We start from the raw sequence: 55142 nt of genomic DNA, 5'->3' as shown, positions 1-55142 counted from the left end.
TCCGCGACCTGCATCCCTCGATGCAGGGTATGGGGCATCCACCAAGCGGTGGGTGCCCCATACGGCTCCCGCCCATCAGACCAAGAGGCGCCAATGACCCAAACCCTGGAAGACGTCCGCTCCGGTGGAGCGGGCCGTCGAGCTGACCGGAGATTTATCGCCATGATGGTCATCGCAGCCATTGGTCTTGGCTTGGTCCTCTACCCACAGGCAGCAGACTGGTTTAGCTCGATATCGCACAACAGCAAGCTTTCCGGCTATGCCCAGGAAGTCGAACAACTCGAACCATCGGCCCGGACGAAGGTGTTGGACCGGGCGCGCGAATACAACTTCCGCATCCCCCAGGGACAGCTTCGGGACCCTTATTCCCCGCAGGGCCCCGCGTCGTTGGGTGGTCAATTGTCGGACTACCAGCGCCAGTTGAACGTAGCCAATGACGAGGTGATCGGCAGACTCCGCTACCCCGCCGTGAAAATTGACCTGCCAATCTTTCACGGGACCAGCGATGACGTCCTGGCCAAGGGAGTCGGCCACCTTTACGGCTCCTCCCTTCCCGTCGGTGGACCTGGAACACACAGTGTCCTGACTTCGCATTCAGGGATCCCGAACGCCGAGCTCTTCAATCCCCTTCACAGCGCCAAAACGGGCGATATCTTCTCAACTGAGGTGATGGACCACACTTTCCTGTACCGGGTGAATCGGATCGAGGTCGTGCAACCGGACGACATTTCCTCGCTGAAAATCATCGCGGGCGAGGATTCCATCACTCTGGTGACATGTACCCCTATCGGAGTCAATTCGCACAGGCTCCTGGTCCACGCTTCACGGATCGCAGACATCCCGAAAGACGCACCGGAACAGAAAACGCTCGCAGGACGACAAACCGTCGTTGAATTCCCGTTCTGGGCCGTGTACTTCATTGGCGGACTTTTGGCGTTCTATCTGGCATTCCGCCGATGGAACGGCCGACCCAGCCGACAAACTAAACGCCTCGGGCGGCCAAGGGCCTGAGGAACCTTTACTCCAGACAAGGAAGACCAAAATGGCCTCACATTTCAATCTCTACGTTGACGCGGACGCCTTGTTGCGGTTCCAACTCGTTACCGGAAATGGCGACGTACTGCTCACCTCGAATGCTTTTGAGGACGAAGATGCGGCAATCGCGGGGATCTGGTCGGTGCGCGAAGCGGCGGTAAGCGGGCGCATCGTCGATCTCACCGGTGCGGCGCCGGAAAACGACCCGGCCGACTAAGTCCTGGCGTCGGTACTGAGCCCGTCGATCCCTGATTCCCAAACATCTTGCGAAGTTCGCGACACGATTGCCTGCCAAGCGCCACATAGTTATTGCCGGGCATGCGAGGGAATCAGACTCCCGGCGGACCTGTTGGGGGCCGCGAACGAGTCTTCGGTTCTCGATGGGCCGCATGCCGGGCAGTGCCCCGGGCTGCGAGCCCCCATGCGAACCACGGTCCGGGGCACGCGCCGGGGTCAACGGATCCCGGCACGGCGTGCGGCTGGATCTGAGACCCCCAGCCGCACGCCACTTCAGTCGGTTAGTCTGGGCGCATGACAACTCGTGCCAACGAACTCACAGCCTTGGTCACCGGTGCTACCGCCGGGCTCGGTGCGCAATTCGCCCGCCAGCTGGCCGAATCCGGGCACCACCTCGTCCTCGTGGCCCGCGACGAAAGCCGGCTGAGAGCAAGTGCTGAGGTGCTTGAGCGGGACTTCAGCATCTCGGCGGAGGTCCTGCCCGCAGACTTGACCTCCGACGTCGGGGTGGCGGCTGTCGCTGCCAGGCTGCGGGACGCGTCGCGGCCAGTGGACGTGCTGGTCAACAATGCCGGAATCGGATTGCTTAACTCTTTCGAGAAGAACGATCTGGAGGACGAAAAGCGGCATTTGCGGCTGCATGTCCAGACGCCCATGGAGCTGTGCCACGCGGCTCTGGAGGTCATGTTGGCACGCAAGTCGGGCCGGATCATCAACGTTGCGAGCGTTGCGGCGTTCGCGAACCGGGGCAGTTACTCGGCGGCCAAGGCCTGGCAGGTCAGCTTCAGCCGCTGGGCGAATACCGCATACGCCGGCAGGGGAGTGAAAGTCACCGCGTTGTGCCCGGGCTTCACCCACACCGAGTTCCACGATCGCATGGGAATGGACAAGTCGGTGGCTCCGGGCTTCTTGTGGCTCAAGGCCGAGCGCGTCGTCCGGGAAGGACTGGAGGACAACGCGAAGGGCAAAGGGGTTTCCATACCGTCGAAGCGTTACAAAGCGATCACCGCCGTCATGCGCTTCCTCCCGGCGAAGCTTACGTCTGGTCCGCCCCGCGTCGCGGCGAAGCAATCCGGGCCCGCAAAGTAGGCGGGCGCTTCTGGACCAGCACCGCCACCGCAATCCCGACCACGGCTCCCACGAACGTCTCCACACCGCGTTCCACGACCAGCACGCCGGGATCGGCGGGCGCAGCCAGCTGGGTCATCAGCAAGATGACCGGAGTAAAGAACACCATCGCCCAGCCGTAATGCCGGGCCATGAACAACTCGGTGGGGAACTGGAACCCTATGACCAGCAGGACGAGGATCAGGTCGGTTTGTCCCGGGAAATACTGCAGGGGAGACAATGGCCCCGGATAGAGTACGACGGCGACAATCACCAATCCGAGGAACGTTCCCGCAATGCGGTGGATTCCACGGAGTAGCCGGCTCGGCATATCAGCTCCGGCCAGTGGAACGGCGGCCGCTGCCATGGCCCAATGCGGATGCCCGCTGCCGGTGAGCACTCCGCAAGCACCCCCCGCGCCAACGGCGAGCACATACCGGACCGCGTGGAGCACGGCTCCTCGACGCAGCTCCGCCGAGGATGCAGGAATGTCCCGGACAGCGCCGCGCTCCCACACGCGGTACCGGAGCCACCCGGCGAAACCCACCACCATGGAAAACGCTGCTGACGCTGCACAGATCAGAACCGCGGCAAGCAAGGGGATCTGAGCTGGAACGGAAGCGCAGGCTCCCAAGGCAAAAATTCCGAAGAACGGGCCATTGGGCTTGAGCCGGACCTTGTCCGCGAACAGTGAACCCACCCCCGCAAGGAGCGCCTCGATCGCAACCAAGCCCCAGGAGTGGATTTGGGCGACGGACAAGAAGGTGCCCACGGAGACGCCGGTCACGAGTACCGCTGCGGCCTGGGCCTGGTGCTTGAGCCGCAGTTGGTGCGATTCGGCACGACCGTACATCCCGGTCAGGGCGCCAAAGACGGCATAGATGATGAGGTCCGGCCGGCCAACCGCGAGGAGAACAAGCGCCGGCACGGCGACGCTCAGTGCGACGCGGACGGCAGCAAGGTGATCGTTGCTTGCCGGCGGCACGGTATGAAGCGCGCGGGCAAGGGCCACAATTGATCGCAACGGGACACCACCAATCAATTCAGCCGATCATTCGGAAGGTATCAGCAGTCCCAGATCCGCGCCATTAGTTGAGTCACAACGCTTCCTTTGTGTCGACCGCTGTTCCGGAACGGTGGGAGGATCGAAGCATGACTGTGTCGTTCACATGCCGTACGCATATCGGAATGGAACCCGGGAAGCTCTTCGACCTCGCTCGCACTGTCGAGGCGCACGTCGGCTCCATGGCCAAGTCGCGCGAACGTGCGGTTGCCGGCGTCGTGTCCGGACTGCTCTCGGAAGGCGACGAAGTCACGTGGCGGGCTTGGCACTTCGCCGTCCCCCTGCGGATGACTAGCCGCATAACCCGGTTTCGATTCCCTGATTCGTTCACGGACGAGCAGGTGCGCGGTCCCTTCCGATTCTTCCGGCACCTGCACGAGTTCCTGCCCGACGACGGCGGCACGCTCATGATCGATCACGTCGAGTTCGCGGCGCCCTTCGGCGTCGTGGGCCGGCTTGCGGAGAAAGCTTTCCTGGGGCAATACCTGCAGAACCTCATCGAACAGCGCAACAAATACCTGGCCCGCATCGGTGCTGCCGCATGATCAGGGCAGCCCGCCGGGACGAAATGGAACGGCTTCGCGGGATCGAGCTCGCCGCAGGCGAGATCTTCCGCTCCTGTGGAATGGATGCCATCGCAGACGACGAGCCGTTGACCGTCACGGAGCTCGCTCTCTATCAGGCGCGCGGTGGTGCCCTGGTCTTTGCCGACGCGTCAGACATTCCCGTGGCGTATCTCCTCATTGAATACCTTGACGGCAGCGCGCATGTTGAACAGTTGAGCGTCCACCCGTCGCATGCGCGGCGGGGTCTCGGGAGCGAGTTGCTCGACGTTGCCGAAAAGCGGGCGCAGGCCGAGGGATTTGAGTGGCTGACCCTGACCACGTTCCGGGATGTTCCGTGGAATGGTCCCTACTATCGGAGGCTGGGATTCGAGGAACTGGACCCGGAGATGTTGGACGACGGACTCCGCGGCATCCTGGACTGCGAGGGTTTGGCGGGCCTAAGCCGTTGGCCAAGGATCGCCATGCGGCGGCGCGTGAGGTCAATTCCCGGCTAGGACCATTCTGTCAGTCTGTATTGACATGCATCGACTGTCAGTCCAAACTGACAGCATGAATGGTGATGAACTGACTGCCCACATCCCGCCGGGGGACCCGGCAATCGGCCTCCGTGCTGTCGGCGCCCTGCACCGCTTGGCTGAAAAGGTGGAGGCCACCAATGTCGCCCTCGCGCGGGAGCAGGGTTGGTCATGGGAGCAAATCGGTGATGCCTTGGGCGTCTCCAAGCAGTCGGTCCACGCCAAGCACGGAAAGTGAGCCTGCCATGTTTGAACGATTTGCCGGCGAAGCAAGGACCGCTGTCCACGCCGGCGCCGAAGAAGCCAGACGCCGTGGAGACCGGAGGATCGGCACGGACCATTTGCTGCTGGGACTACTCCACGACCCGGAGAGCTGCCGGACTTTGGCGACCGACCTCGAATCCGCCCGGGCCGAGCTCGATGCCCTCGATCGAAAGGCGCTGGAAGCCGTTGGGGTCACGTTGGAGGACTTCGGCCCGCTGAATGCGCCGAAGGGAAGCAGCCGGACCACCTTCACCTCGGCCGCCCGTTCGGTCATCCAGGACTCCCTCATGCAAACCACCCGGGAGAAGGCACGAAGGATCACCACCCGGCACCTCTTGCTCGCCCTGCTCGAGCGGCGGCAACCGGATCCGGCCGCCGATTTGCTCAAGAAGTTGGGCGTGGATGCGGCGGCGCTCAAGGCGCGGCTCCAAAATCCGGGGTCCTAGGCAGCAGCCTGCTTCCGCGCCCCTACGGTTCGCTCGCCTAGCCCGCCACCAGCTCCACCTCGTAGCCGTCCGTATTCACCAGATAGGCCGCGTAGTGGTCGGGGCTGCCGGCGTGGGGATATTTGCTTTCGAACATCTCATACCAGCCTGAGTCGGCGCCGAGTTCGCGGAGCCGGTCCACGTTCTCGCTCGTGCCGGCATGGAAGGCAAGGTGGTTGAGGCCGGGTTCGGTCCTGCGGTGCGTGCTTCCCGTGAGGGCCGTGGACTGTTCGACCACGATGTACGTCCCTCCGAGTTTCCAGCTGCAGCCCTCGGCCCACTCCTGGAATGGTTCGTAGCCCAGTTGGGCCAGCAACCAGCCCCACTCTTCCTTCGCGCGGCTGATGTGGGGCACCCAAATTTCTACGTGGTGCAGCGAGCCCACCGGAACATCAGCCATGCGCAGAGTCTACGTTTGCGGGGCGCCCGCGGGAATGCCGGGCAACTCCACGACAAATGCCGCGCCACCCTCCGGCGCCGCGCGCACGCTGATGCGGCCACCCATCCGCTCCACGATCCTTGCCGCAATGGACAAACCCAGTCCGCTTCCCACTGGCCGTTCCCCGCTGTATCTGGCAAAGAGCGCACCGCGTTCAAAAGCGACGGCGGCGTCCGCCTCCGTGAGGCCAGGGCCGCCGTCGCGCACTTCAACGGTGAGTACGTTGCCGGAACGGTCGGCAGCGAGCACAACGGGAGCGTATTCAGGTGTCACGCGCAGCGCGTTTTCCAGCAGTCCGTCCACCACTTGGCGAAGCCGCTGGCCGTCGCAGCTGACCGGCAACGGCCCGGAAGGAAGTTCGAGCCGGCCCGCAATCCCGTTCTGGACGCAGACTGCCTGCCAGGCCTGCCAACTCTCGCGCAGGATCAATGACGCGTCCACGGACTGCACTTCCAGGCGGAAATCGTCGGACTCCAGCCGCGCCAATTCCAGGAGATCGCGGACAAAACGGTCCAAGCGGTTGGTTTCAGCAACGAGCGTCCGCCCGACTCCGCTGACGTCGTCGCCGCTCACCACGCCGTCGGCAAGCGCTTCGGCGTAGCCGCGCAGCGCCGTCAGGGGCGTCCGGATTTCGTGCGAAATGGAGAGAAGGAACTCGCGTTGGCGGCCCTCACTGGTCCGGAGCGCCGCGTCGAGCGCCGCCAGCGCCTCCGAAACCGCGACCACTTCGGCCGGACCGCCCGGCTCCACAGCAACGGACCGCTCCCCGGCCGCGAGCCGATGGGCCGAAAGTGCCGTGCGCACCAAGGGCCGGCTCAACCACTGCGCCAACAGGCCGCCCGCCACGATGGCGAACACGAGGCACACCGCGAGGGCAATCAGCATGCGGCTCAGCAGCGGAGCGGCGGCCGCGCGGATTTCCGACACGGGCTGTGCCAGGACCACTCCACCGCCGGACGCCAAGGGCCGGCCCTCGAGGACAACGGTGTTCTGCGGACCGTTCACCGACGTCGATACAGACCGTCCCGCCAATACCTCCGAGACGGTCTTCGCATCCACAAGCCTTGCCCCGCCGCCTATCACGCGGCCATCGGCGCTGATCTGCGCGAGCCTCGCACCGTGCGTGAGCAGGTCCGCGCGCAGGTCCTGCAGGTTCCCCAGGCTCGACTGCTTGACCAAGGAATCGGCTTCGACAGCAAGGTACTTCTTGGCTTCGTCCACCGCTGTGGCGTTGACCAATTGCGCCGCCAGAAGGCCGGCAAGCACGACGGCGACGGTCGCGACGGCGGCGATCACCGCCGTCGTGCGGCCAGCCAGTGTGCCGAACCAGCGCCTCACGTGGCGTCCCGGGCTCTGGAGCGGTTCCCGGCGACGGCCGAGTAGCCGACGCCGCGGCTCGTGACGATGGGGGAGTGCTCGCCGAGCTTTGCACGGAGCTGCGCGATGTGCACATCCACTGTCCGTCCGGCAGCATAGCTGGCCTGCCCCCACACGGCGGAAAGGAGTTGTTCCCGGGAAAAGACGCGGCCGGGCTGGGCCATGAGATAGGCGAGGAGATCGAATTCGGTGGCTGTCAGGGTAATTTCTTCGGCGCCCGCGCGAGCGGTTCGGTTCAGCGGATCCAGTTCCACGCTGCCGAGCACGAGCGGTTTGGAACGTGGGGTCCCATCCGTCCGGCGCAGGACGGCCTTGACCCGGGCCACCAGTTCGGAGGGCGAAAACGGCTTGGTGAGGTAGTCGTCCGCGCCCAATTCCAGTCCAAGGACGCGGTCCACTTCCTCGTCGCGAGCAGTGACGAACAGGACCGGTGTCCAGTCCTCTGCCTGCCGCAGTTGCCGGCACAGCTCGATCCCGTCCAATCCGGGTAGCCCGACGTCCAGGACTACTGCGACCGGTTTGAGCCGCCTGATCTGCGCCAGCGCGGATACACCGTCCCGCTCCACGTGTACACCGAACCCTGCGCGGGCCAGGTAGAGGCGCTGGATATCGGCAATTGCCCGTTCATCCTCGGCAATAAGCACCAATCCGCGGCTGTCTTCCATGCGTCCATTCAACAGCATGCATCGAGCCCTTGGAGCGCCCGCACAGGCCCCGGCGGACAGTCTTACATTCCTCGAACATTGGCCGAACAGTCAGTTCATGCGGCCGGACCAGAGTGTGGTGAAGAGAGCCGGAGGACCGACCCCCGGCCGGAACGAAGGACACGGACGTGAACAACAGCACCCCGAACTCCACTACCCCCGCTGAAGGCCGCAAGCGCACCAAGGCCCGCACCGTCGTCGTCGGCTTCTTGGCAGCCGGCCTCCTCTTGGGCGGCGGCGCGATCGCCGCCAACGCGGCTACCTCAAGCAGCACGAGCGCGACGGCGGCCGCCACCTCCCAGCCCGACGCGACGGCCCGCGCGCGGCATCCGCTGGCGGCGGCCATGCGCTTCTTCGTGAACGGTGACAGCAGCAAGCCGAACTACGGCGAACACGCCGCCAAAATCGCAACGATCATCCTGGACAAGCATCCGGAACTGGCCGAAAAGCTCCCAGCCGCGCTCCAGGCGGACCTGAAAGCGTTGAAAGATGCACCGGAAGGGGACCGGGTGGCGAAGGCACTCCACATCAGGGACACCGCGCTGGACGGCGGATATGGTCCGAGGATCCAGGCGCAGGCAAAGCGGATGCAGGACCAGAAAGCCGACCGCAAGGCCTAACGCTTAACGCCAGCAAGGGCTTAAACGGCAGCAAGGCTGGTTGTTCGTAGCAAGATCGCTACAAACAACCAGCCTTGCTTGGTGACGGCCTAGGCGGGAACGGGATCCCGGTCCGGGCCGGCCCCTGCGAGGGTGCCGTCGTCGAACGGCATTTCGTCCAGGTCGATCAACGGGTTGGTGTCCTGGGTTGCCACGAGCTCACGGGCCTCGGCCGGGGTGTCCACGCTCGGCATGGAGCCCGGAAGCGGGCGCTGTGCGGATTCGCGCAGGAAGTAGATGGCGATCGCACCTACGACGGACGTGCCCATGAGGTAATACGCGGGCATCATGTCGTTGCCGGTTCCCTGGATCAAAGCAGCGACAATGAACGGCGTGGTGCCGCCGAAGATCGCGACGGAGAAGTTGTAGGCGATGCCCATTCCCCCGTATCGGCTCGACGTCGGGAACAGCGCCGGGAGCGCGGAGGCGAGGTTTGCCACGTAGAACGTGACGGGGAAGGCGATCAGGGCGAGGCCGGCAAGAGTGGACCAGACTTCGCCGATGCCCATCAGGAGGAAGGCCGGAACGGCGAACAGGACGGTGCTGATGGCGCCGATCCACAATACGGGGCGGCGGCCGATCCGGTCCGAGAGCTTGCCCGTCAGCGGGATGCAGACTGCCATGACGACCAACACGGGGATGGTCAGCAGGGTGCCGTGAACGGGGTCGTAGCCCTTGGACTCGGTCAGGTAGGTGGGCATGTAGGATGTCAGCATGTAGCCAACCGTGTTGGCGGCTGCGGCAAGGATCATGGCGAGGATGATCTGGCGCCAGTATGCCTTGACGATCCCGATCGGGCCCTTGGCCACTGCGGCGTCGCCCGCTTCGGCGTCGGCGACGAGGGCCTCCTGGGCATCCAAAGTGGCTTGGAACTGCGGCGATTCCTCGATCTTGCTACGGAAGTATACGGCGATGACCCCGAGCGGACCCGCGATGAGGAACGGCAGTCGCCAGCCCCAGTCCTCCATGGCCGATTGGCCGATGGTGAGCTGCAGGACGGACACGAGGGCCGCGCCCAAGGCGAAGCCGATGTAGGAGCCCATGTCCAGGAAGCTCGCGAAGAACCCGCGGCGCTTGTCCGGAGCGTATTCGCTCACGAACGTCGTGGCGCCGGCATACTCGCCGCCGGTCGAGAAACCCTGGATGAGTTTGAGGATGACAAGCAGCGCGGCGGCCATGATGCCGATCTGCGCATAACCAGGCAGGAGTCCGACGGCGAAGGTGCTTGCCGCCATCAGCAAGAGCGTTGTGGCGAGCACTTTTTGGCGGCCCACCTTATCGCCCAACCATCCGAAGACTATGCCTCCGAGGGGGCGTGCCACGAACGTTGCGGCGAACGTTCCCAGCAGGAAGAGTGTCTGCACGGACTTGTCGGCCTCGGGCAGGAAGACGGGCCCCATGGTGGTGATGAGGTAGCCGAACACTCCAACGTCGTACCATTCCATGGTGTTGCCGACGATCGTGCCGCCGAGTGCTTTTTTCAGCGTTGGCTGGTCCACCACGTTGACGTCGGATACCTTGAGTCGACGGCGTGTTGGAAGTTTCAATTTTGAGGCACCGCGAGGTGCGGTCTTGCTGCTTGCAGCGGCGTTCCTAGCGCCTGCTGAAGAGTCGGTGATGCTTCGGTCTGTGGGCATTTGTGTTTCTCCTAGGGAGATCATTTGCTTGGGACATAGAGCTGCTCCGCTCCGGACAGGGTTTAGATTTTACGCGAGATTCGCCGAATCTTTGAGTTGGCTCCCGGGGTCCGGGGCCGTTCCGGGCGCTTTTGGGCCCAAATGCCTGACATCTATTTGCCCAGTTCAGCCCCGGAATCACGCGGATTTTTGGGCGCCTCGAGGGTGTGTGACCAAGTTGTCTTATTTAGTGGCCGGAAAAGTCAGTTGGCTGATCATTTTCGGCGGTCTTTTCGCGACTTCCCAGCACCACGGTGGCATCGAATTCCTCGGACTGACATATCCGGGCGGTCAGCCCGGCGTCCTCGAGCAGGGCCGCCGTCGTCGGGGCCTGCCGGACGCTCGTTTCGATCAGGAGCCGGCCCCCGGGAGCCAGCCACAACGAAGCCTCCCCGGCGATCTTGCGCTGCACGTCCAAACCGTCCGCGCCGCCGTCGAGCGCCACCCGCGGTTCATGGAGCCGGGCCTCCGGCGGCATCATCCCGATCGAGTGCGTGGGCACGTACGGAGCGTTCGCCACCAAGAGGTCAACCCGGCCGCGAAGAGAGTCCGGCAGCGCCGAGTACAGATCGCCTTCATGGACCTGGCCGCCAACCGGGCCGAGGTTCCGGCGGGCGCAGCGGACCGCCGCGGGGTCGACGTCGGCCGCGTGAAGTTCGATGCCTCCCACCGCGGCCGCCAAAGCGGCACCGACAGCGCCGGAACCACAGCAAAGATCGACGACGACGGCGCCCGGCCGGGCGAGGCGGGCCGCCTCCTCGACAAGGTACTCAGTGCGGCGCCGGGGGACGAAGACGCCCGGGTCCACCGCGATGTGCTGGCCGTGGAACTCAGCCCAGCCCAGGAGATATTCAAGGGGCTGCCCCGAGACCCGTCGTTCGACCAAACGCTCGAGCCCCTCTGGAGTGTCGGCCGCTGCTATCAGGAGGCCGGCCTCGTCCTCGGCGAAGACGCAGCCGGCAGCACGGAGCCGTGACGTGATGGCGGAATGCGACGGCTGGAGCGAGGGTGCTGACATGGGAGGCCTTTCGGGACGCCGAGGGGTGCAAAAACGGCGCTGGGTGCCTAGTGTGGGTACATGGGAACACTGATTTTTGAATAGACTAGCGGGCCGCCGCTGAGTTTGAAACGACAAAAAATCCACGCCTGTTGAGGCCTCGCCTCCGCGCCGTTCCTGTCTCTTCCAACAGACCCAGGGTCCCGCAGCGGACGTCGCTTCCTCCTCTGGCGGATCCTGCAGACAAGCGGATCGCTCACACCTAGGATGAAAAATCCCTTCGTTTCAATGCAGAAAGGAAGAACGATGCTTGCAAAGCGCGATGAGCAACAAATCGACTCCGAGCTAGCCAGCCACTTGATCGAGTCCATGGATAAGGCGCCCATGCCGGCCCCCGCAACCGTGGCGATGGCCCTCGGACCGGCCAAAGGACCGGCTTGGCCGGACGTCAGCGGCAAGATCAATAACCCCAAGGACCGCGGCGCCAGCCACGGCCGAGTGGGCCAGCAAGCGGCGGTTACCGCGGTCCACCGCACCAGCCGGCCCCAGATGCCGCACTCCTCTTAGGGCCTATATTTCACGAGCGACACGCAAAATTCCCTGCGACACTGGAATTCCGGTGTCGTAGGTTATTTTGCGTGTCGTCCGTCTGTTAGTGCGTCGATGTCCTCGGGGGACTTGTCGGGGCGCCACCCGCGCCATACCGGGTGGCGCATCCTCCCGCCGCTGGTCCACTCGCCGAAGGTCACTTCTCCCACGAGCTCGGGAGAAACCCACTGCGCGCCGCGTGCGTCTTCGGCGGGTATGTCGAGGAACGGGGAATCCGTGCGATCGATCCCCTGCAGGCGCTTCAGGATGTCTCGGAGCTGCCAGTCCTTGAATCCCGAGCCCACGCGGCCCGCATACCGCAGCTTGTCGCCGTCGGGAATCCCGACAAGCAGTGCCCCGACGGTTCCCAGCCTCGCCCCCGAACCGGGCCGCCACCCGCCAACCACTACCTCTTGCATGCGTTCCAGCTTGAGCTTGATCCAGGACCTGCTGCGGCGGCCCGCTTGGTACTTGCTGTCCGCGCGCTTGGCCATGACGCCCTCCAGGCCAAGCTCGCTGGCGCTGGCCAGGATGTCGTCGAGGTCATGTTCCAGAATTTCCGAGATGTGGATGGGAGAGCCCTTAGAGGGCAGTCCGGCCCGGAAATCGGTGAGCCGCTTCCGGCGCTCGCTGAGCGGAAGGGAGGTCAGGTCGGCACCGCCTTGGGCTCCGGCGTCGTACAGGAGATCGAACACCATGAGTTGCACGGGGACCGCCGCCCGGGCGCGTTCGACGTCGCCGGGTTTGAAGAGGTTCATCCGCTTCTGGAGCAGCTCGAAACTGGGGTGGCCGTTCTTGCTGAGCGCGACGATTTCGCCGTCTGCCACAAAATCGTGGGCAGGCCAGTAACGCGGATCCGCCAGCTCGGGATAGGTGGGTGTCATGTCGATCCCGGAGCGGCTGGTCAGCCTGATCTTGCCGCCGGAACCTGAAACGATCGCCCGAAAGCCGTCCCACTTGAGCTCAAACAGCCAATCGCCGGAGGAGACATCGGCGGTGGTTCCGGAGGTCGCGAGCATGGCCGCGTAGCTGGGGGTCCCGTTCGACTCGCGGCTTGGCGTCCCGTTCGACTCTGCGGTCGGGGACTTCAGGACCGTCAGGCCCGGTTTGTCCTTCATGAGGTGAATCAGCCACTGCGACGGCGACTCCCCGGTGTGGATGAGGGCGAAACGCCGCGTGCCGTGCAATCCGCCGCCGGGCTTGCCGGTGAGGGTGGCGATGACTTCCTTGCCGTCGCGCCATTTTTCGCATTCGAACTCGCCGCTGTCCCAAATGCTGACGGTCCCGGCACCGTACTCTCCCTTCGGAATGACGCCCGCGAACTCCGCATACTCCATGGGGTGGTCTTCGGTCTGCACGGCCAGGTGGTTCTTGTCCGGAGTTTCCGGGACGCCACGGGGCAACGCCCAGGACGCCAGGACGCCGTCGTGCTCCAGCCGGAAGTCCAGGTGGAAGCGACGGGCATGGTGCTCCTGGATGACGAAGATCCCGCCTGGCGGGTTTGGCTCCGCGTCGTCCTGGGGCGGGCGTGAACCGGGCTGACGTGCGGGTGCGGGAAACGGTTCGGGCGTCCGCCGCGGATCGCGCTTGTCCAGGTACGTGGCCAGCCGGGGGTTCACCGTCTTGCCCGTGGCTTTGTCCCCGGGCGCCGGCGGATGCGCGGACCGGCCGCCCGCCTCCACGGTGGCGAAAGGGTCCTTTCCTTCCTTGACGCGCTTCATGACGGCCGTGAAGTCCAAGTGCTCGAGCTTGGGGGAGGCGAGTTCACGCCACGTCCTCGGGGCGGCGACCATGGGGTGGGCCCGGCCGCGGAGGGAGTACGGGACGATGGTCGTCTTGTTCCCGCTGTTCTGGCTCCAGTCCACCAGGACCTTGCCCTTGCGGAGGGTCTTTTTCATGTCGCTGACCACGAGATCCCGGTGGTCGGCCTCGAGGGAGCGCGCCAATTCATGGGCGAACGCGGATACCTGCTCCCATTTTTGGGTTCCGTCCAGTCCGGCGTACAGGTGGATCCCCTTGCTGCCACTGGTCACCGGAACCGGATCCAGGCCCATGTCCTGCAGGATGCTGCGCGCCAGTTTGGCCACTTCGACGCACTCGGGAAGGCCGGTGCCGGGGCCCGGGTCAAGGTCCAGGACCAGGCGGTCAGGGGGCAGCATGGTTCCATCGGCGTCCACCTGCCACTGCGGGACGTGGATTTCCAGGGATGCGATCTGGGCCAGCCACGTCAGAGTGGCAAGGTTGTTGACGAGAGGGTAGTCGTTGCTGTGGTCGCTGTGCTGGATGGTGACGCGCGGAACCCAGGACGGCGTGGACTGGTCCAGGTTCTTCTGGAAGAACATTTGCCCTGGGTGGGTTGCGGTTCCCACCCCATTTACCCAACGCTTGCGGGTGGCCGGCCGGTTGGCTGCGGCTGGGATCAGGAACGGGGCGACGGCGGCGTAGTATTCGAGCACTTCGGCCTTGGTGGTGCCGGTCTCCGGGTACAGGATCTTGCCCAGGTTGGTGAGCGTCAGTTCATGGCCTTCAACGTTGACGCGTTCCCTTTGGCTGGTTGCCACCTCTTCACCTCCGCCTTGATGTGATGTTCACTTAGTGCATGAGGGCCATATGGAAGGGTTCTATCGCGTTCGGGCTGGTCAACGTGCCGGTCAAGCTCTACAGCGCCACCGAGGACCACGATGTCAGTCTCCACCAGGTCCACAACAAGGACGGAGGCCGTATCCGTTACCAACGGAAGTGCGAGGTCTGCGGTTCTGTTGTGGATTATGAGGATATCGACAAGGCCTACGAAGAGGAAGGCCGCACTGTGGTGCTCACGGCCGCGGATTTGAAGTCCCTTCCCGCCGAGGCCAGCCGTGAAATCGAAGTAGTGGAGTTTGTTCCTGCCGAGCAGCTTGACCCCATCATGTACGAGCGTCCGTATTACTTGGAGCCCGATTCGAAGTCGCCCAAGGCCTACATGCTGCTTCTGCGCACGTTGCAGGACACCGAGCGCGTGGCGATCGTGCAGTATGCCCTCAGGCAGAAGACCAGATTGGGCGCGTTGCGGGTACGGGGCGATGTCCTGATGCTTCAATCCCTGCTGTGGGACGACGAGGTCCGTGAGGCCAACTTCCCCTCGCTGGAAACCGAGGTCAAGATCTCGGACAAGGAGCTGGAGATGTCCTCGGCTTTGGTGGACTCCATGGCCCGCGACTTCGAGCCCGAGGAGTACACCGACAACTACCAAGTCCAATTGCGCCAGCTCATCGAGGCCAAACTGGAACAGGGTGATTCCATCGACACCGAGGCGACCTTCGGCGTCACGGCAAGCGAAGGCGAAGGCGGCGAAGTCATCGACCTCATGGAAGCCCTCAAACGGAGTCTCGACAAGAAGCGCGGCAAGGGCTCCGCTGACTCCTCCGCAGAAGAGTCTGACGACGGCGCCACCGCCAAGGCGGCGAGCAAGCCGAGGGCCAGGGCCAAGAAAGCCTGACGTCCCGCCGTCGTGCTGTTGGTGGTCCGGACAGGGAGTGGACATGTCCCTCGTTGGAAGCATGGAGTGGACATAATGCGGATATGTCCATTGCCGGGCCCGGGCGCTGGGCATGTCCCGGGGGACGGCGGCGGCGACCCGTGTGTGAGCAGTGGACATGTCCCTCGTGGGAACCGTGGAGTGGACATAATGCGGGTATGTCCACTCCTGTACCGGTGCACTGGGCATGTCCCTGGGGGCACGTCTGTGGCCGCCCAGGGGTGAGCTGCGGACATGTCCCTTGTTGGACGCGTGGAGTGGACATAATGCGGATATGTCCATTGCCGGGCCCGGGCGCTGGGCATGTCCCGGGGGACGGCGGCGGCGACCCGTGTGTGAGCAGTGGACATGGCCCTCGTGGGAACCGTGGAGTGGACATAATGCGGGTATGTCCACTCCTGTACCGGTGCACTGGGCATGTCCCTGGGGGCACGTCTGTGGCCGCCCAGGTGTGAGCTGCGGACATGTCCCTTGTTGGAAGCATGGAGTGGACATAATGCGGGTATGTCCACTCCTGTTCCGGTGCACTGGGCATGTCCCTGGGGGCACGTCTGGGGCCGCCCAGGTGTGAGCTGCGGACATGTCCCTTGTTGGAAGCGTGGAGTGGACATAATGCGGATATGTCCATTGCTGGGCCCAGACGTTGGGCATGTCCCGGGGGCACGTCTGTGGCCGCCCGGGTGTGAGCAGCGGACATGTCCCTTGGATGGCTTAGTGGTTTCGCAAGGCCGAGATCAGTTCGGATTTCTTCTTGCGTGAGTACCCTGTGAGCCCCAGTTCCTTCGCCCTCGACTTCAATCGCGGCACGGTCCAGTCTTCATAGTCGCCCGAGCTGCCGCCGCGTCGGCCGATTTCCTTCCGGCCCTGTTTAGCAGCAGCATTCGAGATACGGGCGGCCTTCTCCTTGGAGGCGCCATCCTCCCGGAGGGTTTCGTAGAGTTCCGGATCCTTGAGGCTTGGATTCTTCTTGTTTGGCATGGGTTCCTCCTTCGGTCAAGACGCCGGCTATGACGGAAGCTCCATCTGGAACCCGCACCGGCACCGCAACACCTTCGTTGCCAGGTACACATCGAGAAGATCGACGGTGGGGTCCTCGGTGGACATCGGCGCATACAGGCTGTGGAATCCGGTCCCTGAAATCTTCATGGGTTCGCCGCAATGGACGTATTCTCCGCCGAATTGGAGCACGCCCGACACCGTGCCGCGCTGGTTGAGGATGGCCGCGACATCCTGGAACGTCGCCGCATGGGCATAGCTGTTACCGCATTCCAGGCACGAGTAACCGACGTCCACGAACTCTGCCGCCGGTGGCGTCAGGGCTTCGATGGAATCGAGGATTACATACTCGGCGGTGCCGCACTGGCCGCACCTGATGCGTTCCCCTTTGGGGAGGGGTGCGCCGTTGGGAACAATCGGATCCGAGATAGTCGGCATCGACTTAACTCCTTGAACCGGGAAGTGCGGCTCCCGCACGAGGCGGGAGCCGCACTTAGGACGGATTTAGTCCTTCTTGAAAGCGTCCTTGACCTTTTCGCCGGCCGTTCTGAGCTCGCTCTTGGCCTGTTCCATCTTGCCTTCGGCCTCGAGCCTCTCGTCCCCGGTGAGCTTTCCAGCCGCTTCCTTGGACTTGCCCGAGAGCTTTTCTCCGGCGGCCTTTATCTTGTCATCTGCACCCATGGACGTGCTCCTTTGCTGGTAAAGGGATCTTCTTCATTCGCTGAACGGTGTGGCGCCTTGCCGCCAGGGCTAGGCGTCGTCTTTGCCCTTGCCCGCTAGACGCCGTGTGACCGGCGGCCGGACATGAAGCTGAGGAGCCAACCGATGGCTGCGACGATCAGCAGGACCACGCCGACCCACAGGAGCCAGCTCACGGCCTGCGAGAAGCCGCCGACGAGCAGAAGAACGATTGCCACAACGCCTGCAATGATCAAAAGAGTGTTCACAATGACACATTCCTTTACTTCAGCGGGACCGCGGCAAGCGCCTGGGCCCCTTGCGGTGTATTCGGTTATCGGTTCGCTTGCGAACCGTTGTTCCCCGCCAGGTCCCCAAGCCCAGTGCAAGGTCTTTCAGTAGCGATACCGCCCCGGATTTTCGGGGTTTTTGTCCGGTGTGAACCGGTACCTGCTGCCTCCATCGTACTACTAAGCACCCTTATCAAATCAAGTAGTAAGTACACTTACAATGATTTTTGGATATCGTCGTAGGGTAAACATCGGATGGTCCTTAGGAGGAGAAAAACGTGAAAGCATCGCAAACCTTGGCAGATGATCTTCAGTTGGTCCTGACGGACCTGATCGAACTGCAACTCCAGGGGAAACAGGCCCACTGGAACATCGTTGGCCCCAATTTCCGGGATCTGCATCTGCAGCTTGATGAGCTCGTCCTGGCTACCCGCGAGTTCGCCGACGAAACCGCCGAAAGGATGCGGGCCCTCCATGCCCTTCCCGACGGCCGGAGCGGCACCATCGCCGCCTCAACCAGGCTGGAGGAATTCCCCGCGGGATTGACCGTTACGAAGGATGCCGTGAAGCTGATCACCGACCGCGTGGAGCGCACGGTTCAGACCATGCGTGATGTCCATGACGAAGTGGACGAAGAGGACCCCACGTCGGCGGATCTGCTCCACGCGTTCATCGCCCGTCTGGAGCAGCTCGCCTGGATGATCAACGCGGAGACCATGACTGCGAACGCGGCTGTGGCCGACCCGCAGGAAGCCTAGAAAAACGACGCAAACGGCGCCAGCATGCCACGACTCCGCCGCAGCAAACCAGGCACTCCGGGCATTTCCCGGCGAAAGTCCGGCCGCGGGTTCAGCTACTACCTTCCGGACGGTTCGCTTGTGGAACGTGGAGAGCGCAAGCGCCTTGATGCGCTGGCAATACCGCCTGCGTGGTCCGACGTCTGGATATGCCCGTTCGAGAACGGGCATATCCAGGCAATGGGAGTGGACGACGCCGGGCGGAGCCAATACATCTACCACCCGGAATGGCGTGCCCGCCAGGATACTGAAAAGTTCATCAGGGCTGCGCGCCTCGGAATCGTCCTGCCAGAGGCACGCCGTCGGGTCTCCCGCCATTTGCGGGAGTCTCCCTCGGAGAAGACCAAAACCTTGGCCGCGGCCGTGCGGCTCATGGATCTTGGAGCGTTGCGCGTTGGTTCCGATGGCTATACGCGCCGCAACGGCTCGTACGGGCTTACCACCCTGAGGTGCAAGCACGTGAAGGTCGACGGGGATACGGTTTTCCTGCATTTCCCTGGGAAAAGCGGCCAAACCTGGGATTCCACCATCAAGGACCCTGTGCTGGCCAGATTCCTCGAACCCTTGGCAGGCAGGCGGGGCACGGAGTCCTTGCTGCTCTACCCGAACGGTGGGAGCAACGTCTCCCTGAACGCAGCAATGGTCAATGAGTACCTTCGCTACATCACCGGCGGCGACTACACGGCCAAGGACTTCCGCACCTGGAAAGGCACCGCCACGGCCGGAATGGCACTCGCCGGCCCCGGTTCGGCACTGCCGCCCCGCAAGCGCGTCCTTGAGGCCATCAAGCAAACTTCCGAACTGCTCGGCAACACGCCAACAGTCGCGAGAGCGGCTTACGTCGATCCGCGCATCCTGGAGGGGTTCCTGGCGGGTGACCTGGAACAGCTCAAGGCCACCGAGTCGGCGATCGCGGCCTATCTGAACAACCTGCCCTGAGCCATAACTTGCCCTGCCAGACGATCATTTGACCTGCCAGACCGTAATTTGCCCGGACAAGCAAAGAGCATGCCCCCTATTGGCTACGAAGAGTGGACATAGCAGGACTATGTCCACTCCCCACGGCCAGGAGGGGGCATGCTCGGTGGGTTACTCGGCGTCGTGGTCCGTTTCGAGGATCTTCACGAGCTTGTCCAGCGCTTCGTCGGCCCCGGCACCTTCGGCCCGGAGCACCACGACATCGCCGTGCTCGGCGCCCAGGCTCATGAGGGAGAGGATGCTGGCGGCGTCCATGGCGTCGTCGGCGGGCTCGCCTTCGCGGGCGATCGTGACCTCAAGGTCCAGTTCGCCTGCGGCTTCGGCGAAGATGGCTGCCGGGCGGGCGTGCAGGCCGACGCGGCTGGCGATGGTGGCGGTACGTTCGGACATTGTTGCTCCTTCGTTTGTGGGCTTGGGGAAAGTCTAGAGACCCAACTCATCCAGGATAGGCAGTTGGGCGCGAACAGCTTGTCGTGCGGCCGAAGCACTCGACGCAGCCAGCGCCACTGCCGCAAGCTGTTGGGCCTGCGCCATGGTCACGGTTGCCAGAACGGTGGAAACGGCGGCCAGCGCCCGGGCGCTCATCGAGAGCGTGGCAACACCGAGTCCAACGAGTACGACGGCGAGGGCGGGGTCGGCGGCTGCCTCGCCGCAGACTCCCACGGGCTTCGCGGTGCCGCTCGCGGCGCTGGCGGCCGCGGCGCCGTCGGCCGTCAGTTTTACGAGCTGCAGCACAGCGGGCTGCCATGGGTCGTTGAGTGTGGCGAGCGGGCCGAGCTGGCGGTCCGCGGCCATGGCGTACTGGGTGAGGTCGTTGGTGCCGAGCGACGCGAAGCTGACTTCGCGCAGCACGGTCGCGGCAGTGAGGGCTGCCGACGGGACTTCCACCATCACTCCGGGTGTCCGCAGTCCGGCAGCGGCGCAGAGGGACGCGAAGTGCGCTGCCTCATCAGCCGTAGAGATCATGGGGGCCATGACCCAGACTTCGGCCTGGTTGACTGCTTCGGCAGCGGCGATTGCTTCCAACTGGCGTTCGAGGACGCCAGGGGAGGTGAGGTCGGTGCGATACCCGCGGACGCCGAGGGCAGGGTTCGGTTCGTCCGCGTTGGTGAGGAATGGAAGGGGCTTGTCCGCGCCGGCGTCGAGCGTTCGGACCACCACCTTCTTCCCCGGGAACGCAGCGAAGACAGCACCGTAGGCGGCGATTTGCTCCTCGACCGTCGGCTCGTCGTCGCGATCCAGGAAGCAGAATTCGGTGCGCAGCAGACCGACGCCTTCGGCACCGGCCTCGGCGGCTTTGACCGCGTCAGCACCGGTACCGACGTTGGCGAGCAAGGGAACCCGGAAGCCGTCGGCCATGACGTTGCTGCCACTGAATGCCGCCAGCGTGGAGGCTTGGTTCGCCCAGGCCTTCGCCGCAAGGCGGAGGTCTTCACCCGGGTCCACTGTCACGGTGCCGGCCGCGCCGTCGAGGTAGACCTCCATGCCGTCGGCAATCCCGTCGACGCCGGGAGCGGCGACGATCGCGGGCAGGCCGAGTGCGCGGGCAAGGATGGCGGTGTGGGACTGCGGGCCGCCGCTTGAGGTGATCAGTGCGATGACCTTGGCAGGGTCCAAAGTGGCGGTGTCTGCCGGGGCGAGGTCCTCGGCGGCCAGGATGAACGGAACGTCCGACGCCGGAATGCCCGGCGCGGGCAGACCGCGCAGCTCGGAGACGATACGGGCACGGACGTCCAGGACGTCAGCCACGCGCTCCGCCATGTAGCCGCCGAGCGCCTTCAGCGATTCCGCCACCGTAGCGGCAGCCTCCCACACGGCCCTTTCGGCGGTGCGTGCGCCGCCCGGCGCTGCGGGGGAGAGGAGCCTGATGGCCGATTTCACCAGCATGGGATCGGCGGCCATCATGGCTGTTGCTTCCAAGACCTCTTTGCCTTCGCCGGACGCGGTGGCGGCTCGGGCACGGAGTTCCGCTTGCACGGCCTTTGCGGCATCTTTGATGCGCTGGCCTTGCGATTCGACGGTGACGTCCGCAGGAATATTCACGTTCCCCCGCGGTTCCTGCACCGGCTTCGGCATCTGCCGAACCGGTCCCAAGACACGCCCGGGGGCAACGCCAACACCTGAAAAGGTCTGCATGGAATAGTCTCTCTACTTGCTTAGTGGCGGGTTGTTCAGGCTGCGACCGGAACCGGAGCCTGCTCAGCCTCGACCGGCTTCTTGGCGACCCAGCGCTTGAGGGCGATGAGGATCAGCGCGGTCACGACCGCGCCGACGGCGATCGACACAAAGAACATCAGGACGTTGCCGATTGCGAAGAAGACGAACGCTCCACCGTGCGGAGCCTGCGACGTGACGCCGAAGGCCATGGACAGGGCGCCGGTCACCGCGCCACCCACCATGCTGGAGGGAATAACGCGCAGCGGGTCGGCCGCCGCGAACGGAATAGCGCCTTCGGAGATGAAGGACAGGCCCAAGAGCCAGGCAGCCTTGCCGTTCTCGCGCTCGGCGAGGGAGAAGCCCTTCTTGTCCAGCACGGTCGAAGCAAGCGCCATGGCGAGCGGGGGAACCATACCCGCAGCCATCACCGCGGCCATGATCTGCAGCGGTGCCGGGTTGGCGAGGCTTCCGGCGCCGAGGCCGGCCACGGCGAAGGAGTAGGCAACCTTGTTGACCGGACCACCGAGGTCGAAGCACATCATGAGGCCGAGGATGATTCCGAGGACGATTGCGGACGCACCGGTCATTCCGGACAGCCAGGCGCTGAGGCCCTTGGAGGCGGCCGCGATCGGTCCACCGAGGACCAGGAACATGAGGCCCGAGGCGACGATCGAGGCAAGCAAGGGGATGATCACCACCGGCATCAGGCCACGCAACCAGCGGGGAACACTGAAGCTGCCGATCCAGTGGGCCGTGACGCCTGCGAGCAGGCCACCGACCAGGCCGCCAAGGAAGCCGGCACCCATGTAGCCGGAAACCGCTCCGGCCACGAAACCTGGGGCGATGCCGGGCCGGTCCGCGATGCCGTAGGCGATGTACCCGCCCAGGGCCGGCACGAGGAAGCCAAGCGAAAGTGCGCCGATTTTGAACAGCACGGCACCGAGGTAGGCGCCCAACGGACCCCACGCATGGACCGGGTAATCGGTGGGCAGGTTGAACAGGGTGTTTGCCCCAAGGATCTTGTCCGCGACACCGGCGATTTCATAGCTGCCGAGCAGGAAGCCCAGGGCGATGAGCAGGCCACCGCCGGCGACGAACGGAATCATGTAGCTGACGCCGGTCAGGAGCACCTTCTTGACCTTGGTGCCGAGGTGCTCGCTGGCAGCTTCGGAGGCGTGTTCGGCGCTTTCTTCGGCGCCGAAGTGCGGAACGCGGTGGGCGTGCGGGTCGGTAGAGGCGGCGATGGCTTCTTGCACCATCTTGGCCGGTTCATCGATGCCGCGCTTGACCGGAGCGTTGATGACGGGCTTGCCGGCAAAGCGTTCCTTGCCCCGGACGTCGACGTCTACCGCGAAGATCACGGCGTCGGCAGCGGCAATCACGGCCGGGTCCAGCGCGGTGAATCCGCCGGAGCCCTGGGTTTCCACCTGCAGGTCGACGCCTGCTTCCTTGCCCGCCGCCACGAGGGAATCGGCTGCCATGTAGGTGTGGGCGATGCCGGTGGGGCAGGCGGTGACGGCAACGATCCGTTTGGGAGCGGCAGGGGCAGCGGCAGCGGAAGCGGCAGGAGCGGCGGCCGGGGTGGCGCCGGCGGCCGGTGCTGCCGGCGCGGCGGCCGGCTTGTCGGCCAAAGCGCCGTCCACGAGTTCCACGATCTCTTCAGGCGTGGTGGCCGCACGCAGTGCGGCGGTGAAGTCCTTCTTGATCAGGGAACGGGCCAGCTTGGCGAGCAGCTTCAAGTGCTCCTGGTCCGCGCCTTCGGGTGCGGCGATGAAGAAGATGATGTCAGCCGGGCCGTCCTTGGCGCCGAAGTCCACCTTGTTCGAAAGGCGGGCCATCGCGAGGGTGGCTTCCGTTACGGCTGTGGAGCGGCAGTGCGGGATGGCGATGCCTCCGGGAACGCCCGTGGCGGTCTTTTGCTCGCGGGCGAAGGCGTCCGTGAAGAGCCCTTCAACCTCGGAGGCGCGACCGGCGGCGGCAACTTTGCCTGCCAGGAAGCGGATGACATCGGCGGGGGTATCGCCGAGGTTCTGGTCGAGGGTGACCAGTTGGGGTGTGATGAGCTGGGTCACTGTTAGTCCTTCTGGAGGGCCGTGATGGATACGGCGTCGGGAGTTGTTTGGTGGACCGCCGGGACAGTGGAGCCCGGCAGCGAAGCGGCGGCGGCACCATGGGCCACAGCCTGACGAAGGCAATCCTGCGCGGAGCCGCCGTTGGTGGCGGCCAGCAGGTAGCCAGCGAGGGACGAATCGCCGGCACCAACGGTGCTGACGGCTTGGATCGGCGGATGCGTGGCGAGCCACGCGCCGTCGGCGGTTACCAGGACTGCGCCTTTGGAACCGAGTGTTGCGAGTACTGCACCCACACCGCTACCGACGACGGCGGCGGCGGCCCTGGCTGCAAGGCCGGGGTCCGCTTCCAGTTCGTCAGCCGTGTGGACATCTGTGAAACCGGCCGCGGCGGCCAGTTCTGCCAGTTCCTCCGCGTTCGGCTTCAGGAGGTCGGGCTTGCCGCTGATAGCGTCGCCGGCATCACTGCTGACGGCCGCTGCCAATGGGGCGCCCGAGGAATCGACGGCGATAAGGGGGGCGGCGCCGTCGTTCGCGGTGTTGTGCATCGAGCGCAAACGGCGGGCGACCGTGGCGTAGAAGTCCGCCGGCACTCCTGGTGGGAGCGATCCGGCGAGTACCACCCAGCTCGCGCCACGGGAGCAGTCCAGCAGTAGCCCGATCAGGGCCTCCTGCTCGTCCTGGCTCAACTCCGGGCCGGGTTCGTTGATCTTGGTGGTGACGCCGTCCGGCTCTGTGAGCGTCACATTGCTGCGCAGCGGTTCCCGAATGGGGAGCGCGGCGTAAGGGACACCGTCGTCGAGCAGTCCCGCGAGCACGGGATCGGAATCCCCGCCCGGCAGGACAGCAACGGTGTCCAGGCCCGAGGCGACAAGCGCCCGGGAGACATTGACGCCCTTGCCGCCGGAATGCTGGTGGACGGCGACGGCGCGTTGAACCTCGCCGCGGGCCAACGGGGAGGGGAGCTCCACCGTCCGGTCCAGGCTCGGGTTGGCGGTCAGGGTGACGATCATGCGATCACCACGTCGACGCCGGCTTCGGCCAGAGCGGCGGAGAGCTCTTCAGACGGTTCGTGGTCAGTAATCACGGTGTCCACATCTTTCAGGGCGGCGAACTGGACGAGGGTCTCCGCGTCCAGTTTGGAAGAATCCGCGAGGACGACGACGCGCCGTGCGGACGTGACGAAAGCGGCCTTGACGGCGGCTTCTTCGGGGTCAGGGGTACTGAGCCCGAACGTGGCGTGGATACCGTTGGCGCCGACGAAGGCGATATCCGGGCGAAGACGGGAGGCCGCATCGACCGTGGACTGCCCGACGGCGGCCTGGGTGAGCCCGCGGACGCGGCCGCCCAAGGTCTGGAGTGCGATGTGCGGGTTGCCGCTCAAGCGTGCGGCGATGGGGATGGCGTGGGTGATGACCACCAGTTCTTCACTCGGGGTGTTCCCGTTGGCGGAGGCCGTGTTCGGGGTGCGCTGACCCAAGAGGCGGGCCAGTGCTTCTGTGGTGGAGCCGGCGTCGATCAGGATGCTGCCGGCGCCGTTCGCGGGGATGAGTGCCAAGGCAGCCTCGGCGATGCGGACCTTTTCCTGCTGGCGCTGGATAGCGCGTTCAACCACGCTTTCCTCGCGGGTGCTGAGGCGGTCCGAGGGGACTGCCCCGCCGTGGACACGGCGAAGGTTGCCTGCGGATTCGAGGACGGCGAGGTCGCGGCGGACGGTTTCGGTGGTGATGCTGAATCGATCAGCGAGATCCGTGACGCTGACCCGCCCACGCTCGGCGACGAGCTCGGAGATCAGCTGTTGGCGCTCTTCGGCGAACACATACCCTCCATTGCGTACAAGCTGTAGATCCATCAGTGACTGTAATCACATGATGTGGAATTGCTTGACTCTATCTTTGTTCATGTTGATCTGTCAACAGAAAACAACATAAACAAAGATCTTAGTTTGGATTTGGGTTGGGTTCGGTTGGTTTGGGGCGCAACTGGGGCTCTATAGGCGCGCTGGAGGCACTCTGCGGGCCGGGAGCGTGGGATTCTGCTGGATCATTCGGGCATGGCGATTCGCCGAGCCCGCAACGGCGGGAGCGGTGATGGCCGGATGCCGCGATGATCCAGCAGAAAGTGACACACGACGGCGTTCCGAGGGCGGCGGTGCGTTCAACGGCGGCCGCGGTCAAGGCGGCAGCTCGGGCAAGCACAACGTTGTAACCGGCCCGACGCAGTGCCCGCTAATCCCGGAAAGGGGTAGGTAAAAGGGCTGGCGGCCTTAGCGCCGGACCGGAAGGGGCCCTACGGCCACTCAATCTCCCGGAAGCCGGGGTAATCGATGGGGAGGTTATCCGGATCGGGTGGGTCGGGCAAGCGGGACATGGTGGGGGAATCCGTTTGATGCCGGGTCGTCTTCCCCTTTTGGTCCAGTCCATCGGAATCAAGGCGGGAGTCGTCTTCGGCTCGCCGCTGGGTACTTTCAAGCTTCATGGTGCTTCCTTCGGGTATCGCCGCACAGTGTTGGCTATGCAGGTATTTCCAATTCGAACCCGCAGCTGCACCTCAAGACCTTGATGTACAGCCGGGTTTCCGATGGTGGGTTGCACGATCCGGGCACGCCTGCCTGTGGTGCCCTGAATCTTTGCAGCGAGGTTTTGACCTCGCGGAGTGGTTCGCCGCAATGGAAATAGTGGCTTCCGAACTCCAAGAGGCCATCCTGAATCCCCCGACGATTCAGGATGGCCCCAGCCTGTTGGACAGTGGCCGCGTGACTGTAGGAAAACCCGCAGGATGTGCACGTATAGAACACGGCAATCTCTCGGGACCCTGGAGTCCGGGCTTGGATGGATTCGATGACCAAGTGCCTGTCTGTTCCGCAACCGGCACACCAAAGGGGGGCAGCCCCAGGCTGATGTGGTTCGTGAGGGACGGCGGACTCGGAGAGGGTCGACATTGACTATCTCCGCACCGGTAACAGGCAATTGCTCATCAGGCAGCACCTTCACATTGAGTGACATGGCGCCCGGCTGCTTGAGCGAAACGGGCCGAAGTCTCGGCCCTAGTCCGGAGTTCTGCGCGGACTGTAGGAAAATTGTGCCCGCTGTACCCCCGGCGCGCAAGACTAGGCGAGCGTTTGTCCAATTGGTGGACCCTGTAGCTGAGCGCTTTCCGCGACCGTCGCGGCTGTGCTCCTGCGCTGGGCCGTGACCCTGAGCGGACCGGCTAGGTGCGTTCCGCGATGGTTTTCACACTCTGCACCAGGCTGTCCCACATTCCCTTCGAATGCGCGGCTTCGTCTGCGCTTGCGTTGTTGTCCTGCGTCAGGGTCAGCCTGGTCTTCCCATCCTCAGGTTCCAAAGTCCACGTCAGCGTGTGGTAGTTCCCTGGGGTGTCTTCCTGGCCGGACAGCGGACTGAAATGGGTGTTTACCAGCCGCTTCCCGGGCTCGAGCTCAAGGATGACGCCCTTGTCCTCGTAGTTTTTGCCTTTCCAGACCCCGCGCCAAACAATGGGTCCGCCAACCGTCCAGTCGGTGACAACCTCGGTCCCAAACATGAACTCTTTAATGGCCGCTGGATCGGTGAGCACGGACCACACCCGATCGGCGCTTGCTTGGATCGTAATGGTTGAACTCGCAATGAAGTTGCCTGCCATGTCAGTCTCCTATTTCCCCTGGTCGGCGCCCGGCGCCGGCGAAACAGAGTTTACGCCCGCTGGAAAGGCAATCCGAGAGCGGCCTCGACCCGTGGGAGGGCCGGGGCGCATAGGCTCGTCCCATGGAAACTGTCGTGTGGTCCAAGCCGGAACATGAGCGCGCCGGGACCCCGCTCCTTGTGATGATGCACGGATACGGCACGGACGAACAGCGAATGGTGAATCTCTTTCCCCAGCTCCCGAAGGAGTTCACCTGCGCTGCGCTTCGTGGGCCAATGCCGATCGGTGACCACTATGGATGGTTCCTGCTGGACTACTTCCTGGCCAACGACTTCGCGGACGTCATCGCATCCACCAACAAAGTGTTTGCTTGGATCGACTCGGTCAAGGGCAACCACAGCAGCGTGAGCCTCCTGGGCTATTCGCAAGGAATGGCCATGGCGAGTACTTTGCTGCGGCTTCGGCCGGAGGGGTTCAAAGCAACCGTTGGCCTGTCCGGATTTGTGTTGGAAAACGACCTCTTGGCCCTCAGTGAATCCTTCGATGTCCCGGCCCCCGTTCTTCTGGGGCCGGGACAAGGCTGATCCGGTGATCTTCAGGGATGCCATCGAGCACACCGAGGAATGGCTCAACAAGAACATGGCTCTCACCGCGCGAACCTATCCCGGCATGGGGCATCGGATCGAGGCCCGGGAAATGGCGGATGTCAGCGCGTTTCTGCGGTTTTACGTCCTTCGCTAAGTGAGGCCTGCGTCACATTGGATGATGCGAAAAACAACTGTTGATTGCCGAATTTGTATGCGCTTACACTCTGCTTCGGTGGTGCAAGGAGTGCCGCCACATTCTCAAGATGAATGGTTGAGGCCGTGTTGAATGGTGAAGCACAAGCCCAAGTGGCCAACGCCCCTGCATTTGCGAGGGCGGGGATCACTTCCGTAACCTTAAGAAATGTAGGGACCGACGGCGATTTCGCAGCCCGGCAGGCTACCCGCCTGCCCGGCCCAGGCCATTCGGATCCCGCCAATTATCCGGACCTGGTCAGGGACTCCGACTCCACGACGATGCGCGGCGGCGCAGCCAGTAGCCAGCGCAGTCAGTAGCCGGCCAAGGTGCCTCCGCCGCCAGGTTGTTGGCGGAACGCCCCAAAACGCCGAGCCCCCAACGAACCGTCAAACCTTTCCCGACACGACGCTCATCGAGCGCTAGACCCTGTGTGCCAACGCTGAACGGACCACCAAACGATGACTGACACCGGAACGATCCAGAAGACCGCCTGGATGGGCGCTACCGCGCTCCTTTTCGACCTCGACGGCGTGCTGACGCCAACCGCCGTGGTGCATGAGCAGGCATGGCAGGAACTCTTCGACGCCTACTTGGCTGAAACGGGCCATCCGGACGGCTACCAGGAGAGCGACTACTTCGACCACATCGACGGAAAGCCGCGCTTCGACGGCGTGCGTGATTTCCTTACCTCACGTGGAATCACCTTGCCGGAAGGCCCCGCCGACGACGATCCCGCCAACGCGAGCGTGCAGGGCCTGGGCAACCGCAAGAACCGGATCTTCAACGAGATCGTGGATTCGCGCGGAGTCGAACCCTATGCGGGCTCGGTCCGGTTCATCCACGCCGCGTTGGATCTCGGGCTCAAGCTCGCCGTCGTGTCTTCGTCCCGCAACGCGCCGGCGGTCCTGAAAGCGGCGGGACTGGATGGCTACTTCCCGGTGGTCGTCGACGGCCAGGTGGCGGCCGCCGTCGGGCTCCCCGGCAAGCCGGACCCGGCGACCTTCCGTTACGCGGCCGAGCTGCTGGACGTTCCCGCCGAGGGCTGCGTGGTCGTCGAAGACGCAGTGTCAGGTGTGCAGGCCGGCAGCGCCGGGAACTTCCGCGCCGTGATCGGAGTGGACCGCGGAGCCGGCCACCAGACCCTGCTCGACGCCGGCGCGACCTTTGTAGTCGACGATCTCGACGACCTTCTCTAGCCTTACCGTTCCCCAGACACAGAAGGAACCCCACAGTCCATGGCACTCATCAGCTCCGACCGGCTGCGCTTCCCCTGCGAACCGTGGAAGCTCGTGGAGAGCATCCACGTTCCCGGTGACGCCGGTACCCTCGAAACCCTCTTCAGCCTCGGCAACGGTCACCTGGGCATCCGTGGCGCCCACTGGGCCGGGACCGACAGCGAACTTCCCGGTACGTTCATTAACGGCTTCCACGAAACGTGGGATATCAAGCATGCCGAGAACGCGTACGGCTTCGCCCGCACGGGACAGAGGATCGTCTACGTTCCGGATGCCAACAACTTCAACGTTGTCATCGACGGCGAGCAGCTGAGCCTGACCGAGTCCGCGGTCCGGAATTACCGCCGCAGCATCGACTTCGCCACGGGCGTCTACGAATGCGCCGTCACGTGGGAGTGCCGTTCAGGCGCCATCGTCACCACGCTCGAGCGCCGCGTTGTCGGCATCGATTCCAGGGGGTCCCTCGGCATCGAGTTGAGCCTCACCGCGGACCGGCAGGTGTCCGCCGACATCACGTCCTTGGTGATCAATCGGCAGGACCAGCCTGTGGAGGACCAATCGGTCCACGACCCCCGCCGCTCCGGTCGCCACGCAGGCCGTGTCCTGGTCCCGCTGCACCTGCAGGGTTCGGACGGATCCTTGCGCCTGGCCTGGGAAACCGCTGAATCCCGCCAGCGCATCGGCATGGCGGTGGACCACTGGATTTCCGCCGAGGGACAGCCATTCGAAACCGTGGTGGGGGAGGACGAGTCCACGGTCCGCTACGTCATGGCCGTGAATGAAGGCGAGACGTTCCGCTTGGAGAAGAGCGTCAGCTACGTCGTCAACAGCGTCGATACAGGCGAATCGGATCCCGGTGAGCTCCTGGCGTCCGACGCCGAATTGGGACTCGTGCCGTTCGCGGACCTCCTCGCTGAAGCGACGGCCCACTACCGCGACTACTGGTCCACCGCGGACATCACGATCGGGGGCCAGCCCGAACTGCAGCAGGCCGTGCGCTGGAGCCTGTTCCAGCTTGCCCAGGCCACCGCGCGTGCCGGCGTTGCAGGCATCCCGGCCAAGGGCGTCAGCGGATCCGGCTATGAGGGCCACTATTTCTGGGACCAGGAGGTGTACCTCCTGCCGTACCTGACATACACCAATCCCGCTGCTGCCCGGCAAGTGCTGGAGTCGCGCCACGCGATGCTGCCCGACGCCCGGATCCGGGCGAAAGAGCTGAACGTGGACGGTGCACTGTTCCCATGGCGCACTATCAACGGGCTCGAGGCCAGCGCCTACTACGCTGCCGGCACGGCGCAGTTCCACATCGCGGCCGCGATCTCCTTCGCCGCCAACCGTTACCAATGGGCCAGCGGCGACGCGAGCTTCCGCAGCGAGGTTGGCTCTGACCTGTTGATCGAGACTGCCCGCATGTGGGCTTCGCTGGGCTTCTTCGGCAAGGACGGTTTGTTCCACATCCACGGCGTCACCGGTCCTGACGAGTACACGGCCGTGGTCAACGACAACCTCTACACCAACGTCATGGCCCGGTTTAACCTGCGCGCGGCCGCTGCCCTGGAACACCCCGAGGTTCCCGAGACGGAGCGGATGGTCTGGCAGCAGGCGGCGGCCCGCATGGCGCTTCCCTACGATCCGGATATGCAGATCTACAGCCAGGACAACGACTTCATGACCTTGGAGCCGTGGGACTGGTCCACGCCGGAATCCAAGTACCCGCTGCTGTTGAACTTCCACCCGCTGGTGATCTACCGGCACCAGGTCCTCAAGCAGGCGGACACCGTGCTGGCGATGTTCCTGCAGTGGCAGGACTTCACGGCCGAGGAAAAGCAACGCGCGTTCGACTTCTACGACCCCATCACCACCGGCGACTCCACCTTGTCCGCCTGCGTCCAGGGCATCATTGCCGCAGAAGTGGGCTACTCCGATATCGCGCTCAAGCACTTCACCGAGGCTTTGTTCATCGACCTCGACAACACGCACCGCAACACGGTAGACGGCGTGCACATCGCCTCCACCGGCGGCATCTGGAGTTCCTTGGTGTGCGGTTTCGCGGGCATGCGTGATCAGGGGCAGGTGCCGCATTTCGATCCGCGCCTCCCGGCTGAGTGGGAGAGCCTGTCCTTCCGGCTGAAGATCCGCAGGCGGGTGCTGTCCGTTGAACTGCGCCCCGGATCCATCAGCCTGGCGCTCGTTTCGGATGCAGCCTCAACGCCCGGATCAGAGCCCGACGCCGGCACGGCACCTTTGGAGGTCAGCGTGCGCGGCGAACGGGTCGTCGTCGGCGTCGAGACGGTCACTGTGCCCCTCGACGAAGTGCCGGTCCCCACGCCGTCCGTCTTCCCGAGCCTGTTCCCGACGGCGGGCCTCCCGGTGATCGGGAACATGCGGGCCTAGGGGCGCCTCCCATCGATTGCCGCGTAACTGTCGTTTTCGGTCCTGAGAACGACAGTTACGCAGCAGTGGATCGTTACGGCACTATGGGCCGACCCCCCTCTGATAGATTGTGGCCAAATGACGGTGGCCCATGCCGTCGGGGTATTTGGGGGTCTCCTTGCGCATGCGTGGATTTAGGTTCTTGGCTGTTTTCGCTGTCCTGCTTGGATTGCTCGTTTCCAGCGGGGTTTCGGCCTTTCCCGCATTAGCTGCTGTTCCCGGCAATTCCCCGGCGTCTATGCCAATGCTCGGTCCAACGACGCCGGTGGATCCCGGCACCATGGTGGCGGTTCCGCCGTTCCGGGCCCTGGACACGCGCGGCAGTGCCCCGGCGGGTGCTGACGCCGCGGTGTCGTTTCAGGTGGGCGGGGTGTCTGGGATTCCGGCGAACGTTTCGGCTGCGGTGTTCAACCTGACGGTGACGGGGCCGAAGTCGTTCGGGTTCGTCAGTGCCTATGCCTCCGGCACCTTGCCTCCGAAGACGTCGAGTCTGAATTTCGGTATGGGTCAGACGTTGGCGAACTCCGTGACTGTTCCGGTTGGGGCTGACGGAAAGGTCACGTTGTTCAACCGTTCGTCCGGGACCACCGACCTGATTGCGGACATTTCGGGGTATTACCTGGCGGGTGCTCCCGTTGTTCCGGGTGCGTTTGTGCCGTTGGGTCCTTCGCGGATGCTGGATACCCGCGGTAGCGCTCCGGCGGGTGCTGACGCGCCGGTGTCGTTTCAGGTGGGTGGGGTCTCCGGAATTCCTGCGAATGCTTCGGCTGTGGTGTTCAACCTGACAGTCACGGGGCCGAAGTCGTTCGGGTTCATCAGCGCCTATGCCTCCGGCACCTTGCCTCCGAAGACGTCGAGTCTGAATTTCGGTATCGGCCAGACGTTGGCGAACTCTGTGACTGTTCCGGTTGGGGCTGACGGGAAGGTCACGTTGTTCAACCGTTCCGCCGGAACTACCGAACTGGTCGCGGACGTTTCGGGTTACTACCTCGCCGGCACTTCTATCGTTCCGGGTGCGTTCGGGCCCTTGGCCCCGTCCCGGTTGCTGGATACCCGCAGTAGTGCTCCGGCGGGTCCTGATGCGGCGGTGTCCTTTCAGGTGGGTGGCGTGTCCGGGATTCCGGCGAATGCCTCCGCTGTGGTGTTCAATCTGACGGTGACAAGGCCGGGGTCGTTTGGGTTTGTGAGTGCGCTTGCTCCCGGAACGTCGAGTCCGAATACGTCGAATGTGAATTTCGGTATGGGCCAGACGGTGGCGAACTCCGTGACTGTTCCGGTCGGGGCTGACGGGAAGGTCACGTTGTTCAACCGTTCCGCCGGGGCTACCGACCTGATTGCGGACGTTTCGGGTTACTTCATGGGCCAGCTGATGTCCCCTGCAACGCCGATCATCACACCGCCCACGACCATTACGACGATCCCAGGAACCAACACCGGCAACGTCAATGGTGGAGGGACCGTGGGCGTGGGTCAGTACCAGTTCACGATCAACGAGCCCGGGACCTATCCGGCGAAGGGTTTTATTTACTCAATCACCAACGCAAACGCACCCTCATATCCGCCGGTCAATGTCGTCACTTGCGGCATGAGGGTCGCGGAGTGGGTAGTGGTATGTCCCGCAGACGGGCGGCAAGCAACCGTAACGGTGACGCCGGTGGATACCTCCACTGTTCTGAGTGTGTGGGCCTTCGACTATGCCGGCAACATCAGTGCACCGACCCCGGCCCGGACCCCGGCCTCCTATTGGTTCAACGTGGCAAACAAAATACCCATGCCTACCACGGTGCTGCCGATTACTGCGCCGAGCGGAGGGAGCTGGGAACCCGTTGCCGTTTACGGCGACACGCCCTATCAGACCGGCTCCTGCCAGGGTGATGCTAGCTCGGGGTATCCCGGGAGCCCGACGATGAATGCCCTTCAACTCAACGGTCTTCCGGGTCAGTTCGGTTTTACGCAGTCGCCGGCCGTGGACACTTCCAAGAGCTTCAGTGTCTCAGGCTGGTTCTGCCCGAGCAATCCGGCAGCGGGGGGAAGCAGTATCCAGTCGTTGATAGCGCAGATAGCCGACACCGGAGTCCCCGGAGGGGCGCTGAGGCTGAATCCGAACGGCTGGCCCGAATTGGATACTTGGACCACGGGCGGCGCCATGGAACCGGTCCAGATCCCGATGCAACTCGGGGCGAACGGGTGGATCTTCGTGTCGGCGGTCTTTGACCGGGACAACCAGCAGCTGCGCTTAACCGTGAGTTCCGCGGCGTTCACGGGTACCTGGACCGTGGCCACCGCGACCCAGAGCCATCTGCCCTCCACCACGCAGCCGGTGCGCCTTGGCGAGGGCTTCAAAGGACAGATCCTCAACCCGGTCCTGACCCAAGGAATCCTCACGAGCGATCAGTTCAGCTTCGCTCAGAGACAATTCGGCCCCACCACCCAGGGAGTCCTGAAATGACCACCGGCACCTCCCATCGAATGCAGCAATCGATGGGAGGTACTCCCAAGAACGCCGGAGGCGTCAGGTGGGAAGTTCGGTGCTATGGACGCTCCGCCGTCGCGACTTCAACCCGGTCTCCAGCTTGGTCCGAACCTCGCGCTTCACCCGGGCGGCAAGCTCGGTCTCATGCGACTCAAGGAAGGCGCGGACCGCGCGCGGATCCCACGGCACCAAGCACCGCAACGCCCAGCTGACTGCCTTGATCACGGTGTCGTCGCGATCGTTGATCAGGATCCCGACGACGGCGAGCGTCCTTTGCGTATCACCCCTGCCCCACCGGGACCTCGTGTTGAGGACCGTGGTGGAGACAAGCGCTATGCGCCGCCACCAACGGTCGGGGCTTCGCGCCCAGCCGTCGACGTCCGCGTCCGAGATAAGCCCTTCGCGCCACGCGGGTCCCACCAGGACGGTGGCGAACGCATCGGCCTGGCCCCAGGTATCGATGCATTCTCCCAAGTCTTCAAGGCGGGTCCGCGTCAGCTCAGCGAAAGCCGCCTGATGGGCATTGATGAACTCCCAGCCCTCCCAGGCAAAGCCCGCCTGTACGAGCCCCTCGGCGAGATCGAAGACGGCGGCCGCGTCCATCGTGGCGATTTCCGCGGAAACCCTGCGGCGGACGGCGCGGAAGCTCGCGGCGTCGTGCTTCTCCAAAGCGCGCAGTTCCCCAAGGACGCGCGCCAACAGTTGTCCCGGTTGAGTATCCCCGGGAGAGACGAGCATCCCGTGCGAAGCCACTTCCGGCCCCCCGATTTCGCAGGCTGAACGCTACTATTCCGGAGCGTCGTCGGTATCCGGCCCTTCGGCAGGTTCCTGGCTGTGAAGGCCGGTATCGTGCGACACCCAACCCTCGGTTTCCCCTTCGGCAGGGGCGTCGCTGTGATGGCGGACCTCTTTGGGATTTGGTGCCTTGTTCATTCCGGATGCTCCCCTGTCCTTCGTTGGACTGTTCCCGCGAACGTCTTAAAGTCTACGCCGGGGAGGTGGCGTGTGGCCTAGGCTAGGCAAGGAACTACCGAACGAATTCAACGGCTGAATGCAGAGGTGAAGAATGGCAAAGCGACGCAACCACGCAGTAAGGATTGCGCAGGAAACGGCCTACCATGCCATGTTCGACGCCAGCGGCAATGCCAAGCCCGGAGTCCACAACATGCTGCTTCGGGCCGTCGAGGTCCAGCGTCCACTGGTGCTGGCGAACCTGCGCCGCCTGCAGCGCAAATACCCGCGGGCCACGGCAGCACAGCTGGCCGCCAAGCTGGAGCACGACTACCTCACCGCAGTCACCGGCGGGGGAGCCGCCGTCGGGGCAACCGCCGTCGTGCCCGGTATCGGGACCGCTGCTTCGCTGGGCCTTTCCGCAGTTGCAACCATCGGCTTCCTGGAAGCGACCGCGCTTTATGCCGCCTCCCTGGCTGAACTCCACGGCATCCGACTCACCGATCCGGACCGGGCCCGAACCATGGTCATGGCGATCATGCTCGGCGAGGAAGGCACGGAGCTGCTGGGTGCGCTCAGCGGGCAATCGCTCGGCAAAGGCAAAGGAATCACGCAGGCCTGGGGCAGAACCATCACCAAGGATCTGCCCGGCGGAGGATTCCGGGTCATTCGCGGCGCCATCCAGCGGGCCTTCCTCAAGCGGCTCGTCCAGCGCCAGGGCGCCGCTCTTCTTGGCCGTGCCCTGCCGTTCGGGGTGGGTGCCGTAGTGGGCGGGGTAGGGAACCGCATCATGGGCCGTGCGGTAGCGGCCTCTGCCAGGGAAGCATTCGGTCCGATGCCGGACACCATCCCGGGCGAGCTGCTTCCAGCCGCCCGCCAGAACGCGCTGGAAGGCGGAAATATTGGATCTCAACGCTGATTTGGGCGAGTCGTTCGGCTCATGGACCATGGGCGACGACGCCTCGATCCTGCGGATCGTGAGCAGCGCCAACGTCGCTTGCGGCTTCCACGCCGGGGACCCGGTCACCATGCTGGACAGTTGCCGCGCCGCCTTCGAGCTCGACGTCCGGGTGGGCGCCCACGTGGGCTACCGGGATTTGCACGGCTTCGGACGGCGTTCAATGGACATGTCCTTCGATGAGCTGTTCGGCGACGTTCTCTACCAGCTCGGTGCGCTCGACGGCATGGCCCACGCCGTGGGTGCCTCGGTTGACTACGTGAAGCCTCACGGCGCCCTATACAACAGGATCGTCAACGACGCTGAGCAGGCCGAAGCCGTGGTTGCCGCCATCCACGCCTACGATCCCGGGCTCCCCGTCCTGGGCCTGCCGCACTCCGCGTTCCTGCGCCTCGCCGGGGAGACCGGGCACCCGGTGTTCCGGGAAGCCTTCGTGGACCGCGGCTACTTGCCGGACGGCACGTTGGTGCCGCGCTCGCAGGAAGGCGCGGTGGTGCACGACGTCGGCGCGGTAGTCGAGCGTGCAGTGCGCTTTGCGCTGCGGGGCGAAGTGCTCGCGGTCGACGGAACAGTGGTGGGGGTGAAGCCTGATTCGTTGTGCATCCACGGTGATACCCCGGGTGCAGTCGAACTGGCTGCGGCGGTGCGCGCCGGGCTAGAGGAAGCCGGTGTGGAGATTGAATCCTTCGCCTGAGGTTCTGGGTTCCGTGGACCAGGGCGGTGTGCCTTCCCGCGATCGCAGCGGCCGCGTCTTGCTGCCGTGCGGAGACAGCGCGTTCCTCGTTGAACTGCCCGGCCTCTCCGCGGTGATCGCTTATTACCGCGGCCTCACCGGAGTCTCCGGTGACAGGCCCCTGCCAGCCGGGATTGTCGACGTCGTTCCCGCGGCCCGAACGGTCCTGGTCACCTTCGATCGCGACATGATCCGTCCCTCGGAGGTCCGCGATTGGCTGGAAGCCGCCGAGCCGGCCGCCGTCGTCGCCGGAACCGGACGCGAGGTGACCCTTGAGGTTTCCTACGGCGGCCCGGACCTTGCCGAAACGGCACAGTTCCTCGGCATGAGCACGGCCGATTTGGTCGAACTTCACACAAGCTCGGAGTGGACGGCGGCCTTTTCCGGCTTCGCGCCAGGCTTCGCCTATCTGGTCACCACCCATGAGAGGCTCCGCGTTCCGCGTCGCAACACTCCACGCACCGCCGTTCCGGCCGGTTCTGTTGGCCTCGCAGGCGAATTCAGCGGTGTCTACCCTCGATCCTCCCCGGGCGGTTGGCAATTGATCGGAACCACGACGGCGGCACTGTGGGATGCGTCCAAGGCCGAGCCCGCGCTGATCCGGCCCGGTGACCGGGTCCGCTTCGTGGAGGCTTGATGGGGATTGTGGTGGTGAAGCCCGGCCCCCTCACCTTGGTGGAAGACCTTGGCAGGCCGGGCTGGGCTTCCTTGGGGCTGAGTCCTTCCGGCGCCTTGGACAGGCAATCGCTTCGCCTCGCGAATCTGCTCGTGGGCAATCCCGCGGGGGCGGCGGGACTGGAGATTCTGCTGGGCGGGCTTCGCCTGCGGATCGTCAAGGCGTCGACCGTTGCGGTGACGGGTGCCGAGGGAATCGTGACCCTTGACGGTCCCGAGATTCCGCTGAACCAAGCCGTACGTGCGGCCCCGGGCGCGGTACTGGACTTTGGCGCTCCCTTGTTCGGGCTGCGCTATTACCTGGCGGTACAGGGCGGCATCGATGCCCCTCAACTGCTTGGTTCGCGGAGTACGGACATGCTCTCCGGTGAGGGGCCCGCTCCGTTGACCTCGGGCGAGCACTTGGGGACCGGCCGGGAACTGGTGCGCAACGGTTCCGACCCGTTACCTGCCGTCCGACGGGCTCCCGATCCCGGGCAGGTGATCGTTATGCGAGTGGATCCGGGACCCCGGGTGGACTGGTTCGACGACGATTCATGGCGCCGGCTTGTCAGCCAGGAATGGACACTTTCCCCGGATTCCAACAGGATCGGCGCCCGTTTGCTGGGCCGCCCGCTCAAGCAGGTCCGGCTCGAGGAACTTCCCAGCGAAGGCATGGTGCTCGGCGCGCTTCAAGTGCCGCCGTCGGGCCTTCCTACAGTGTTTCTGGCAGACCATCCCGTGACGGGCGGCTACCCCGTGATTGCCGTGGTGCGTCGCACGGACCTGGACCTGTTGGGCCAAGCCCGCCCCGGGCAGCGAATCCGTTTCCTGGGCTGAACGTTCCCCTCCACCGCACATGCGCTGCGTTCGGTGCGACGAGTGGGCATATTGGCGCACCGTGCACCGGACATGCGCTGCCTTCGGTGCGGGGAGTGGGCATATTGGGATTATGTCCGTTGGTCAGGGGCCGGAGTGGGCATGTCCCGTGCTGGCGTGCCGGACTAGGCCCGCGTCAGCCAAACACGAGGTGCGCCACAGTGAAGATCGCGAGGCCGGCCAACGATCCCACCACGGTGCCGTTGATGCGGATGAATTGCAGGTCCTTGCCGACCTGGAGCTCGATCTTTTGCGAGGTTTCCTCGGCGTCCCAGCGAGCGACGGTCTCTGTGATGACTCCCGCGATGTCGGAACGGTACGTTTTGACGAGGTACCCGGCAGCGTCGCCGATCCAGGCATTGACTTTGCCCGCCAGCTCGTCGTCTTTGACCAGCCGCGCTCCGAAGTCCCACACCGCGTTCTTGAAACGTTGGGTGAGCTCGCTGTCGGGATCGTCGACGGCGGTGAGGAGCGCGACCTTGATGGTGCCCCACACCCGTGAGGCGAGCTCGCGAACCTCCGGGTCTCCCAAGACCTGTGCCTTGATCGTCTCAGCCCGGGCGATCATCACGGGTTCGTACTGCAGGTCGTGGGCGAGGTCGGCGAGGTAGGCGTCGATCGACTGGCGTACCTGATGGTGAGGATCCTTCTGCACCGCCCGGACGAACTTGGAGATCTCGTGGTAGACCCTGTCGCCCACCATGTCGTCCACGAAGGATGGAACCCAGAGCGGTGAACGGTCGGACACGAGCCGGTTCACCGTGGTGTGGTTTGCTTGCACCCAATCGGCCGCGCGGTCAACCAGCATGTCAACCAGCTTATGGTGGTGCCCTTCGGCAAAGATCCGCTCCGCCATGCGGCCCACGGGAGGTCCCCACGGCGGAGTGAGCAGATGCTTGCGGACCATTCCCTCGATCACTGCCTGCACGTCGTCGTCGTTCAGCACGGTGAACGCGCCACGGATGAGCGCCGAACCTTCTTTCGCCACACGCTCCGGCCCGCCCGGGGAAGCGAGCCACGCACCGGCTTTCCTGGCAATGTCCAGGCTCGCGAGCTTCTCCTGGACCACTTGCTCCGACAAGAAGTTGGTCTCCACGAATTCCCCGAGCGAAGCGCCGATCTGGTCCTTGCGCCGCGGAATGATGGCCGTGTGCGGGATTTTCAAGCCCATGGGGTATTTGAACAAGGCGGTGACTGCGAACCAGTCGGCCAACGCTCCAACCATGCCTCCTTCGGCAGCGGCACGCACGTACTCCAGCCACGGATACTGTTTCTGCAGTGCAAACGCGGCAGCGAAAACCACTGCCATCACAATCAGGAGCGCCAGCGCCACCGACTTCATCCGACGCAGGGCAGCGGCCTTTTCGGCGTCGCCGTTCCGTTGCCCGACGCCGGAAAACGCCGTTGCGCCCGCGTCGGCGCCTTCGTGCAGAGCTGCGTTTTCCGGGCGGCCACTGTTTGTCACCGGGATTTGTTCAGAATTCACCTGCATGTGCCCAGCGTAGCCCCGTAGCGGACGACCGGGTGGGCTACCGTGTCCCCATGACGAACGACGAAGCGAACCCTTCGGACTACAACCCGCGGCCCAAGGTCTACGCGCACCGCGGGGCCAGCGCTGCATTCGCGGAGCACACGCGCGCCGCGTACTTGAAGGCAATCGCCGACGGCGCGGACGGCGTCGAGTGCGACGTCCACCTGACGCGGGACCAGCATGTTGTCCTGCTCCACGACGCGAACCTGGACCGCACCTCGGACGGCACCGGGCCGGTGGCCGAGAGAACGCTCAAAGAGTTGCGGGACCTTGATTTCTCCTCGTGGAAGGGCGCCCGGATCCCGGAGCAATTCGGCGCAAAATCGGAGCAGCTCTTGACACTTCCTGAGCTGCTGGAGATCCTGCGCGGCGCCGGCCGGGAGATTGGCCTGGCCATCGAGCTCAAGCACCCCAGCCCGTACCAGCTCAAGCTAGAGGACCGCGTCCTGGAGATCCTGAGGAACGAAGGCTGGGACGCCGAGACGTCGACCTTGGACAACATCCAGGTTTCCTTCATGAGTTTCAGCCCGGATTCAGTCAAGCACTTGCTCCAGTTCGTTCCTGCGGACCATATTTGCCAGCTCGTCGACGACGTCACGGTGGAAGAAATCCGCGATGAACTCGGCTTGGGAGTCTTCACCGGGGGAGCGGTGGCCAACGTGATGAAGGCAGCACAGCAGGAAGGCGAACGGATCCTGGACGACTGCGAGGTCGGACTGGCCGGCCCGGGCATCGACTACGTCCGCAAGCATGCCCGCACCGTCCAGCGTTGGCTGGAATCAGGCCGCCGTTTCCGGGTCTGGACCGTCGACTCCGAGAAGGACGTCGCCCTGTGCCAAGGGCTTGGCATCCACGAGATCACCACCAACAAACCGGCGCAGGTCCTGGCCCAGCTTTAAGGTCCGACTGCCAAGTGTGACTTGCCCGCATTGTGGCCGGCGTCCCGCGGTTACCTCGTCGGGCAGGGCTGTGGTTGCATGAATACATGCCTTTTTCGTGGTCGGCCCGGACAACCCAGACAATCTCCGCGGCGGCCCTGAGTGCACTGCTGCTCGTCAGCGCCAGGAAGCACTTCCAGGAGCCGGACTTCTACGCCCCGGTGGTCCCGGATTATCTATGCCGCATTGATCCCCCGGCGGACGAGGCCGAAGTCGGTGCGGGCCAAAACGGCGCCAACGTAACTGCACCGACGAACGGCCCCTTGGCGGTCATGTCCCGGGAGGAGTGGATCGCGGCGAGCGGACTGCTTGAGGCCGCTGCCGCCGTCGGGCTCCTCATCCCCGGCACGCGCAAGGCCGCAGCCCACGGCACCACGCTGATGTTCACCGCATTCCTCGCCGGCCACGTGGACGCCCTCCGCCGCGCCTATTCTCCGGGTGGAACGGCGTCAGCACGCCGGATCCACACACTGCGCCTGCCCCTGCAGCTCCCTTTGATCCTGTGGGCGTGGAGTTTGGGCGGAGCGAAACGGGCCGCATGAAACTCCTCGAATCACCGGCCGTGAAGGTGGGCGTCTCCATCAGCATCGCAACCGGTCTTTACGGCATCTCCTTCGGTGCGCTGGCCTCAGCCTCCGGATTCAGTTTCTGGCAGACCATGGCGTTCAGCCTGCTCATGTTCAGCGGAGGCTCGCAATTCGCCTTCATCGGCGTCGTTGCCGGCGGCGGTTCCGGCATTGCGGCCATGACCGCAGCGGCACTTCTCGGCTTGCGCAACGGCATCTACGGGATGCAGATGAACGCGCTGCTGCGCCCGGTCGGGTGGCTCAAGTACCCGCAAGCCCACATCACGATCGACGAATCAACGGCCACCGCCTCGGGCCAAAGCGATTCCGACGAGCAGCGCCGCGGCTTCTGGACCGCCGGGCTCGGCATTTTCGTGCTGTGGAACATCTTTACCGGTGTCGGCGCGCTGGCCGGCGATGCGTTGGGCGATCCCAAACAGTGGGGGCTCGACGGCGCTGCCGTCGCGGCGTTCCTCGGTCTGCTTTGGCCGCGGCTCAAGGGCCGTGAGCCCTGGGCGATTGCGGCAACGGCAGCCCTCGCAACCATCATCGCGGTCCCGTTCGTTCCGGCGGGCGTACCCATCCTGGTGGCCGCAGTCGTGGCCGGGGCCATCGGCTGGTTCAGCCACGCACGCAGCGACGAAGGCATGGAGCCGGACGTCGACCCCTATCCGCAAGGCCATTCAAGCGCTGACGCCGCCGCTCGCGAATGGAGCGCCGAATGAACCTTTGGCTCTGGATCCTCCTCGCCTGCGGGCTGGCGTACCTCACGAAACTTTCGGGCTATTTCGTGCCGGCGAAACTGCTGCGGAGTCCCCGGATGATGCGGGTCGCGGGAACCATGACCATCGGCCTGCTGGCGTCCCTGACCGTGGTCAACGCGGTGGCATCCGGCCAATCCCTGGCCTTCGACGCCCGGCTCGGTGCGCTGGCGGCGGGGGCCGTCGCGCTCTGGCTCCGCGCCCCGTTCCTTGTGGTGGTGATCGTCGGATCGGCGGCGGCCGCCGGCCTGCGGTTGCTCGGCTGGCGCTGACCACGGCGCGCGGTTACGGCGGTCGCCGCGGTGAGTGCCGCCGTCGTGCGCTGGTTACTGGAAAGCCATCCCGGGGATGGGGGTCTGCTGGGGCAGGGGGCGGGACGGGCGTTCGGTGCGGATGGCGTCCTCAAGCAACGCAACCGGCCGTTCCCAAGCGCGCGACCCCGGTTCCATGGTGTCGACGGCGCCGATCAGCATGGCAACAAGGCGCACCATGTCCTCGATGGAGATGTCCCGGCGCAGCGAACCCTGGCCCTGGCCGCGGCGAAGCAGTTCGCCCATGGAATCGATCAAGCCGCCCGTGATGCCCACCAAGAGTCCGCGGCGGCCGGCGACGGCGCCCAGCAGGTTGGCGTCTTCGCTGGCAACCTGCATCACGGCGTCGATCACGTTGATGAGTCCGATGGCGGCATCCATGCCCGCGAGGGCATCTTCCACGACCGGGTCCACATGAAGCCTGAGTTGCCGCGACAGGGCGGCCAGGACGAGCTGTTCCTTGTCTGCGAAGTTGCGGAACAGGGTAGCGGGGCCAACACCTGCGGTGGTGGCGATGGTCTGCAGCGGTACCTCCGGACCCAGCTCGCGGAAGCACTGGCGGGCTGCCGTGATGATCTTGTCGACATTGCGCGCAGCGTCAGCTCTCAGTGGCTTGCGTTCCAAAGGCCGGTCCATGCTGCTCAGAGTAGCAACGGAGGGGCTCCAATCACTTTTGTGACATTCTTGCGCGTGAAAGACTGAATTCATGTTGCTTGCCTTCTCAGTCGCCCCGTCCGGCCAGCCCGCTGCTGGCGCCGTATCCGCCTCCGCTGACGGTTCAGTGCACGACGCCGTTGCCGAGGCAGTGAAAATCGTCCGCGAATCCGGGCTCCCCAACCAGACGGACTCCATGTTCACCACCATCGAGGGTGAGTGGGATGAGGTGTTCGACGTCGTGAAGCGCGCTACCGAGGCGGTGGGCAAGTATGGAAGCCGCGTTTCCCTGGTGATCAAGGCGGATATCCGGCCGGGCTATACGGGCGAGATCACGGGCAAGGTCGAGCGACTGGAGCGTGCGATCAACGAGGGGTAGGCCGCTTCCTGGCGTGCTTGGGGAGCTGGACGGGGTTGCGGTTCATGGCTCGGGCGCGCCGCGCCGTGCGGAGATGTCGGTCAGGCAATGCCAAGGAAGACCAGCAGTGCCCGCTCCACTGCGACCAGTTCCGTTGCCGTCAGGTGCCCCAACCGCTTGTGAGCGTTGGCCAGGGGCACGGTAGTCAGCTTGTCGATCATGAGATGGCTTTTCTGCGTCAGGCCCGTCCGGGTGGAGGGCTCCACCGGGATCCGCAGCAGCGGTGCGTCTTTTAGGGTGGAGGTCAGCGGGATTACCGTCACGGAGCCCACGTCCTCGAACCGGTCATCCTGGATGACCAGCGCCGGTCGGGGCTTGGAGGCGTATCCCCCGCCAGCCACCGTCCAGATCTCGCCCCTCACTCCTCGTCCCAGGACACGGAAACCGTGTCGATCCACTCGTGAATGTCCTCGTGCCGGTCGGACTCCGCCACAATGGCGCTCTGCCGCTTCGCCTCCTCGGCGAAGGACTTGGAGCGGGTGTCCGGGACCCACACCTGAATCGGCCGGAAGCCTGCTTCGCGCATCCGGCGCCTGTGCTCACTGACTCGATCCTTCACACCCATAATCCCATTGTTTCATGTAACACGTGCGGGTGGTAGAGCGCGATGCGATTCCAAACGACGGATCCGCAAGCGCACGGGGCAACTACGAGCGGTTTTTGGACCGGGGAGTTGGGTGGGGTTGCGGTTCGTTCGGCATCTTTGTAAAGTCGATTTAGTAATTGGTTTCCGGCACTGAACGTTTTTCCGGCACCGGACCGCGGCGCGCTGTCGAGCGGGCGATGCCGGTCATTGGCGGCTCGTGGCCCGTGGAGGCTGTGCAGGTCCGCAACCCTGACCAAAGGCTTGACCATCATGACTCGCCCCACCCGATCCGCATGCCACCTGCTTGCCTTGTTCGCCGTCGCATCGGCCGTGGCATTGGCCGGCTGCGCGCCCGCTGCCACCCAGTCCGGACGAGGACCTATGAACACTACCACCGCCCCCTTCGACGGCACCCGATCGGCCAAGGACGTCTTCACTGATTTCCTCAACACCATCGACGACGCCGTCCAAAATTCCGGAACAACGTTCCCCGGGTGGGACCGGAAAAGGACTGCGGGCTACAGCACGGAATCGTGCGCGATCAAGTCGAAGGAGGACGGCCACCGCTACGCCGTGGTGGGAGAGGGCGGCCCTGTCAGCGATCCAAAGGCTGCGGTCGAGTCGATGAAAGCCCACTGGCAAGCCCTCGGTTACACCGTCGAAGGGGCAGTGCCCTGGCCGGGTCCCGCTGGAGCCATCGACTTGAGTGCAACGACACCGGCCGGCGTCCGAATTGTTTTCGGAGCGTCTACCAATGGCTCGACAATCAACGTCAAGAGTGACTGCACCCGCGACCCCCTGGCGAGAGAGACAACTACTGAGACAGTCCCTCTGGGTGGAACGGGCGGAGGAGGACCCATGAGCACTACCGGCGCCCCAAACCTTTCGACGGGCACCCGGCCGGCCAAGGACGTCTTCACTGATTTCCTCAACACCATCGACGACGCCGTCCAACATTCCGGAACAACATTCCCGCGATGGAACCGCCAGCATGTCGCGGGCTACAACGCCCCCGCTTGCGGCGTCAAAGCCCGGGAAGACGGAAATCAGTACTACACAAATATTGAAGGCGGCCCTGTCAGTGATCCAAAGGCTGCGGTCGAGTCGATGAAAGCCCACTGGGAAGCCCTCGGTTACACCATCGAAGGGGCAGTGCCGTGGCCGGGTGAAAATCAACGGATCGATCTCAGCGCCACCTCTCCTTTAGGCACGCGAGTTGTATTTTCACCCTCCAAAGGAAAGAGCGGAATCAACGTCAAGAGTGACTGCACCCTCGACCCCCTGGCGAAAGAAACAACGACAGACACGATCCCCCTGGACGGGAACAGGCACCCCTGACCAAGGGGAGTGGCCGGTCCTTCCCTCCTCCCATCTCCGGTGCCAGACTGGGGCCATGTTTGAACACAAGGCCCAGCCCGGCTGGGTGGCCGTCGAGGATTACCTGTCCACCGCCGTCGTGCGCCCGGACGCCGCGCTCAATCACGCCGTGCAGACCGCCCTCGACGCCGGGATGCCGCCCATCGAAGTGGCGCCCAACGCCGGCAAGCTGCTCAAGATGCTGGTGCAGCTATCGGGTGCGCGGCGCGTACTGGAAATCGGTACCTTGGCCGGCTTCAGCGCGATCTGGATGGCCCAGGGACTGCCCGACGACGGCCAGCTGGTCACGTGCGAATACCTCCCGAAACACGCTGAAATGGCCCGGGCGAACGTCGACATGGCAGGGATCGGGCACAAAGTGGACATCCGGATCGGCCCCGCGCTGGAGACACTTTCGGCGCTGGCCGACGACCCCACGCGCGACGGCCCGTTCGACTTCGTCTTCATCGACGCCGACAAGGAGAACGATTCCAACTATCTGGCCTGGGCCATTCGGCTTGGGAGGCCGGGTACGGTGATCGTGATGGACAACGTCATCTGGGAGGGCGCCATCCTGGATCCATCCATGGACGAGGTGAACGCTCCGGGGATCGTGGGGGCATTGGAGATGATGGGCAACGACCCACGACTCGACGCAACGGCCATCCAAACGGTTGGATCCAAGGGATGGGACGGGTTCGCGATAGCGCGGGTGGTGTGACGCAGGTGCTCTACACCTTGCGCCGCGTGCACGGTTTGGGTGTCGGCCAAGCATTGGTCGACGCCGTGATCGGCAACTCTGCCGCCTTTCTTTGGGTGCTTGAAGACAATCCGCGTGCCCAGGCTTTCTACCGCAAGAACGGCTTCCGGCCGGACGGAACACGCGAGCTTTTGCCGCCGGAGTGGCACGAGCTGCCGGAAATCCGGATGGTGCGTGCCGCCGTCGGGGGCTGACCGCAAGGCCGCGGCGTCAACTAGGGTTGAAGCATGACCGGAAGAGGGCGGCTGTAGTGGCGAAGCGTGGCAAGGGCAGGGACCCCTGGCAGGCTGCCGGGGTCATCGAAGTTCCCGCGGGCACAAGGCCGAACGGTCCCGTGGAGGGCGTCTACTACATCGACACGGGCGATTGCGAACTCGTTGCCGACCCGGACAACTCCAACGGTTGGCTCCTGAAGATCAACGGCGTCATGAGCTCGCACATCGATGTGGCAGAGCCGCTGTTCCTGGACTTCGAGTACATGCGCTGGATTGCGGCCCTGGTGGAATCCAAGTGGCCGCCCTCGTCCAGGCCGAAGTTGCGTGCCTTGCATCTCGGCGGCGGAGCATGTTCCCTTGCCAGGTACTTCCACGCCGCTTACCCGGATGCACGGCAAGTGGTGGTGGAGCTCGACGGGAAGCTGGCCGAATACGTGCGCGGCTGGTTCGACCTTCCCAAGGCCCCGCTGCTTCGGATCCGGGTGGGCGAAGCGAGGGCGGTCACCGAGACCCTGACTCCCGGCACCCGCGACCTCATCATCCGGGACGTCTTTTCCGGCGCCCTCACCCCGAGAGCGCTCACAACCCGCGAATTCAACGAGCACGCGTCGAAAGTGCTCGCGCCAGGCGGCCTCTACGTGGTCAATTCCGGAGATGCGCCTGACCTCAAGAACGCCCGCGAAGATGCCGCAACCATCGCAGACACCTTCGCGCACACCATGATCATTGCCGACCCCGCGATGCTCAAGGGCCGGCGGTACGGGAACATGATCATGGCGGGCAGCCACGAGCCGTTCGGCGATGACCCCCAACTTGCTCGGAAGCTCCTCGGCGGGGCCGTGCCCGCGCATGTCTGGAACGACGCCAAGGTGCGGGCGTTCGCCGTCGGCGCCCAGATCCGGCACGACCCCTTGCCGACCCCATCGACTGCTCCGTAACTGTCGTTTAGGGCGCCCAAAACGACCACATCTCAGCAGTCGATGATCGTTAGTGGCGGGCCAGGAGCAGCTCGCGGTGGGCGGCCGTCTCCTCTTGAAGGGCGTGCACGACGGCGGCGACGGCGGGGCGGCGCATCGAGTCGGGACGCAGGACCATCCAGTAGGGGAGCAGCTCCGCGAAATTCGAGGGCAGCAATCGCACCAGGTCCGGGTGCCGGTCCGCCATGAAGCACGGCAGGAAGCCGATACCCGCCCCGGCCCGCGTCGCCTCCACATGGACGAAGACGTTGGTGGAGCTCAAGCCGTCGCGCATGGAGGGGACCAGCCGGCGAGGGGCATCGAGATCATCCACCTGCAGCATGGAGTCAACGAAATAGACCAGCTGATGCCTCGTCAGCTCCTCCACCGTGCCGGGGACGCCGTGAAGGGCCAGGTATTCGCGTGAGGCATACATTCCCAGCATGTACTCGCCCAACAGCACGGCCTCGGCCCGGTGCACCTGCGGTTCGCCCACCACTACTTCCAGGTCCAGGCCGGAACGCTGCTGGAGCGCCCGCCGGGTCACGGTGATGATCTCCACGGTGAGGCCGGGATGCAGCCGCCGCAACCGGGCCACCGCCGGTGCCGCGATGTAGGCACTGAAACCGTCGGTCGCGGTCATGCGCACGACGCCGGCAATAGGGTCCGGCGCGCGGTCCTCCGGTCCCAGCGTGCCCACCGCCGCTTCGATCCGCTCCGCCACGCCCACGGCCTCGGCTCCGAGTTCCGTGACTTCCCAGCCGCCTGCCGCCCGCGCGAGGACGCGGCCGCCGAGTGCCTTCTCAAGCGCGGCGATCCTGCGGGAAACGGTGGTGTGGCTCAGTCCCAAGGCTTGGGCCGCCGTCGTGAACTTACCTGAACGCGATACCGCGAGGAGGACGAGGAGGTCATCGGGATTCGGATTCATATCTGCAATTCTGCACACATATGGTGCCATTTTGGCTATTGAAGGAACAGAAGTGTGCGGCAATACTCATTGGAGCATTTCGTGCTGTGGATCACAGTACGTGTCAGTGTGGACACTAAGGAGATGGACATGAGCGTAGAACAGCGCTCCGCAGCCGGCGCCGCCACCGGCAAAGGCGCAGGCCTCAAAAAGATCGTCGCCGCCTCAATGGTGGGCACCGTGGTGGAATGGTACGAATTCTTTCTCTACGCCACCGCCGCAACGCTGGTTTTCGGCAAGTACTTCTTCCCGCCGACGGGCAACGACCTTGACGGCATCATCCAGGCGTTCCTGACCTACGCGGTGGGCTTCGTGGCCCGGCCCCTGGGCGGCATCGTCTTCGGCCAAATCGGCGACAAGCTCGGCCGCAAGCCCACGCTGCAGCTGACCATCGTGATTGTCGGCGTGTCCACCTTCCTTATGGGCTGCCTCCCGGGCTTCGCCGACCTCGGCTACTGGGCGCCCGCCATCCTCGTCGCACTGCGCTTCATCCAGGGCTTCGCGCTCGGCGGCGAATGGGGCGGCGCAGTTCTGCTCGTGGCCGAGCACAGTCCCAAGGAATCCCGCGGATTCTGGTCGAGCTGGCCGCAGGCCGCAGTTCCTGTCGGCAACCTCCTCGCCACGCTGGTCCTGTTCATCATGTCCACCACCCTGAGCAGCGCAGCCTTCCTCGGCTGGGGCTGGCGCGTGGCCTTCTGGCTCTCCGCGGTGATCGTCTTCGTCGGCTACTACATCCGAACCCACGTGACCGAGGCCCCGATCTTCCTCGAAGCGAAGGCCCAGGTGGAGAAGGAACAAGCCATCAGCTATGGCGTCGGCGAGGTCATCCGCAAGTACCCCAAGGGCATCCTGCAGGCCATGGGCCTCAGGCTTGCCGAGAACATCATGTACTACCTCGTGGTGAGCTTCTCCATCGTCTACCTCAAGACCGTGGACAAGTACGACACCTCGTCCTTGCTCCTCGCCCTGCTGATCGCGCACGTTGTCCACTTCGTGGTCATCCCGCAGGTCGGCCGGCTGGCAGACACTTGGGGCCGCAAGCCGGTTTACCTGGTCGGTGCCATCAGTTGCGCCGCCTGGCCGTTCTTCGCCTTCCCCATGTTCGACACCAAGAACCCCGTGGTGATCGTTGCCGCCGTCACCATCGGCCTCTGCCTGCACGCCTTCATGTACGCCGGGCAGCCGGCCATCATGACCGAACTCTTCCCCACCCGGATGCGTTACTCGGGAGTCTCCCTCGGTTCGCAGGTCACCTCGATCTTCGCCGGTTCGCTCGCCCCGCTGCTGGCGACCCAGTGGCTCAAGGACACCGGATCCTGGATGCCCACCGCCGTCTACCTGGTCATCACGTGCGCGATCACCGCCGTCGTCGTCCTGACGCTCAAGGAGACCCGCGGCGTCGCGCTGAAGGACGTCGATCACGACGACGCCGTCCGCCACGGCCTCGCGGGTGCCCGGGCATGACCCTGGAAGGCCGCAAGGCCCTTGTCACCGGTGGTGCCAGCGGCATCGGAGCGGCGTGTGCCACGGCTCTCGCAGCGCGCGGGGCGAAGGTCGTGGTGGCCGACGTCGATGCCGCCGGAGCCGCGGCCCTCGCCGACAAGCTGGGCGGCACGGCCTGGACCGTCGACTTGCTCGACACCGAGGCGCTCGCGGGGCTCAGCCTGGATTGCGACATCCTCGTGAACAATGCGGGCATCCAGAAGGTCGCCCCTATCGAGGAGTTCGAACCGGCAGACTTCCGCCGCATCCTGACCCTCATGCTCGAAGCGCCGTTCCTGCTCGTCAGGGCCGCGCTCCCGCACATGTACGCCAACGGATTCGGCCGGATCATCAACATCTCCTCGGTCCACGGCCTGCGGGCCTCGGCGTTCAAGAGCGCCTATGTCTCAGCCAAGCACGGGCTTGAGGGGCTCAGTAAAGTGACGGCCCTTGAGGGCGGTCCGCACGGGGTCACCTCCAACTGCATCAACCCGGGGTACGTTCGTACGCCCCTCGTCGAGAAGCAGATCGCGGACCAGGCAATCCTGCACGGCATCCCGGAATCGGAGGTCCTGGCGAAGGTCATGCTGACGGAATCGTCCGTGAAGAGACTTGTGGAGCCGGAGGAGGTCGCGTCGCTGGCCGCATGGATAGCGTCCGACGACGCCGGCATGGTCACCGGGGCCAGCTACACGATGGACGGAGGCTGGTCCGCCCGGTAGCTGTCCCGTGGGTGTGGTGAAACCGAGGACCCTTACGGTTCCCCGTCAGTCTCTGGATCGGCCTCATCCACGGCGGAGTGCTCGATGTACGACTCCACTGCCGACTCGGGAACACGGTATGACCGGCCGAACCGCACGGCATGGATGGCGTGCGAGTTCACGAGGCGGTAGACGGTCATCCTGGATACCCGCAAGGCCTCGGCAACCTCGGCGATGGTCATGAACCGGTTGGACGGCACACCCATGGCGGACATGTTCACCACGGCCTCCTCACTTGGCGGTAGTCGTAATAGACCAAGGTGCCACCCTTGGGCGCGGCCGTCCTCAATCCAATTGATGGGCCTGTGATGATGGCTACCACCCCTTCCTGGGATCCGTTGAAAGGATCGTCCCCGGCTACATAGTCGCCCACCTTGAAAGGGGAAACAGCCGTCTTGGCCTGTTTGGCTGCCCTCGAAAATACGCGGCAAAGCTGCGAAGCCAGCGCATGACGGCGCTGCTTGCGCATCCGGGCAGCGTGCCTTGAGTACGGATCGATCATCGGAACCCCTCCTTTGCAAGTCGCGATCTCCCCCAACCGTAGGTGCCGTCCCCAAGCAGCACATGAGTGACTTGCACCCGTTATGGCACATGGTCCACTCACGTCACTCTCACCATTACTCGGATAAGGATCCCGGCGGGAGCAGGTGGTGAACCGAGTACCAGGGTCAAAAGACGGGTAGGGGTTACGCATGCCAGGCCGGGCGGACAGTCCATACGCTCAGAGCAAATGTTCCGTCAGATCTGGGAGGGGGAACTATGCGACGGGCTGCAAAAACAGGAATTGTCGTTGCGGGAGTGGTGGCGGTCGGGCTGGTGGGGGCGATCACCCTCAACGCGACGCAGACTTCATCGGGCTCGAATGCTGGCGCCGCGGCGCCAGCCGCAGTCGGCGCGTCTTCTTCCGCGCCTGCCCCCGCCGGTACGACAGCCGCGACGCCGAGTGCCACGGCTTCAGCGCCAAACCCCAATGCGTCGGCCGGGACGGCTTCCGCCGGCGCTGCGCCTTCAAGTCAGGCCGCAGTCCCCGCCCCGGCGGACAGTGCCAAGCCCGATGCCCCGGTGCCAGCGGCGCCTGTTCCCGCGCCCGCGGCGCCTGCTCCTGTGCAGCAGGGGCTCGACGAAGCGGGAATCCAACGCATTAAGGACAGCTGCACGGCCCGGCTGCAAAGCGATGCAGCCCACTCGTCAATTGTGACCGGAACCGTGGTGCCCCGGCCGTTCACCGTGGTCTCCATCGCCTTTTCCGGAAACCCCGCGCAGTCGACGTCGGCTTCCGGCGTGGCATCGCACGACATCCTCATGAAGATCACCCTCAAGCTTGCTGATGGTCCTGCCCAGGACAGCGAGCGGGTATGCCGGGTCCACGACTCGGACTCGCTGGTGGATTGGCTTCCTGCAGGCTGAGTCCGGTGTTGGCTATGATCCTGCGGCCTAGGACTTGGCGCCTGTGAAGGCCAGCGTTCCGCCGAGCCCGATCATCATGACGCCGCCCGTGGCACCCAACGTGGAGATCCGGCGGGGCGAACGGGCAAACCAGTGGCGTGCGGTGCCTGCGGCAAGGGCCCAGATGCTGTCGGAAATCAGCGCAATCAGCAGGAAAACAACCCCCAGCTCGGCGAGCTGAAGGGGAATACTGCCGCTCGAATACTCCACGAACTGGGGCAGCACCGCCACGAAGAAAACGATCGACTTCGGGTTGCTCGCACCGACGATGAAACCCTCGCGGATCAGACGCCACATGGACCGCGACGGCGCCGGGCCGGCCGCCGTCGAACGGCCGCCGCGGTGACGTATCGCCTGCACCCCGAGGTAGATCAAGTAGGCCGCGCCAGCGAACTTGATGATGGTGAACAGCACGATCGACTGGGCCAGGACCGTACCGACCCCCAGTGCCACGGCAATGATCTGCGGAATCATGCCCAAGGCGTTCCCCAGGACGCTGAGGAGCCCGCCTTTGCGGCCCAGGGCGAGGGAACGTCCGATCACGAACAGCACACTTGGGCCGGGGACGGCGATGAGGACCAGGGCGGCCAGCGCAAAAGCAAGGAGATTCGTGAAGGGAACCATGCCTGATGATAGCGCTGGCCTGTGGTGACGGTCGATGGCTGGTGGCGTGCCGCCGTCGTCGTCCTGGTCCTCATCAGGCGCGCTAGGGACGCTTCGCGACCACGGGAAGCGACGCTGTCTCATCGACGAGGTCGGCGCGGACGCGGCCGCCGCCGCGGACCCACAGCTTGTAGGCCAGAACGAGCAGCCCGAGCCACACGGCGCCGACGTAGAGGGCCACGCGGGTGTCCTCGAAGACGCCAAGGATCACGATCACCAGGGCCATGAAGGCGATGGTCAGCACGGAAGCGGCCGGCCACCACGGCGAGGCGAATTCCGACGCCGGAAGTCCCTTGCGCTTGATCTCCCGTTTCATGGCGACATGCGATGCAAGGATCATGACCCACACCCAGACGGTCGCGAAGGTGGCAATCGAGGCGATTACCAGGAACACGTCCTCGGGGATCACGGCGTTGAGGACCACGCCCACCAGCAGGATGCCGCCCATCAGGACCACTGTCATCCACGGAACCCCGTGGCGCGAGATCTTGCCGAAGCTCTTGGGTGCGTGTCCCTGTTGCGAGAGACCGAAGAGGATGCGGCCGGCGCCGAAAATATCGCTGTTGATCGCCGAAAGGGCCGAGGTGATGACCACCACGTTCAGGATGTGCGGCGCAGCGGGGATGCCGAGGCCGCTGAAGATCTGCACGAACGGGCTGCCATTGTTGCCGATTTCATCCCAGGGAAACAGGCTCATGAGCACGCTGAGGGTCAGGACATAGAACAACAGGACGCGCACGGGGACAGTGTTGACGGCCTGCGGAATGACCTTCTTGGGGTCTGCGGCCTCGCCTGCCGTGATGCCGATCGTTTCGATCCCGCCGAAGGCGAACATGACGACGGCGAACGAGGCGAGGAGCCCTTCGAATCCGTTGGGAAACAGGCCGCCGTGGTCAACGAGGTTACCGAGCCCGGGTGCCGGGCCGCCGCTGCCCGAGTGGAAACCGAACACGATGATCGCAGCGCCGCCGGCAATCATCGCGATGATCGCCAGCACCTTGATGAGCGAGAACCAGAATTCGAGCTCGCCGAAGACCTTGACGCTGAGGAGGTTCATGGCGCCTAGGAGGAGGATGATCGCCAGGACCCAGATCCATCGGTCCACCTGCGGGAACCAGAAGCCCATGTAGATACTGAACGCCGTCACGTCCGCGATCGCCACGATGGCCATTTCAAAGACGTAGGTCCAGCCAGTGATGAACCCGGCCAGCGGCCCGAGGTAGCGGCTGGCGTACTGGCCGAACGAGCCCGAGACGGGATGGCGCACGGCCATTTCACCAAGGGCGCGCATCACCATGAACACGGCGGCGCCGCCGATCATGTACGCGAAGAGAACCGCCGGGCCGGCCTTTTGGATGGCGGAGGCAGAGCCGTAGAAGAGGCCTGTGCCGATGGCTGATCCGAGGGCCATGAAACGGATGTGGCGGACGTTGAGACCGCGGCTCAGCGCGGTGCCAACCGCGCTTTCAACGGCTTTGGCCGGTGATGTCCTCACGGCTGTTGGTGCTTGCTGCATGCGGAAACCTTCTCGTCATTGGGGAGGGGGACTATTAACCAGCAGACCATCCCCGGGAGGGCTGTGATGGGCCTCACGGGGCATCGCTGTCTCGGTCCTCAGACGCCGGGCGGGTCGCATGGCCGGTGCTCGCCATGGAAAGCGCCGGAGTGTGAGAAATGTCTGGTATTCCAGACATCTTCATGTTTCTATTGGCTTTCCGGACCGTCGCGAGGAGCGCACGCTTAAGTACGGGATCCCGGACACGCGGTCTGTCGCTGTGGTGGCGGACAGGCCTGCCGGGTATTAACGTGCACTCGAAGAGGAGCCATGACCACACAGCCGTCCACCCAAGGCAGGGCCACCTCCAAGGTCCCCGCTGCCGAGAACACCCTGCGCATCCTGAAGCTGCTCGCTTCCAGGCGCGGCCCGATGGCAGCGTCCAATATTGCGTCCGCGCTCGGACTGCCGCGATCCAGCGTCTACCACTTGCTTGGCGTCATGGAGGCCAACGGCTTCGTCCTGCACCTCCATGAGGAACAGCGCTACGGACTGGGCATCAGTGCGTTCGAGCTCAGTTCGGCCTACTCGCGGCAAGAGCCTTTGTCGCGGCTCGGCCGCCCCATGCTCGCCGCCCTCGTGGATGCGATCGGCGAAAGCGCACACCTCGCGGTGCTGCATGGCCGGGATGTTCTCTACATTGTTGAGGAGCGTGCGAAGAACCGCCCGTCCCTGGTGACCGACGTCGGGGTCCGGCTTCCGAGCCACCTCACGGCCACCGGGCGCGCCATCCTGGCCGCGCTGCCGAAATCGCAGGTCAGGGCCCTGTATCCGAATGCTGCGGCTTTTACCGCACGGCATGAGATGGAATCACCCATCATGAAGTACTCGGCCCTGTCCTCGCACCTGGATCAGGTCCGGCAGCGCGGCTACGCCACCGAACACGGGGAAGTCACGCCGGGCTTCGGCTCCGTCGCCGCTGCCGTCAAGGACCATTTGGGATGGCCGACGGCGGCAGTCGCCGTGACGTTCCTCGAAGACCGGGTGCCGGCCGAGGAATGGCCGGCACTGGCCGCCCGTATCCAGAAAACGGCGGACGAACTCTCGGTGCGCATCCACGGACGCCCTGCCTAGGGAGCCCCTGCCCAACTGCTCTTCTGGTGGGATTGATCGAGTCTGTAATCCCGGACACCACACACTTGAAAGCCGTTCCTCGACGGTTGCCGAGGGGCTCTACTGGATACAGAAGCACTTCCACCTAGCAACTTCCAGAGACGAAGGAGTCATCATGGCACCCGCTGATTTCACTACCGGAGCTCGTCCGGTCAAGGCCGCGCGCGG

Annotated in this window: 60 protein-coding genes and 2 pseudogenes; 33 read left to right on the top strand and 29 right to left on the bottom strand. The window is 64.5% G+C overall.

Going from position 1 to position 55142, the window contains the following annotated elements; translation table 11 throughout:
* Positions 1–93: 93 nt before the first annotated feature.
* The 3 genes from L0B83_RS08615 to L0B83_RS08605 all read left to right on the top strand — a co-directional run bounded on the left by L0B83_RS08615 (position 94) and on the right by L0B83_RS08605 (position 2361).
* Positions 94–1011 (top strand): class C sortase, encoded by a 918-nt coding sequence (locus L0B83_RS08615; RefSeq protein WP_234757998.1) that lies wholly within the window; start codon positions 94–96, stop codon positions 1009–1011.
* Positions 1012–1042: 31 nt separating this feature from the next.
* Positions 1043–1252 carry a YegP family protein gene (locus L0B83_RS08610; protein WP_234757997.1) on the top strand — a complete coding sequence of 70 codons (210 nt, stop codon included), beginning with the start codon at positions 1043–1045 and terminating at the stop codon, positions 1250–1252.
* Between the two features lie 314 nt (positions 1253–1566).
* Entirely contained in the window at positions 1567–2361 is a 795-nt protein-coding gene (locus tag L0B83_RS08605; protein WP_234757996.1) for an SDR family NAD(P)-dependent oxidoreductase, read from the top strand.
* Here the strand turns inward: L0B83_RS08605 and L0B83_RS08600 are convergent.
* Positions 2309–3403 carry an FUSC family protein gene (locus tag L0B83_RS08600; RefSeq protein ID WP_234757995.1) on the bottom strand — a complete coding sequence of 365 codons (1095 nt, stop codon included), beginning with the start codon at positions 3401–3403 and terminating at the stop codon, positions 2309–2311. The two genes, L0B83_RS08605 and L0B83_RS08600, sit on opposite strands and share 53 nt — an antisense overlap.
* 128 nt (positions 3404–3531) lie before the next feature.
* Between L0B83_RS08600 and L0B83_RS08595 the strand changes: the two genes are divergently transcribed.
* The 4 genes from L0B83_RS08595 to L0B83_RS08580 are packed head-to-tail and all read left to right on the top strand — an operon-like array spanning position 3532 to position 5233.
* The gene (locus L0B83_RS08595; RefSeq protein ID WP_234757994.1) at positions 3532–3987 is read left to right on the top strand and encodes an SRPBCC family protein; all 456 of its coding nucleotides are present in this window, start codon (positions 3532–3534) and stop codon (positions 3985–3987) included.
* Positions 3984–4502 carry a GNAT family N-acetyltransferase gene (locus L0B83_RS08590; protein ID WP_234757993.1) on the top strand — a complete coding sequence of 173 codons (519 nt, stop codon included), beginning with the start codon at positions 3984–3986 and terminating at the stop codon, positions 4500–4502. The genes L0B83_RS08595 and L0B83_RS08590 overlap by 4 nt, the downstream gene beginning before the upstream one ends.
* Positions 4503–4557: 55 nt before the next feature.
* Complete coding sequence (locus L0B83_RS08585; protein ID WP_234757992.1) at positions 4558–4761, top strand: helix-turn-helix domain-containing protein; 204 nt, start codon at positions 4558–4560, stop codon at positions 4759–4761.
* A 7-nt stretch (positions 4762–4768) separates the two neighbouring features.
* Complete coding sequence (locus L0B83_RS08580) at positions 4769–5233, top strand: Clp protease N-terminal domain-containing protein (protein WP_234757991.1); 465 nt, start codon at positions 4769–4771, stop codon at positions 5231–5233.
* 37 nt (positions 5234–5270) lie between these two features.
* Here the strand turns inward: L0B83_RS08580 and L0B83_RS08575 are convergent, their stop codons facing one another.
* From L0B83_RS08575 to L0B83_RS08565, 3 genes are read right to left on the bottom strand one after another with little or no spacing between them, the layout of a single operon-like run.
* On the bottom strand, positions 5271–5672 hold the full coding sequence (locus L0B83_RS08575) for a VOC family protein (RefSeq protein ID WP_234757990.1): 402 nt from the start codon (positions 5670–5672) through the stop codon (positions 5271–5273).
* Between the two features lie 9 nt (positions 5673–5681).
* Positions 5682–7049 (bottom strand): sensor histidine kinase, encoded by a 1368-nt coding sequence (locus tag L0B83_RS08570; protein ID WP_234757989.1) that lies wholly within the window; start codon positions 7047–7049, stop codon positions 5682–5684.
* On the bottom strand, positions 7046–7753 hold the full coding sequence (locus L0B83_RS08565; protein WP_234757988.1) for a response regulator transcription factor: 708 nt from the start codon (positions 7751–7753) through the stop codon (positions 7046–7048). The genes L0B83_RS08570 and L0B83_RS08565 overlap by 4 nt, the downstream gene beginning before the upstream one ends.
* Before the next feature lie 167 nt (positions 7754–7920).
* Between L0B83_RS08565 and L0B83_RS08560 the strand changes: the two genes are divergently transcribed.
* Positions 7921–8412, top strand: coding sequence for a hypothetical protein (locus tag L0B83_RS08560; RefSeq protein ID WP_234757987.1), 492 nt, complete (start codon positions 7921–7923; stop codon positions 8410–8412).
* Positions 8413–8501: 89 nt separating this feature from the next.
* On the opposite strand, the gene L0B83_RS08555 is transcribed toward L0B83_RS08560, so the two are convergent.
* Both L0B83_RS08555 and L0B83_RS08550 read right to left on the bottom strand, forming a co-directional pair.
* Positions 8502–10088 carry an MFS transporter gene (locus L0B83_RS08555; protein ID WP_234757986.1) on the bottom strand — a complete coding sequence of 529 codons (1587 nt, stop codon included), beginning with the start codon at positions 10086–10088 and terminating at the stop codon, positions 8502–8504.
* A 226-nt stretch (positions 10089–10314) separates the two neighbouring features.
* The gene (locus L0B83_RS08550; RefSeq protein ID WP_234757985.1) at positions 10315–11145 is read right to left on the bottom strand and encodes a putative protein N(5)-glutamine methyltransferase; all 831 of its coding nucleotides are present in this window, start codon (positions 11143–11145) and stop codon (positions 10315–10317) included.
* Positions 11146–11430: 285 nt separating this feature from the next.
* On the opposite strand from L0B83_RS08550, the gene L0B83_RS08545 reads away from it, so the two are divergent.
* The gene (locus L0B83_RS08545; RefSeq protein WP_234757984.1) at positions 11431–11691 is read left to right on the top strand and encodes a hypothetical protein; all 261 of its coding nucleotides are present in this window, start codon (positions 11431–11433) and stop codon (positions 11689–11691) included.
* A gap of 62 nt (positions 11692–11753) precedes the next feature.
* On the opposite strand, the gene L0B83_RS08540 is transcribed toward L0B83_RS08545, so the two are convergent.
* Complete coding sequence (locus L0B83_RS08540) at positions 11754–14273, bottom strand: ATP-dependent DNA ligase (RefSeq protein ID WP_234757983.1); 2520 nt, start codon at positions 14271–14273, stop codon at positions 11754–11756.
* Positions 14274–14311: 38 nt separating this feature from the next.
* Between L0B83_RS08540 and ku the strand changes: the two are divergent.
* Positions 14312–15187, top strand: a pseudogene (gene ku / locus L0B83_RS08535) (non-homologous end joining protein Ku); the annotation flags it as partial.
* Between the two features lie 753 nt (positions 15188–15940).
* Here the strand turns inward: ku and L0B83_RS08530 are convergent.
* The 4 genes from L0B83_RS08530 to L0B83_RS08515 form a co-directional block, all read right to left on the bottom strand.
* Positions 15941–16207 carry a DUF7218 family protein gene (locus L0B83_RS08530; RefSeq protein WP_234757981.1) on the bottom strand — a complete coding sequence of 89 codons (267 nt, stop codon included), beginning with the start codon at positions 16205–16207 and terminating at the stop codon, positions 15941–15943.
* A gap of 27 nt (positions 16208–16234) precedes the next feature.
* Positions 16235–16663: a hypothetical protein gene (locus L0B83_RS08525; RefSeq protein WP_234757980.1), complete on the bottom strand. Its 429-nt coding sequence runs from the start codon at positions 16661–16663 to the stop codon at positions 16235–16237.
* 66 nt (positions 16664–16729) lie between these two features.
* A complete protein-coding gene (locus tag L0B83_RS08520; protein WP_234757979.1) occupies positions 16730–16906 on the bottom strand; it encodes a CsbD family protein in 177 nt (58 codons plus the stop codon).
* 95 nt (positions 16907–17001) lie between these two features.
* Positions 17002–17172 (bottom strand): DUF2207 domain-containing protein, encoded by a 171-nt coding sequence (locus tag L0B83_RS08515; RefSeq protein WP_139359614.1) that lies wholly within the window; start codon positions 17170–17172, stop codon positions 17002–17004.
* Positions 17173–17471: 299 nt separating this feature from the next.
* Here L0B83_RS08515 and L0B83_RS08510 point away from each other — a divergent pair, with 299 nt between their 5' ends.
* Positions 17472–17951: a Dps family protein gene (locus tag L0B83_RS08510; RefSeq protein ID WP_234757978.1), complete on the top strand. Its 480-nt coding sequence runs from the start codon at positions 17472–17474 to the stop codon at positions 17949–17951.
* A gap of 24 nt (positions 17952–17975) precedes the next feature.
* Entirely contained in the window at positions 17976–18929 is a 954-nt protein-coding gene (locus L0B83_RS08505) for a DNA topoisomerase IB (protein ID WP_234757977.1), read from the top strand.
* A 150-nt stretch (positions 18930–19079) separates the two neighbouring features.
* Here L0B83_RS08505 and L0B83_RS08500 read toward each other — a convergent pair whose 3' ends face one another.
* The 7 genes from L0B83_RS08500 to L0B83_RS08470 form a co-directional block, all read right to left on the bottom strand.
* Positions 19080–19358 (bottom strand): HPr family phosphocarrier protein, encoded by a 279-nt coding sequence (locus L0B83_RS08500; RefSeq protein WP_234757976.1) that lies wholly within the window; start codon positions 19356–19358, stop codon positions 19080–19082.
* 33 nt (positions 19359–19391) lie between these two features.
* Complete coding sequence (ptsP, locus tag L0B83_RS08495; protein WP_234757975.1) at positions 19392–21104, bottom strand: phosphoenolpyruvate--protein phosphotransferase; 1713 nt, start codon at positions 21102–21104, stop codon at positions 19392–19394.
* Between the two features lie 35 nt (positions 21105–21139).
* The gene (locus tag L0B83_RS08490) at positions 21140–23197 is read right to left on the bottom strand and encodes a PTS fructose transporter subunit IIABC (RefSeq protein WP_234757974.1); all 2058 of its coding nucleotides are present in this window, start codon (positions 23195–23197) and stop codon (positions 21140–21142) included.
* 2 nt (positions 23198–23199) lie between these two features.
* Positions 23200–24207, bottom strand: a complete 1008-nt coding sequence (locus L0B83_RS08485; protein ID WP_234757973.1) for a 1-phosphofructokinase family hexose kinase — start codon at positions 24205–24207, stop codon at positions 23200–23202.
* The gene (locus L0B83_RS08480; protein WP_234758056.1) at positions 24204–25013 is read right to left on the bottom strand and encodes a DeoR/GlpR family DNA-binding transcription regulator; all 810 of its coding nucleotides are present in this window, start codon (positions 25011–25013) and stop codon (positions 24204–24206) included. The genes L0B83_RS08485 and L0B83_RS08480 overlap by 4 nt, the downstream gene beginning before the upstream one ends.
* A 470-nt stretch (positions 25014–25483) precedes the next feature.
* On the bottom strand, positions 25484–25672 hold the full coding sequence (locus L0B83_RS08475; protein ID WP_234757972.1) for a hypothetical protein: 189 nt from the start codon (positions 25670–25672) through the stop codon (positions 25484–25486).
* Positions 25673–26404: 732 nt separating this feature from the next.
* The gene (locus tag L0B83_RS08470; RefSeq protein ID WP_234757971.1) at positions 26405–26836 is read right to left on the bottom strand and encodes an SRPBCC domain-containing protein; all 432 of its coding nucleotides are present in this window, start codon (positions 26834–26836) and stop codon (positions 26405–26407) included.
* Positions 26837–26958: 122 nt separating this feature from the next.
* Here L0B83_RS08470 and L0B83_RS08465 point away from each other — a divergent pair.
* From L0B83_RS08465 to L0B83_RS08450, 4 genes and pseudogenes are all read left to right on the top strand, one after another.
* Positions 26959–27577, top strand: a pseudogene (locus tag L0B83_RS08465) (alpha/beta hydrolase).
* Between the two features lie 500 nt (positions 27578–28077).
* A complete protein-coding gene (locus tag L0B83_RS08460) occupies positions 28078–28815 on the top strand; it encodes an HAD family hydrolase (protein ID WP_234757970.1) in 738 nt (245 codons plus the stop codon).
* Between the two features lie 39 nt (positions 28816–28854).
* A complete protein-coding gene (locus L0B83_RS08455) occupies positions 28855–31248 on the top strand; it encodes a glycoside hydrolase family 65 protein (RefSeq protein ID WP_234757969.1) in 2394 nt (797 codons plus the stop codon).
* Positions 31249–31429: 181 nt separating this feature from the next.
* The gene (locus L0B83_RS08450; protein ID WP_234757968.1) at positions 31430–33736 is read left to right on the top strand and encodes a hypothetical protein; all 2307 of its coding nucleotides are present in this window, start codon (positions 31430–31432) and stop codon (positions 33734–33736) included.
* A 63-nt stretch (positions 33737–33799) separates the two neighbouring features.
* On the opposite strand, the gene L0B83_RS08445 is transcribed toward L0B83_RS08450, so the two are convergent.
* Both L0B83_RS08445 and L0B83_RS08440 read right to left on the bottom strand, forming a co-directional pair.
* On the bottom strand, positions 33800–34513 hold the full coding sequence (locus L0B83_RS08445) for a DNA alkylation repair protein (RefSeq protein ID WP_234757967.1): 714 nt from the start codon (positions 34511–34513) through the stop codon (positions 33800–33802).
* Positions 34514–34546: 33 nt separating this feature from the next.
* A complete protein-coding gene (locus tag L0B83_RS08440) occupies positions 34547–34693 on the bottom strand; it encodes a hypothetical protein (protein WP_234757966.1) in 147 nt (48 codons plus the stop codon).
* A gap of 133 nt (positions 34694–34826) precedes the next feature.
* On the opposite strand from L0B83_RS08440, the gene L0B83_RS08435 reads away from it, so the two are divergent.
* The 4 genes from L0B83_RS08435 to L0B83_RS08420 are packed head-to-tail and all read left to right on the top strand — an operon-like array spanning position 34827 to position 37896.
* Entirely contained in the window at positions 34827–35630 is an 804-nt protein-coding gene (locus tag L0B83_RS08435; protein WP_234757965.1) for a hypothetical protein, read from the top strand.
* Positions 35614–36363 (top strand): LamB/YcsF family protein, encoded by a 750-nt coding sequence (locus L0B83_RS08430; protein ID WP_234757964.1) that lies wholly within the window; start codon positions 35614–35616, stop codon positions 36361–36363. The genes L0B83_RS08435 and L0B83_RS08430 overlap by 17 nt, the downstream gene beginning before the upstream one ends.
* Positions 36347–37039 (top strand): 5-oxoprolinase subunit PxpB, encoded by a 693-nt coding sequence (gene pxpB, locus L0B83_RS08425; RefSeq protein WP_234757963.1) that lies wholly within the window; start codon positions 36347–36349, stop codon positions 37037–37039. The genes L0B83_RS08430 and pxpB overlap by 17 nt, the downstream gene beginning before the upstream one ends.
* Positions 37039–37896, top strand: a complete 858-nt coding sequence (locus L0B83_RS08420) for a 5-oxoprolinase subunit C family protein (RefSeq protein ID WP_234757962.1) — start codon at positions 37039–37041, stop codon at positions 37894–37896. Before pxpB ends, L0B83_RS08420 begins: the two co-directional genes overlap by 1 nt.
* 175 nt (positions 37897–38071) lie before the next feature.
* On the opposite strand, the gene L0B83_RS08415 is transcribed toward L0B83_RS08420, so the two are convergent.
* Positions 38072–39277: a DUF445 domain-containing protein gene (locus L0B83_RS08415; protein ID WP_372461178.1), complete on the bottom strand. Its 1206-nt coding sequence runs from the start codon at positions 39275–39277 to the stop codon at positions 38072–38074.
* Between the two features lie 200 nt (positions 39278–39477).
* On the opposite strand from L0B83_RS08415, the gene L0B83_RS08410 reads away from it, so the two are divergent.
* From L0B83_RS08410 to L0B83_RS08395, 4 genes are all read left to right on the top strand, one after another.
* A complete protein-coding gene (locus L0B83_RS08410; RefSeq protein WP_234757960.1) occupies positions 39478–40365 on the top strand; it encodes a glycerophosphodiester phosphodiesterase in 888 nt (295 codons plus the stop codon).
* A gap of 86 nt (positions 40366–40451) precedes the next feature.
* Entirely contained in the window at positions 40452–40946 is a 495-nt protein-coding gene (locus tag L0B83_RS08405; protein WP_234757959.1) for a DoxX family protein, read from the top strand.
* Positions 40943–41695 (top strand): AzlC family ABC transporter permease, encoded by a 753-nt coding sequence (locus tag L0B83_RS08400; protein ID WP_234757958.1) that lies wholly within the window; start codon positions 40943–40945, stop codon positions 41693–41695. The genes L0B83_RS08405 and L0B83_RS08400 overlap by 4 nt, the downstream gene beginning before the upstream one ends.
* Positions 41692–42003 carry an AzlD domain-containing protein gene (locus L0B83_RS08395; protein ID WP_234757957.1) on the top strand — a complete coding sequence of 104 codons (312 nt, stop codon included), beginning with the start codon at positions 41692–41694 and terminating at the stop codon, positions 42001–42003. The genes L0B83_RS08400 and L0B83_RS08395 overlap by 4 nt, the downstream gene beginning before the upstream one ends.
* A gap of 54 nt (positions 42004–42057) precedes the next feature.
* Here the strand turns inward: L0B83_RS08395 and L0B83_RS08390 are convergent, their stop codons facing one another.
* Complete coding sequence (locus L0B83_RS08390) at positions 42058–42678, bottom strand: TetR/AcrR family transcriptional regulator (protein ID WP_234757956.1); 621 nt, start codon at positions 42676–42678, stop codon at positions 42058–42060.
* Between the two features lie 70 nt (positions 42679–42748).
* Here L0B83_RS08390 and L0B83_RS08385 point away from each other — a divergent pair, with 70 nt between their 5' ends.
* Positions 42749–43075 carry a thiamine-binding protein gene (locus L0B83_RS08385; protein ID WP_234757955.1) on the top strand — a complete coding sequence of 109 codons (327 nt, stop codon included), beginning with the start codon at positions 42749–42751 and terminating at the stop codon, positions 43073–43075.
* An 80-nt stretch (positions 43076–43155) separates the two neighbouring features.
* Here L0B83_RS08385 and L0B83_RS08380 read toward each other — a convergent pair whose 3' ends face one another.
* The gene (locus L0B83_RS08380; RefSeq protein ID WP_234757954.1) at positions 43156–43476 is read right to left on the bottom strand and encodes a type II toxin-antitoxin system PemK/MazF family toxin; all 321 of its coding nucleotides are present in this window, start codon (positions 43474–43476) and stop codon (positions 43156–43158) included.
* Positions 43473–43679 carry an antitoxin MazE family protein gene (locus L0B83_RS08375; RefSeq protein ID WP_234757953.1) on the bottom strand — a complete coding sequence of 69 codons (207 nt, stop codon included), beginning with the start codon at positions 43677–43679 and terminating at the stop codon, positions 43473–43475. Before L0B83_RS08375 ends, L0B83_RS08380 begins: the two co-directional genes overlap by 4 nt.
* Before the next feature lie 291 nt (positions 43680–43970).
* Between L0B83_RS08375 and L0B83_RS08370 the strand changes: the two genes are divergently transcribed.
* Genes L0B83_RS08370 through L0B83_RS08355 form a run of 4 tightly spaced genes read left to right on the top strand, consistent with a single transcriptional unit; the run spans position 43971 to position 46969 of the window.
* Entirely contained in the window at positions 43971–45038 is a 1068-nt protein-coding gene (locus tag L0B83_RS08370; RefSeq protein ID WP_234757952.1) for a hypothetical protein, read from the top strand.
* Positions 45039–45093: 55 nt separating this feature from the next.
* Positions 45094–45777 carry an O-methyltransferase gene (locus L0B83_RS08365; protein WP_234757951.1) on the top strand — a complete coding sequence of 228 codons (684 nt, stop codon included), beginning with the start codon at positions 45094–45096 and terminating at the stop codon, positions 45775–45777.
* A complete protein-coding gene (locus L0B83_RS08360) occupies positions 45744–46010 on the top strand; it encodes a GNAT family N-acetyltransferase (protein WP_234757950.1) in 267 nt (88 codons plus the stop codon). The genes L0B83_RS08365 and L0B83_RS08360 overlap by 34 nt, the downstream gene beginning before the upstream one ends.
* 56 nt (positions 46011–46066) lie before the next feature.
* Entirely contained in the window at positions 46067–46969 is a 903-nt protein-coding gene (locus tag L0B83_RS08355; protein WP_234757949.1) for a spermidine synthase, read from the top strand.
* 49 nt (positions 46970–47018) lie between these two features.
* On the opposite strand, the gene L0B83_RS08350 is transcribed toward L0B83_RS08355, so the two are convergent.
* Positions 47019–47915, bottom strand: a complete 897-nt coding sequence (locus tag L0B83_RS08350) for a LysR family transcriptional regulator (RefSeq protein WP_234757948.1) — start codon at positions 47913–47915, stop codon at positions 47019–47021.
* Positions 47916–48044: 129 nt separating this feature from the next.
* Here L0B83_RS08350 and L0B83_RS08345 point away from each other — a divergent pair, with 129 nt between their 5' ends.
* The gene (locus tag L0B83_RS08345; protein WP_234757947.1) at positions 48045–49418 is read left to right on the top strand and encodes an MFS transporter; all 1374 of its coding nucleotides are present in this window, start codon (positions 48045–48047) and stop codon (positions 49416–49418) included.
* Positions 49415–50158 (top strand): 3-hydroxybutyrate dehydrogenase, encoded by a 744-nt coding sequence (locus L0B83_RS08340; RefSeq protein ID WP_234757946.1) that lies wholly within the window; start codon positions 49415–49417, stop codon positions 50156–50158. Before L0B83_RS08345 ends, L0B83_RS08340 begins: the two co-directional genes overlap by 4 nt.
* Before the next feature lie 32 nt (positions 50159–50190).
* Here the strand turns inward: L0B83_RS08340 and L0B83_RS08335 are convergent, their stop codons facing one another.
* The gene (locus L0B83_RS08335) at positions 50191–50412 is read right to left on the bottom strand and encodes a helix-turn-helix domain-containing protein (RefSeq protein WP_234758055.1); all 222 of its coding nucleotides are present in this window, start codon (positions 50410–50412) and stop codon (positions 50191–50193) included.
* 2 nt (positions 50413–50414) lie between these two features.
* Positions 50415–50699, bottom strand: a complete 285-nt coding sequence (locus tag L0B83_RS08330) for a hypothetical protein (protein ID WP_234757945.1) — start codon at positions 50697–50699, stop codon at positions 50415–50417.
* Between the two features lie 257 nt (positions 50700–50956).
* Between L0B83_RS08330 and L0B83_RS08325 the strand changes: the two genes are divergently transcribed.
* Positions 50957–51604, top strand: coding sequence for a hypothetical protein (locus L0B83_RS08325; protein ID WP_234757944.1), 648 nt, complete (start codon positions 50957–50959; stop codon positions 51602–51604).
* Between the two features lie 27 nt (positions 51605–51631).
* On the opposite strand, the gene L0B83_RS08320 is transcribed toward L0B83_RS08325, so the two are convergent.
* Together L0B83_RS08320 and L0B83_RS08315 are read right to left on the bottom strand one after the other, a co-directional pair.
* On the bottom strand, positions 51632–52267 hold the full coding sequence (locus L0B83_RS08320; protein WP_234757943.1) for a LysE family translocator: 636 nt from the start codon (positions 52265–52267) through the stop codon (positions 51632–51634).
* A gap of 82 nt (positions 52268–52349) precedes the next feature.
* Complete coding sequence (locus L0B83_RS08315; protein ID WP_234757942.1) at positions 52350–53822, bottom strand: amino acid permease; 1473 nt, start codon at positions 53820–53822, stop codon at positions 52350–52352.
* Positions 53823–54131: 309 nt separating this feature from the next.
* Here L0B83_RS08315 and L0B83_RS08310 point away from each other — a divergent pair, with 309 nt between their 5' ends.
* Complete coding sequence (locus L0B83_RS08310; protein ID WP_234757941.1) at positions 54132–54935, top strand: IclR family transcriptional regulator; 804 nt, start codon at positions 54132–54134, stop codon at positions 54933–54935.
* Positions 54936–55142: the final 207 nt, after the last annotated feature.

Source organism: Arthrobacter alkaliphilus (assembly GCF_021483235.1).
GTDB classification, from domain to species: Bacteria; Actinomycetota; Actinomycetes; order Actinomycetales; family Micrococcaceae; genus Arthrobacter; species Arthrobacter alkaliphilus.
Note: the sequence above shows the minus strand (reverse complement) of the source record. Positions and strands in the feature narration are given on the sequence as shown.

Coding starts and splice junctions, on each gene's coding strand:
- L0B83_RS08580 (WP_234757991.1), top strand. CDS start 4,769: ATGTTTGAACGATTTGCCGGCGAAGCAAGGACCGCTGTCCACGCCGGC.
- L0B83_RS08460 (WP_234757970.1), top strand. CDS start 28,078: ATGACTGACACCGGAACGATCCAGAAGACCGCCTGGATGGGCGCTACC.
- L0B83_RS08565 (WP_234757988.1), bottom strand. CDS start 7,753: ATGGAAGACAGCCGCGGATTGGTGCTTATTGCCGAGGATGAACGGGCA.
- L0B83_RS08330 (WP_234757945.1), bottom strand. CDS start 50,699: ATGATCGATCCGTACTCAAGGCACGCTGCCCGGATGCGCAAGCAGCGC.
- L0B83_RS08595 (WP_234757994.1), top strand. CDS start 3,532: ATGACTGTGTCGTTCACATGCCGTACGCATATCGGAATGGAACCCGGG.
- L0B83_RS08420 (WP_234757962.1), top strand. CDS start 37,039: ATGGGGATTGTGGTGGTGAAGCCCGGCCCCCTCACCTTGGTGGAAGAC.
- L0B83_RS08385 (WP_234757955.1), top strand. CDS start 42,749: ATGTTGCTTGCCTTCTCAGTCGCCCCGTCCGGCCAGCCCGCTGCTGGC.
- L0B83_RS08315 (WP_234757942.1), bottom strand. CDS start 53,822: ATGCAGCAAGCACCAACAGCCGTGAGGACATCACCGGCCAAAGCCGTT.
- L0B83_RS08350 (WP_234757948.1), bottom strand. CDS start 47,915: ATGAATCCGAATCCCGATGACCTCCTCGTCCTCCTCGCGGTATCGCGT.
- L0B83_RS08475 (WP_234757972.1), bottom strand. CDS start 25,672: ATGAAGCTTGAAAGTACCCAGCGGCGAGCCGAAGACGACTCCCGCCTT.
- L0B83_RS08415 (WP_372461178.1), bottom strand. CDS start 39,277: ATGAAGTCGGTGGCGCTGGCGCTCCTGATTGTGATGGCAGTGGTTTTC.
- L0B83_RS08585 (WP_234757992.1), top strand. CDS start 4,558: ATGAATGGTGATGAACTGACTGCCCACATCCCGCCGGGGGACCCGGCA.
- L0B83_RS08395 (WP_234757957.1), top strand. CDS start 41,692: ATGAACCTTTGGCTCTGGATCCTCCTCGCCTGCGGGCTGGCGTACCTC.
- L0B83_RS08615 (WP_234757998.1), top strand. CDS start 94: ATGACCCAAACCCTGGAAGACGTCCGCTCCGGTGGAGCGGGCCGTCGA.
- L0B83_RS08455 (WP_234757969.1), top strand. CDS start 28,855: ATGGCACTCATCAGCTCCGACCGGCTGCGCTTCCCCTGCGAACCGTGG.
- L0B83_RS08550 (WP_234757985.1), bottom strand. CDS start 11,145: ATGTCAGCACCCTCGCTCCAGCCGTCGCATTCCGCCATCACGTCACGG.
- L0B83_RS08410 (WP_234757960.1), top strand. CDS start 39,478: ATGACGAACGACGAAGCGAACCCTTCGGACTACAACCCGCGGCCCAAG.
- L0B83_RS08505 (WP_234757977.1), top strand. CDS start 17,976: ATGCCACGACTCCGCCGCAGCAAACCAGGCACTCCGGGCATTTCCCGG.
- L0B83_RS08525 (WP_234757980.1), bottom strand. CDS start 16,663: ATGCCGACTATCTCGGATCCGATTGTTCCCAACGGCGCACCCCTCCCC.
- L0B83_RS08370 (WP_234757952.1), top strand. CDS start 43,971: ATGACTCGCCCCACCCGATCCGCATGCCACCTGCTTGCCTTGTTCGCC.
- L0B83_RS08400 (WP_234757958.1), top strand. CDS start 40,943: ATGAAACTCCTCGAATCACCGGCCGTGAAGGTGGGCGTCTCCATCAGC.
- L0B83_RS08555 (WP_234757986.1), bottom strand. CDS start 10,088: ATGCCCACAGACCGAAGCATCACCGACTCTTCAGCAGGCGCTAGGAAC.
- L0B83_RS08345 (WP_234757947.1), top strand. CDS start 48,045: ATGAGCGTAGAACAGCGCTCCGCAGCCGGCGCCGCCACCGGCAAAGGC.
- L0B83_RS08365 (WP_234757951.1), top strand. CDS start 45,094: ATGTTTGAACACAAGGCCCAGCCCGGCTGGGTGGCCGTCGAGGATTAC.
- L0B83_RS08340 (WP_234757946.1), top strand. CDS start 49,415: ATGACCCTGGAAGGCCGCAAGGCCCTTGTCACCGGTGGTGCCAGCGGC.
- L0B83_RS08360 (WP_234757950.1), top strand. CDS start 45,744: ATGGGACGGGTTCGCGATAGCGCGGGTGGTGTGACGCAGGTGCTCTAC.
- L0B83_RS08320 (WP_234757943.1), bottom strand. CDS start 52,267: ATGGTTCCCTTCACGAATCTCCTTGCTTTTGCGCTGGCCGCCCTGGTC.
- L0B83_RS08500 (WP_234757976.1), bottom strand. CDS start 19,358: ATGTCCGAACGTACCGCCACCATCGCCAGCCGCGTCGGCCTGCACGCC.
- L0B83_RS08390 (WP_234757956.1), bottom strand. CDS start 42,678: ATGGACCGGCCTTTGGAACGCAAGCCACTGAGAGCTGACGCTGCGCGC.
- ptsP (WP_234757975.1), bottom strand. CDS start 21,104: ATGCAGACCTTTTCAGGTGTTGGCGTTGCCCCCGGGCGTGTCTTGGGA.
- L0B83_RS08440 (WP_234757966.1), bottom strand. CDS start 34,693: ATGAACAAGGCACCAAATCCCAAAGAGGTCCGCCATCACAGCGACGCC.
- L0B83_RS08325 (WP_234757944.1), top strand. CDS start 50,957: ATGCGACGGGCTGCAAAAACAGGAATTGTCGTTGCGGGAGTGGTGGCG.
- L0B83_RS08435 (WP_234757965.1), top strand. CDS start 34,827: ATGGCAAAGCGACGCAACCACGCAGTAAGGATTGCGCAGGAAACGGCC.
- L0B83_RS08335 (WP_234758055.1), bottom strand. CDS start 50,412: ATGTCCGCCATGGGTGTGCCGTCCAACCGGTTCATGACCATCGCCGAG.
- L0B83_RS08575 (WP_234757990.1), bottom strand. CDS start 5,672: ATGGCTGATGTTCCGGTGGGCTCGCTGCACCACGTAGAAATTTGGGTG.
- L0B83_RS08530 (WP_234757981.1), bottom strand. CDS start 16,207: ATGCCAAACAAGAAGAATCCAAGCCTCAAGGATCCGGAACTCTACGAA.
- L0B83_RS08590 (WP_234757993.1), top strand. CDS start 3,984: ATGATCAGGGCAGCCCGCCGGGACGAAATGGAACGGCTTCGCGGGATC.
- L0B83_RS08310 (WP_234757941.1), top strand. CDS start 54,132: ATGACCACACAGCCGTCCACCCAAGGCAGGGCCACCTCCAAGGTCCCC.
- L0B83_RS08375 (WP_234757953.1), bottom strand. CDS start 43,679: ATGGGTGTGAAGGATCGAGTCAGTGAGCACAGGCGCCGGATGCGCGAA.
- L0B83_RS08520 (WP_234757979.1), bottom strand. CDS start 16,906: ATGGGTGCAGATGACAAGATAAAGGCCGCCGGAGAAAAGCTCTCGGGC.
- L0B83_RS08610 (WP_234757997.1), top strand. CDS start 1,043: ATGGCCTCACATTTCAATCTCTACGTTGACGCGGACGCCTTGTTGCGG.
- L0B83_RS08485 (WP_234757973.1), bottom strand. CDS start 24,207: ATGATCGTCACCCTGACCGCCAACCCGAGCCTGGACCGGACGGTGGAG.
- L0B83_RS08470 (WP_234757971.1), bottom strand. CDS start 26,836: ATGGCAGGCAACTTCATTGCGAGTTCAACCATTACGATCCAAGCAAGC.
- L0B83_RS08605 (WP_234757996.1), top strand. CDS start 1,567: ATGACAACTCGTGCCAACGAACTCACAGCCTTGGTCACCGGTGCTACC.
- L0B83_RS08405 (WP_234757959.1), top strand. CDS start 40,452: ATGCCTTTTTCGTGGTCGGCCCGGACAACCCAGACAATCTCCGCGGCG.
- L0B83_RS08545 (WP_234757984.1), top strand. CDS start 11,431: ATGCTTGCAAAGCGCGATGAGCAACAAATCGACTCCGAGCTAGCCAGC.